Genomic DNA, 57,671 nt, shown 5'->3' with positions numbered 1-57,671 from the left:
CTGGGCCATGCCGTCGGCGACGGGGTCCTGCGGGTCGTGGCGGATCGGCTGCGGTCCGTGGTCCGCGTCGAGGATACGGTGGCGCGCCTCGGGGGCGACGAGTTCGTGATCATCCAGACCCGCGCGCTTCGCCCGGATGATCCCGATCTCCTCGCCGGGCACCTGACGCGCGCCGTCGAGGCCCCCATGATCGTCGACGGGCATCCGGTCGAGATCGGCGTCAGCATCGGGATCGCGCTTGCTCCGCCGGACTGCGAGGATCCCGACACGGTCTACCGGATGGCCGACCGAGCCCTGTACCAGGCGAAGGCCGAGGGCCGGGGTACCCATCGCTGGGCGACGTAGGCCGCCCGGCCCTTCAAGGCGCCTGCCGCCCCGCGGGGTTCGCATCCGTCGGAACGATGGCGCAGGTCGCGCCCCGTCGCGGCGGAATACATGCGCTCCCTCGCGAATGCCCCACGGGGGCTTTCAAAGCACGATCCAGAGCAGGCCCGTCAGCAGGATCGAGGCGGCGACGGCGAGGCTCAGGGCCATCAGGCTTCCGATGTCCCGGGGGCGGTCGGCGCCCACGACGATGTCCGCGCCGATCGGTCTCGGGACGAGCCGCACGGCCGCCTCCTTCGGCATCCCGATGGATCGTGCCATCGTCACGTCGTCCGTCCGTGTCACCGGTGTCATGCCCCTCTCCCGTCCGGGTTGCGCTGGTCATGATGCCCGGGCCTCGGGGGCGATCCTTGATCCATCTCAAAGTAGCGCGCTCCGTCGCGCGGTGAGATGCCCGGCGCGGCCGGTCCGGGGCCGGAGGGGGCGGGTCATGGTGGATCTCGGAACCTACGTCGCCTTCGCGGTTCTCCTCATCCTGATGGTCGGCGTCGCGCGGGCATGGGACCCTTGACCTAACGTCCCCCATGGAACGGCTCGACTCCTCAGGCGGCCATCGAACAGGTCGCCGCCCCGGCCAACTCGGCGAGGGGCTGGAAGGCGCGGACGAGATCGGGATCGACCTTCCCCGCCATTCCCTTCAGGATCGCGTAGGCTTCGTCACCGCCCAGCGCCTTCTTGTAGGGGCGCCGCTCGATCAGGGCACCGAACACGTCGCAGACCGTCACCAACCGGACGAGGTCGGGAATCCGGTCGGCCCGCAGGTTGTCCGGGTATCCGGATCCGTCAAGGGCCTCGTGGTGCGAGCGCACGACGGCGAGCATCGCGTCGGGGTAATCCCCGCCCACGAGCATGTCGTAGCCAATGGACGGATGGGTCAGCATCACGGCGGTTTCGTCGTGATCGAGGCGGCCGGGCTTGTTCAGGATCGACAGGGGGATGCGGGACTTGCCGAGGTCGTGAAGGAGTGCCGCCTGGGTCAGGATTCGGCAATCGTCCTCGCGCAGGCCGAGGTTTCGCGCGAAGCCGCCCGCCAGGCCGGCGACGAGGAGGCAATGCTGGTGCGTTGCGTCGTCGAAGCGCCAGACCACGTCGAGCCAGGTCCGGACGTCGGTTTTATCCAAGGCGCCGAGCACGAGCTCCGCGCCGAGCGAGACCTGACCGCGATCCGGGGCCGTTCCGGCGCGCCCGAGATCGAAGAGGCGGGTGAGGACGCCATCCGCCGCCGCGGCACCGAGCGTCGTGGACCCGACGGCGTCCAGCGGCTTCCTCCCGGCGAAGAGATGCCCGAGGCTCCGTGCGAGGGATCGGGCCACATCCTGTGCCCTCAAGGTGCGGTCGGCGCCGAGGGCCTGCGCCTGGGCGCGCGACCGGGGCGTGTCCGCGTGCATCACGCAGAGGAACGGCGGCCGGTTCGGCCCGAGGCGATCGAGGTGTCTGCGCAGGCCCGCGACCTGGGCCGAATGCGACAGGGAGGCGTCGCTCACCACCGCCACGACGTCCCCCGGCGCGGGCAGGGCCGTGGGCTCGGCCGGGTCGAGCAGATCGATCATCACCGGCTCGCCCCAGACCGCCAGGAGGCCGGCGAGCTTGCGCCCCCGGGACGGCAGGTCGGTGAGGAGGAGGATCGCGGCCAAGTTCGTATCCACGTCATAGCAGGCTGTCGCGCAGTGTATTCGCCCAGACCTGAGCGCAGTTTGAGAGCGATTGCCGAAAGTCCGGGATACTTGCGGATTTTTGCGCAGCAATTGACCTGAAGGAGGTCGGGAGCGCCGCATGGCGGTGCTGTCCTGCCATGAAATCACTCACGCCCGACATCGGCCTCGACGGGAATGCGCCGACGACGATCCATTCGTTAACGCGGACGTCGCCGTGGACGGACGCGCGATCGGCGTTGTTAGCCCTATGGCGTACCTCGCAGAACCTCCGCGCGCCGCCGGCTCTCGCCATGGATGCGGTTCCGCAGCGTCCGGTTGTCGAGTCACTCAATCGTCTGTGAACGCGCGTGCGGGAACGTCCCCGGGCTTCTGCGGCTTGTGGTGACGACGGCGTGGACGAACCGCCCCCGTCTCGAGCGATCTCCCACATCCCGCACCCGCGACAAGGTCCATCCGGCTTGTGTCGTGACCGCGTGGCCATCGGGGGAGATCGGGACCTTCCGGGACGAACGCCCTGCGGGAAGAACGAGCATGATCTATCTGCGCTACGCACCCGAGATCGAACGGCCTCCGGCCGATGAGCAGGAAACCATCGACGGCATCATCAAGGGTATGACGCGTCAATCCGAGACGGTGGAGGCGCGCGAGGGCCACGCCGTGCGCGCGAGCCACGCCAAGAGTTCGGCCTGCGCGACGGGTGAATTGACGGTGGCTTCCGGATTGCCGCCCGAACTGGCCCAGGGCCTGTTCGCGACGCCCGGCACCCACCCGGTCGCCGTGCGTTTCGCGCAGGGGCCGGGCGAGACCCTAGGCGACCGCGTCTCCACCCATCGGGGCCTGTCCATCAAGGTGTTCGATGTGCCGGGCGAGAAGCTGGACGGGCACGCCGTCGACACGCAGGATTTCGTTCTCGCTACCGGGACGACGTTCCCGTCCGGAACCGCTGCGGGCTTCCTGCGGGACGGGACGGTGATCGGTCAGTCGACTGGGCTGCCGGAGGGCGTCAAGAGCGCGGTGTCGGCGACGATGCGCAATCTCAACCGGGCATTGCACGCCTTCGGCACCGAGAGCGCCTTCGCCGACTTCTTCGGCCATCCCTACAGCCATCCCTTGGCGGACAGCTATTTCAGCCAGGCGCCGGTGCGATTCGGTGATTACGTGGCCAAGCTCGGTGCCATGCCGGCCACGGAGGCGCAGCGCGCCCTGGCGGAGTGGCGGCTCGACCCGCATCAGGATGCGGACGGATTCCGCCACGCCACGACGGCGTTCTTCCGGGACAACGAGGTGGTGTTCGACCTCAAGGCACAGCTTTGGGCCGACGCCGAGCGTCAGCCCATCGAGGATGCGTCCGTCGACTGGCCTGTCTCGATCAGTCCCTACCGCACGGTGGCGACGATCCGCCTGCCGCGCCAGGATGCCTATTCGACTGAACGCGTGCGGTACTTCGACGAGGTCATGACATTCCGCCCCGCGCACAGTCTCGCGGCGCATCGGCCCCTCGGCTCGGTGATGCGGGCGCGGATGCAGGTCTACCAGGCGCTGAGCGCGTTCCGCCACCACGCCAACGGGGTGACCGCCGAAGACACGGCCCGGATCGATCGCATCCCGGCCTGAAGAGTTTCGATCACGCCGACAAGAAGGGACGGCCTGTTCGACAAGCCCCCGGCGGTCACGAAACAATATTTGATAAGGGAGTCAGCTCATGAGCCTGCAAGGCCGAAAGATCGCCATCCTCATCGCGCCGCGCGGAACGGAGGAGCCGGAATTCACCGAGCCGAAGGCGGCCCTGGTCGCGGCCGGTGCCAGCGTCACCGTGATCGGCCTCGAGGCCGGTGAAGCAGAGGCGGTGAACAACGACCTTGACCCGGCCGGGCGCCACGCGGTGGACCGGGCCATCGCGGACGTCTCGGCATCGGATTTCGACGGCCTCGTCGTCCCGGGGGGCTGCGTCGGGGCCGACAAGCTCCGGGCGAGTCAAGACGTCGTGGATTTCGTCCGTGGGTTCTTCGCGGAGGGCAAGCCGGTCGGCGTCATCTGCCACGGCCCCTGGATCCTGGTTGAAGCCGATGTCGTGAAGGGGCGCACCCTCACCTCCTATCCGACGGTCCGCCGCGACATCGAGAATGCCGGTGGCCGCTGGGTCGACGCGGAGGTGGCGACCGACCAGGGCCTCGTCACCAGCCGCACCCCGAAGGATCTGCCGGCCTTCTGCGCGAAGATCGTCGAGGAATTCGCCGAGGGCCGCCATCCGGGCCAGGCGCGCAGCGTCTGATCCGGTTCCGGCACGGTCATCGATAGAGAAGGAAGAACGATGGGACGCTTTTCGAACAAGGTGATTCTGGTGACCGGCGCCGCTTCCGGAATCGGCGAGGCCGCGGCGCGCCGGTTCGGCCGGGAGGGGGCACGTCTCGTCCTCGCCGACAAGAACGCCGACGGACTGCACGCGGTCGCCGAGACCATCGAGGCCGCTGATACCCTGATGCACGTGGTCGACCTGTCGCTCGCGGACCAGTGCCGGGGGCTCATCGAGGCCGCCATCGCCCGGTTCGGGCGCCTCGACGTGCTCGTCAACAACGCCGGCAAGGATCATCTCGGCGCGGTCGATGCGGGCGACATCGCCGATTTCTCGACGGTGATCGAGACGGATCTCTACGGGGTCTTCTACATGACTCGCTTCGCCCTCCCCCACCTGCGGCAGAGCGGCGGCTGCATCGTCAACGTCTCGTCCGTGTCGGGGCTCGGGGGCGACTGGAACCACAGCTTCTACTGTGCCGCCAAGGGCGCGGTGACGAATTTTACCCGCGCGGTGGCCCTCGACGAGGCGAAGAACGGCGTGCGGGTGAATGCCGTGAACCCGTCCCTCGTCTACACACCCTTCACCGCCGGCATGCAGGATCAGCCCGAGCTCGTGGCGAAGTTCGAGGAGCGCATCCCCATGGGGCGCGGGGCGAAGCCCGACGACATCTCCGGGGTCATCGCCTTCCTGGCGAGCGAGGATGCGCACTTCGTCACCGGCGTGAACCTGCCCGTCGACGGTGGTCTCTCGGCGTCGAACGGTCAGCCGCCCCTGTCCTGACCGAGCGGGCGGCAGGGCGTACCGGGGTGGGCGTGACGGTCCTGGTACGTCTGCCCGTCGATCGGGTTTCTCGACGCGGCGTCGAAGGCGGCGGATTTCGCCACACTCTCGACGCAAAAGCGAAGCTTGTCGGTCGATCAGGAGACCGGCCGCCGCAACCACCTAGTGCACGCGGCCGGTAGAGGCCGAAGCATTCGCTGATCGGGCCGCAAGACGCGAAAGGTCCGGGATCATGATCGGGGGCGAGGGCAGGGTCGATTACGTTGGGATGACCGGGGCCGCGTCCCCCAACTTTCGGGAGGAGCGTCTCAGCCGCCGGTCGTTCCTGGTCGGCTCGGCTGCCGGTGTCGGGGCCCTCGGGCTCGCCGGCTGCGTCAATTCCGATGGCGCCCTGCGCGCCGAGGCGGCGAAGATCTACGGGCCGATGCCCAACGAGAAGTTCCCGATTCCGGCGACGGATGTGAGCAAGGTCGACCCGAAGTACTTTCGCCGCACGGTCGCCTATGAGACCAAGGCGGCGGCCGGTACCATCGTGGTCGATCCGCGCAACTTCTACGTCTACCGCGTCGAGGGCGACGGCACGGCCACCCGCTACGGCGCGAATGTCGGCCGCGACGGGTTTCTGTGGAGCGGCGACGCCTATGTCGGTCGCAAGTCCGAATGGGCGACCTGGACGCCGCCGAAGGAAATGATCCGCCGTCAGCCCGAGGCCGCAAAATACGCGCGCGGCATGCCGGGCGGCCTCGACAACCCCCTCGGCGCACGCACCCTCCATCTCTACCAGAACGGCGCCTATACGCTCTATACGATCTACGCGAGCAGCGAGCCCGACACCATCGGCAGCGGCATCACCAGTGGCTGCGTAGGCCTGCTCAGTCAGGACATGATCCACCTCTACGCCCAGACCCCGGTCAAGACGAAGGTGGTGGTCCTGCCCGCCTGAGCGTTTCCCGCAGGACGGGCCCCCCCGAGGCATTCGCAAGAGAAGTGCGACGCGGTCCCGAATGCCGGAGCCGAACGCTTCTGCAGGCGTTTATTCGTCCGTCCGGGCCCCTCTCGTCCGGTTCATTGCGAACGACGGTGCTCGAATCCGCGCGCGCCACCCGGCCTCGGGCCGAGTCCGGCGCGGTTCGGCGGAGAGGCGTCGGAATCGTCCCGGCCCTGACAGCGATTTAGAGAACGCATGCCCCAGGACATGACTTCGACCGCATATACGTGGACGCTGGAGAGCTTCACGGACACCATCCATCGGGGCGGGGTTGCCCTGTGGGCATGGTCGCCCACGCGTCGTCTGGCCCAGCTCGACGGCCTCTGCCGCACGTTCTGGGACACACCCGAGTCCGTCGTCTCCATCGACGACCTGTTCGCCAAGGTGCATCCGGAGGACCGGCCCGGAATGGAACTTGACTGGGAGGCGAGCGCCACCGACCCCCAACCGTACAGCTTCGATTTCCGCATCGGTACCGGTCCGGATGCCCGCTGGGTCTCGGCGCGCGGCGTCGGTGGCGATGCCGGTCAGGTCGGCGAGTGGGTCCAGGCGATCTTCCTCGATATCACCGACCGCAAGCGGGCGGAGGATGCAGAGCACCTCTTGACGGCGGAACTTCAACACCGCGTCTCGAACATGTTCGCCGTCGCCCGCGCCCTCACGGCCATCGTCGCGCGGGAGGCCAAATCCACGCCGACCTTCGTCGAGGATCTGTCCCGCCGCTTCGGCGTCCTGCACGAGGCGACCGCCCTCGCGACCCGGTCGCACACGCTCGAACAGGGCAACGTGAGGCTCCGCGACCTCGCCGAGCGCATCCTGGCGCCCTACCGGCACGGTGCCAACATCGTCATCGACATCGATGAGAACGCCTCCACGGCGCCCGGTCACGTCAACGACTTCGCCATGATCTTCCACGAACTCGCCACCAACTCGGCCAAGCATGGAGCCCTGTCGGGCACCGGAGCCCTTCGATTGCAGGGCTACCTGGAGGGCAGCGACTTGCGGCTCATCTGGGAGGAAGGCACTGCCCCGCCCGACGCCTCGAAGACCGAAGGCAGCGGGTTCGGCTCACGCCTCCTTCAGCAGACCATCGAGCGCAGCCTGCGGGGACGTTTCCGGCGCACCCTCGACGGGCGCGGCCTCCACTTCGAGATGGTGGTCCCATTCGCGTGAGACCAACCCCATCCCGACCGCCGCAGTCAGCATGCGGTCACATCCCATGTTCGTGCCCGTCGCGTCACGGGATCCACGTGCGCGTCAGTGCGAAGAGCCTCTCGACGGCCGCCGCGTAGCCCGGCGGAAAGCTTTCGAGCTGAACGTGGATGCCGCTGCGGCTGACGCCGACAACTTTCGCCCGCACGCGGCCCAGGGCGGACGAATGGACGTCGACGATCTGGTCCGTTACGGCGACGAGCCCCTCGACGGCCGCCAGCAGCATCCCGTCGTCGCTCACGTCCAGGATATCAGTCCGGTGCGTGGTGCCGGCGTGAACCACGCGCGCCGACACCGTCACGGGCAGGCGCCTGTGGCGGCGCCGGTTTTCCGGAGGCGGCCGTCCGGGGAACTCCGCATCAGACGTCATCGCGAAGGTTTGGCCTGGGGAAGTCGGTCGAGCGCGTAGATCGTGACGTTGCCGTGTCGTGACCAACGATTTAACGGTTTCATCATCTTCGCAGGGCTACGGTCCGTCTAAAATTCTTGGCCGATATATCGATAAATCTTGATCGTGGAACCCGAAAAAATTTAATCGATGAGGGTAGTTCGAAAAAACCGAACGTCGCGATGGCTGGAAACGAAATCGAAAGCAGGTAGTCTGTGCAGATCTCCGCGCAATCCGACCTGAATCACCCCAATTCGACCCCGACAAGCCCCCGGAACGACGCGCCGAAGCCGGGTGAACTTTACCGTCTGGTGGCGGACGCGTTGCCGGCACTCGTCTGGGTGGAGCGCGCGGATACGGGCGAGGCCATCTACACCAACGAGGCTTTCCAAGCCTATTTCGGCGACGCGCGCGCCTGTCATGGTGTCGCCCTCGCCCGCTGCCATCGCGACGACCGGCCCCTGGTCGGCCGAGCCATGGACCGCGCGCGCACGGCTGGCAGCACCTGCGAGGCGCGGCTGCGGCGTGGCGACGGCCGCGGGCTTTGGCATCAACTCACCTTCAAGCCCCTCATCGCGGACGGCGAACTGGTCGGCTGGCTGAGTTCCGCCGTTGACATCGAGGGCATGGTCAGGGACCGCCGTGCCCTCGAGGACGCCAGCGCCCTGCTGCGGCTGTCCCAGGAAGCCGCCGGGGCGGGGTTGTTCGACGTACGGTTCGCCGACCGTGCCATGGTCCTGTCGCCCGCGAGCGCGAGCCTGCACGGCCTGCCCGGCGACCGGCCCGCCATCGTCGAGATCCGCGACTGGATGCGCCGGGTCCATCCGGCGGACCGGGTGCCGACTCTGCGCGCCGTGCGCGAGGCGGTCGCCCGCGCCGCGACGTTCGACATCGCGTTCCGGGTGCGCCTCGCCGGCGGCGAGGTCCGCTGGCTCCAGGCGATCGGCCGCCCCTGCCACGACGAGGCCGGCGTGGCGCACCGCATCATCGGGCTGAACCTCGATATCTCCGCGCGCAAGGCCGCCGAAACCGCGCTCATCGAGGCCAAGGGCGAGGCCGAGGCGGCGCGCCTGTCGGCCGAACGCGCCAACGCGGCCAAGACCGAGTTCCTCTCGGCCATGAGCCACGAACTGCGCACGCCCCTGAACGCCGTGATCGGCTTTGCCGGTCTGCTCGCCGGCTCGGACCGCCTCGACGGCGACCTGCGCCGCTACGCCGAACTCGTGCGGGCGTCCGGTGCGAACCTCCTCGGCATCGTCAACGACATCCTCGACTTCTCCTCCGTCGAGGCCGGCGTGGTGACCCTCGATCCGAAGCCCTTCGCGGTGCAGCCCCTCGTCGACGGCTGTCTCGCCATCGTCAGCGCCTCGGCCTCCGGCAAGGACCTCGACATCACCGCGCGGGTCGATCCCGACATCCCCGCCCATCTCGTCTGCGACGAGGCCCGCCTGCAGCAGGTGCTGCTCAACCTCCTCAACAACGCCGTGAAGTTCACGCCGCGCGGCAGCATCACCCTTACCCTGCGCCACCAGGGCCGTACGCCCTCGGGCGAGGGCCTTCTCATCAGCGTCACCGATACCGGCATCGGCATCGCGGACGATCATCAGGAACGCTTGTTCGAGCGCTTCTATCAGGTCGACAGTTCGATCCGGCGCGGCGCGGGGGGCGCCGGCCTCGGTCTCGCCATCAGCAAGCGCCTCGTCGAACGCATGGGCGGCGAGATCGGGGTGCGCTCGGCGCCGGGTCGCGGATCGACCTTCTGGGTCAGACTCACCCTGCCGAAGGCGGGGAATGTCGACGGGGCGACCGCCCCGCCCTCGCGGCCGGCGACCGTGAAGCCGGCGCGCATCCTGCTCGTGGAGGACATCGACATCAATCGCGAGCTCGCCAGCATCATGCTGCGGTCGGCCGGGCATTCCGTCGATCTTGCCGAGAACGGGTTCGCCGCCGTGAGGGCCGTCGAAGCGAAGGCCTACGATGTCGTCCTCATGGATATCCAGATGCCGGGCCTCGACGGGCTCATGGCGACGCGCCTCATCCGCTGCCTTCCGGGCGCGGGCGCCCGCGTGCCCATCGTGGCGATGACCGCGAACGTCCTGCCCGCGCAGGTGGCGGCGTTCCGCGAGGCCGGCCTCGACGACCACCTCGGCAAGCCGTTCACGAACGCCGATCTCCACGCCGTCATCGCCCGCTGGCTGCCCGATGCCGATCCGGTGCCGGACGCCGACGGGATGGCCGAGCCGACCCTCGACCGGGCCCGCTACGGGGCCTTCCGCGACCTTATGCCGGCTCAGGCCGCCCTCGCGCTCCTGACGCGCCTGTCCGCCCTCATCGGCGACAGTTTCGGGGCGGCGCCGGAGACCCCGGAGGCGCGCGAGACCCTGCGGCGCCAGGCCCATGCCCTCGCCGCCGCCTCCGGGCTCATCGGCTTCTCGGACCTCAGCACGGCCTGCGCCGCCCTCGACGCGCATGCGGAAGCGCGCATCGGGCGCGACGGCCGGGGCGGATTCGACGCGGCCCTCGAACGGTGCCGGGCCTATGCGAGCGCTGCGTCCCTGGAGACGCGGCGCCTCATCGCGACTATGGAGGAGCCGACGAGGCCGGCCGGCCGAGCCGTCGGATAACAGGCCTCGACGCCGCGATGACATTCATGGATTCCAACGACCCCGCGCAACCCGGCGGGCTCGTCGCCGTCATCGCCGACGACGACGAGTTCTTCCGCATGGCCGTGTCGGCGCTGCTCACGCGTCATCTGGGCTTCGCGCGGGTCGTGGAGACCGGCTCCCTCGACGAGGCCCTCGCCGCCCTCGCCGAGCGGCCGGAGGCGGCCCTCGCCCTGTTCGACCTGCGCATGCCGGGCATGGCCGGCGCCGCGTCCCTCGGGGCCGTGCGGGAATGTTTTCCCGGCGTGAAGACCGCCATCGTCTCCGCCTCGACGGATCGCGGCGACATCCTCACGGCGTTGGCCGCCGGCAGCCACGGCTACGTGCCCAAGACCTTCGGGGCGGCCGAACTGGTGAAGGCCCTGGGCTCCATCCTCGCCGGCAACATCTTCGTGCCGGCCTTCCTCGCCGAGGGATCGACGCCGGCCGGCGCGGCGATGCCCCGGCCCGAGGCCGATGAAACCGCCGGAACGGCGTTGACCCGACGCCAGCGGGAGGTCCTCGCGCTCATCGTGGAGGGTCGCTCGAACAAGGAGATCGCCCGCAGCCTCGATCTCGGTGAGGGAACCGTGAAGGTGCATGTCGCGGCCCTCCTGCGCGCCCTCGGTGTCGCCAACCGGGCGGCAGCGGCCGTCGCCGGGTCGCGTGTCCTGGCGAAGGCCTAGGCCGTTCGGCCTAAGAGTGCTCACAAAACTCCCGGTCGCTGCCGGTTCTTGCTCCGCATGCGACAGCGCGGCGGGCGTTTTGTGAGAGACACTCAGGCGTCTCTGGCCGAAGTCCCGTCGCACCGGGTCGCCCAAAGTGAACCCGCTGCCGGCGGGCCGCCGATCGCGAGCCGGAGCCGGTCGTTCGGACCCGTTTCGCCGTCCCGACCGAGCCGCGACGTACCACCCGAGGCCGGATGGCCTAGGTCGCCGATCCTTTGGATGGTCTCGAACCCGGCAAGGTCTCCTTAAGGCTACCAGCCTGATCGTCCCGCCATCACAAGTCTCGTGGCGTATCGACATGTTCCGCAGTTCCACCTGCTTCGCGGCGGCCCTGGCCGCCTGCGTCGCCCCCGCCGCGCGCGCCGCCGATTGGTACACCGGTGCCGTCGCGCCGGCCGAGCGGGACGCCTGGATCGTCGCCGTCGACGCCTCGACGACGATCAGCTCGCAAGGATCGCAGTTCGCCGGCGCCACGGCGACGGCGGCGCCGGCCGACAACCTCCTCGTCAGCGGCCCGCGCGTGCGCCTCGACGGGCTGATCGGCTCGTATCGCACGGGTCGCAACGGCCTCGGCGAGCAGGCCGAGATCGCCGCCCTGGCGGGCTACGCCTGGGTGATGCCCGACGCCGTGCTCTCGGGCTTCGTCGGTTTGAACATCCGCCGCAACGAGGTCTCGCGCCTCGATGACAGCCTCTCGGCCGAGAGCACGCGGGTCGGCCTCAAGGCGGCCCTCGATCTCTACGCGCGGCCCACGGCCTTCACGATGGTGCACGCCACCGGCACCTATGCGACAACCTTCAACGCCTATTACGGCCGGGTGCGCGGCGGGGTCGCGAGTGTCGCTGGCGGCTATTTCGGTCCCGAATTCGCGATCCTGGGCGACGATTACTATCGCCAGTGGCGGACCGGCCTGCACCTCAGCGGGATGCAGTTCGGCGCGGTCCAGTTCGGCGTCTCGGCCGGCTACCTCCACGATCAGGCCCGCAAGGGTGGCGCGTATGCCACCGTCGATCTCCGGACGGGATTCTAGGCGCATGGGCCTGCCCGTTCTCGACGGTGCCCCGGTGGCCCCCGCCGCGTCGCGCCCGCTTCGCGCGGCCAAGGGGCTGGTTATGGGCCTGATCTGGATTGCCTGGGCCGTCTCGGCGGCTCTGGCCCTCGGCTTCCTCGTCCAGCCCGTCGGCACGACGGCGCAGCTCGCCCTCTCCGGCATGGCCGGAGCCGGCATGGTCGGCCTATGGCTGTGCTGCCCCAAGCACGGCCTGCCGCGCACGGCCTTCCTTGCCCTCGGCAGCCTCGTCGTCGTCCGCTACGTCTACTGGCGCCTGAGCGGCACCCTGCCGGGCCTCGACGATCCCGTTAGTTTCGGCCTCGGCCTGGTTCTGGCCTCGGCCGAACTCTACTGCGTGCTGATCCTCTCCCTCAGCCTGATCATCAACGCCGACCCCCTGGCGCGGGCGCCTGCGCCCGTGCCGCCCGAGGCCGAGCTGCCGGCCGTCGACGTGCTCGTGCCGAGCTACAACGAGGGATCCGACATCCTCGCCGTCACTCTGGCGGCGGCCCTGAACCTCGACTACCCGGCCGACAAGCTCACCGTGTGGCTCCTCGACGACGGCGGCACCGACGAGAAATGCGCCGAGGCCGACCCCGCGAAGGCCGGAGCCGCCAGGGCGCGGCGCGCCGAACTGCAGGCCCTCTGCCGGGATCTCGGTGCCCGCTACCTCACGCGGGCTCGCAACGCGAATGCCAAGGCGGGCAACCTCAACAACGGGTTGACGGCCTCGCGCGCCGAGATCGTCCTCGTCCTCGATGCCGACCACGCGCCGTTCCGCTCCTTCCTGCGCGAGACCGTCGGGCTGTTCGCCGGCGACCCGAAGCTGTTCCTCGTGCAGACGCCGCACGTCTTCCTCAATCCGGACCCCGTCGAGCGCAATCTGCGCACCTTCGCGCATATGCCGTCCGAGAACGAGATGTTCTACGCCATCACCCAGCGTGGCCTCGACAAATGGAACGGCTCGTTCTTCTGCGGCTCGGCCGCCCTTTTGCGGCGCGCGGCCCTCGAAGAGGTCGGCGGATTCTCCGGCATCACCATCACGGAGGATTGCGAGACCGCCCTGGAGCTGCACGCGCGCGGCTGGACCAGCGCCTTCGTCGACAAGCCCCTCATCGCCGGCCTGCAGCCTGAGACTTTCGCGGCCTTCATCGGTCAGCGGGCCCGCTGGTGTCAGGGCATGTTCCAGATCCTGCTCCTGAAGAACCCTCTGACCAAGGCCGGGCTCCAGCCGATCCAGCGCCTCGCCTACCTGTCGAGCATGGCCTACTGGTTCTTTCCCCTGCCGCGCCTGATCTTCATGCTGGCGCCCTTGCTGCACATCTTCTTCGACGTGAAGATCTTCGTCTCGTCCATCGACGAGGTCCTGGCCTTCACCGCGACCTACGTCGTCGCGAACCTGATGATCCAGAACTACCTCTACGGCCGGGTGCGCTGGCCCTGGATCTCGGAATTGTACGAATACGTTCAGGGCGTCTATCTCGCCCGCTCCATCGTCGCGGTGCTGATCTCGCCGCGCAAGCCGCGCTTCAACGTCACGGCCAAGGGCACCGTCCTCGAAACCGACCAGCTCTCGCCCCTGGCCTGGCCGTTCTTCGCGATCTTCGGGGCCCTCGCCGCCGGCTGTGCCACGGCCGCGTGGCGCTACCTCTACGAGCCGGGCGTCACGAGCCTGATGCTGGTGGTGGGCCTGTGGTGCCTGTTCAACCTCGTGATCGCCGGCGTCGCCCTCGGCGTCGTCGCCGAGCGCCGCCTGTCCGAGCGGTGCCCGAGCCTGCCGGTCGCGCGCTTCGGCCGGGTGTCGATGGGGAGCCTCTACTTCGCCGTCGCCGTCGAGCGCGTCTCGTCGGAGGGCTGCACCCTGCGCCGTTTCGACGGCACGCCCTGGCCGGACGACGGGGGCGACCGCGCCACGCTCACCCTGACGCCGCTCCCCGACGGCCGGGTGTTCGCGCCGTTCGCCATCCGCGCGTGTGCCGAGGCGCGCGGCGACACCGGCCGGGTCGTGTTCGCGGCGATGACGCCCGCCACCTACCGGGCGCTGGCCGACCTCATGTACGGCGACGCCGCGCCGCTGCGGGCGTTCCTCGCGGGGCGCCACCGCCATAAGTCCCTGCTCGCGGGCTCGCTCCGGTTCCTCGCCTGGGGCGTGACCGAGCCCGTCCGGGCCTTCGGACAGCTTGCCCGCGCCACAAGTGCCGCCCGGCGTGCCGAGCCGATTGCGGACGGTGTGGTCGAGTCCAAGGCGCCCGCCGTCATCCTGCCGCCGGCCGAGAGTGTCCGGCCGATTCCGGTGAGCGCGACTGCCCTCACGTTCGACGCGGTGTCGCACACCGTCGAGGCGATACCCGTGCCGCAGAAGCCCGTCACTGTTCCGGAGGCGCCCGCCGTGCCGGAACCCGTGGCCGGCGCCTCGATCCCGCCTATGACGGCTGAAGCCTCTCAGGCGGTGATGCGCGAGCTCCTGAGCGAAGCGCCCGTGGCCAACGCGACCGGGATCGTCCTCGATCCCGCCCTATGGAAGGCCAGTGTTCTCGCCCTCGCGGCGGCCGAGGGGATCGGCGCCGACACGGCGGAGGTGCCGGTCGCGCAGGACCCGGCGACCGTTCCCGAGGCGAAGATCCGCCCGGCCCATCGCGACCCGCGCATGCGCGGCGCCGCATTCCGCAGCGCCGCCTGAGGTCGCCCGATGCGCATCCTGCCTCTTCCGGCCCTCGTCGCCGGCCTGCTCTATGCCGCGGGCGCGGCAGCCCAGACCTTTTCCGGGCTTGGCCCCATCGCCCCCCTGGTTCTGCCGCAGGGTGAAGATGCCACGCGTGGCGAAGTCGAGTTACGGACCCGGCCCCTCGCTCCCGTGCCACCGACCCTGCGCCGGTTTCACTCGGTCGCCGCACCCCTGCGCCTCTGGGGCGAAAACGGCGAGATCACCTGGACGCTGTTCGTCACCGAGGCCGAGGCCCGGGCCGGCGGCCGCATCCAGATCGGTTATCTCGCGGCGATTTCGGTCCTGCCCGAGGCCTCGACCCTCGCGGTAACGCTGAACGGCCAAGCCCTCGGCGCGACGGCCATCGACGGCGCGAAGGGCCTGCGCCGTGTGGGCTTCGATGTGGCGCCGGGGGCGCTCGCGCCCGGCTACAACGCGGTGCGGGTCGCGGTGACTCAGCGCCACCGCGTCGACTGTTCCGTCGCGGCCACCTACGAACTCTGGACCCAGATCGATCCCGACAGCACCGGCTTCCTCTCCGACGCCTCGGCCCTCACGAAACCGGCCGACCTCGCCGCCGCCGCCGTGTCGGCCGACGGCGCCCTGCCGATCCGGCTGCTCCAGACCGGCGACCGCCTCTCCGAGCGCGGGGTCGAGCGCCTGCTCGGGGCCCTGCAGGACGTCGTCCTGGCCGGGCGCTTCGCGCAACCCGCCGCCGATTTCGGCCCGGTGCCGGGCTCCGGCGACGGGATCGCCCTCGCGGTCGGATCTTCGGACGCCCTCGCCGGGACCCTCGATCTCGCCGGCCTCGGCCCGGTCACGGGGCCGCGCCTCGCCGTGCTCCCCGCGACGGCCGAACGCCGACCCGTCCTCGTCGCGACCGGCGCGGACGACGCGCAGGTCGGGGAGAGCCTCGCGGCCCTGGCCGGCCTCCGCACCGCGACCCCTCTGGGCACGCCGACGGGCCTGCGGGCCCTGGCCGATGCCGGCGGTCGCCGCATCGCGGGTGGCGAGAGCGTCACGCTGGCCGAGCTCGGTTTCGCCGACGCGCATATCGCCGCCCGCTCCCACCGCATCGGCTTCGATCTCCTCCTGCCGCACGACGTTCTGGTCGCGGATTACGACCGCCTGATCCTCGACCTCGACGGCCGCTACGCCGCCGGCCTCGCCCCGGGTGCGCAGATCTTCGTGGAGATCAATGGCAGCCGCGCCGGCAGCGCCCCCCTCGCCCGCTCCGGCGGCGAGAGCTTTCGCCGCCGGAGCCTGTTCCTGCCCCTGCGCCTCCTGCGCCCCGGCCTCAACCGCATCATCCTCGCCGCCGAGCTGCCGCGCGACGCCGACCGGTCCTGCCCGGCCGACACGGCCGCCGCGCCCGAGCGCCTCGCCCTCCTCGCCAGCACTCGCCTGACCGTGCCCGCCCTCGCCCGCGTCGTCCGCCAGCCCGATCTCGCGGCCACCTTGAGCGCTGGCTTTCCCTACGCCGAGGCGTCGCGGCGCCCGACCCTCAGCGTGCCGGCGCCCGATCGCGACACCATGGCGGCGGCGGCGACCCTCGCGGCCCGTCTCGGTCACGCGGCCGGGCACGCCCTGTCCTTCCGCTTCGCAGCGGGCCGCACCGCGATCACCGGTCCGACCCTGGTGGTCTCGCCGGCCCCCCGCCTCGACGCGCGCACCGTAACGGCCGCCGGTCTCGATCCGCAGGCCGTCCGCGAAGCCTGGACGGGCCGGGAAACCCTGGCGGCGCAGACCGGGGGAGTGACCGCGCAGCGTCGCGCCCTGCGCCACGACGCCGTCGCGGCCTGCCGTGCGGCGCCGGCCTCCCCGGCGGTGGCCGTCCCCGTGCCGGCGCAGGACGGAACCGACTTAGGAGCCGACCTCGGCGGCGCCTCGGCCGTCCTGACCCAGGCCGTGACCGGGCCGGCACCCGACGATCTCCTCACCCTCGTCACCGCGCCGAGCGCCGCCGCCCTGCGCGAGGCCGTGGATTGCCTCGTTCACCCCCGTGTCTGGAACAGTCCGCAGGGCCGGCAGGCCGTGCTCTCGGCCTCGGACGGCACCGTCGCGAGCCGCCTCGACGACGCGCCGCGCTACGTCGCCACCGTCGCGACCTCGCCGTTCAACCTGCGCCGGATCGCGGCGGGATGGTTCTCGCTCCATGCGGGGACTTACGGCCTGTTCGCCCTCCTGTTGGCGGGGGGGCTCGCCGGCTCGACCCAGCTCCTCGTGCGCAATCTCGGCCGGAGGTCGACGTGATGGTCCGCCGATCCCTGCAACACATCCGCGCCGCGCTCTGCCTGATCATGGGTTTTGCCATGCTCGGCGGTCCGGCCCCGGCCCAGACCGCGACGGCACCCCTGCTCGGTGCCTTGACGGATGCCCAGGCTTGGGCCGCCTACAAGGCGCGCTTCGTCACCGAGCAGGGCCGCGTCGTCGATACGGGCAATGGCGGCATCAGCCATTCCGAGGGGCAGGGCTACGGCATGCTCCTGGCCGTCGCCGCCGGCGACCGCGCGGCGTTCGAGCGGATCTGGACCTGGACGCGCGCGAACCTGATGGTCCGCGACGACCAGCTCATCGCGTGGCGCTGGGAGCCGGACAAGCGACCGGCCGTGGCCGACATGAACGATGCCTCCGACGGGGACCTCCTCGTCGCCTGGGCGCTCGCCGAAGCCTCCGAGGCCTGGCACGACCCTTCGCACACGGTCGCGGGGCGTCGCATCGCCGTCGAGCTCGGGCGAAAGCTCATTCTGCCGCGGGCCGCCCACGGGCCGCTGCTGCTTCCGGGCGTCTCGGGCTTCTCGGCCGAGGACCGGGGCGACGGCCCCGTCGTCAACCTGTCCTACTGGATCTTCCCGGCCTTCGACCGGGTGGCCCTCCTCGCCCCCGAATTCGACTGGGCCGGCCTCGACCGCAGCGGCCGCCGCCTCATCGCCGCCGCCCGCTTCGGCACGGCGCGGCTGCCCGTCGAGTGGATCTCCCTGTCGGGCGACGCGCCGCGCCCGGCCGAGGGGTTCGCGCCGACCTTCGGCTACAACGCCCTGCGCATCCCCCTCTACCTCGCCATGGCCGGCGTGACCGATCCGGACCTCTACGCGCCCTTCCTCGCCCTGTGGGACAAGCCCGAGGTCGGCGGTCTCGCCCTCGTCGACACCCAGAGCGGTCGCGTCGTCGAGCGCCTGCCCGAGACCGGATACGGGGCGATTCCGGCACTCGGCGCTTGCGCCGCCCATGGCACCCCGTTCCCCGCCGCCCTGCGCAAGGTGCGGGCCGGACAAGAGAACTACTACCCGGTGAGCCTGCATCTCCTGGCGCTCACCGCCCTCAAGACGAGGTTTCCCGCATGCGCGCCGCGCTGATCCTCGCCCTCGTGGCCGGCGGCCTCGCCGGAGCCGCGTCGGCCGCGCCCGCAGCTGTGGAGCGACCCGACGAGGTGGCCCTGCGCTACTACGCGGCGCAGAAGCGGACCGACCGGGTCGAGGCCGAGATCGAGCGGCTGCGCCGGCGCCATCCAGGCTGGCAGCCGCCCGCCGACCTCTGGACCGCCGAGCCCGGCGGCGAGGACGAAGGTCCGCTCTGGGATCTCCTCGCCGCCGGTCGCGTCGCCGAGCTGCGCGCCGCCCTCGCCGAGCGGACCCGCGCCGAGCCCCGCTGGACGCCGTCCCCGGCCCTGACGCGGGCCGTGGCGCGGCGGGAGCTGCGCCTCGCAGCCGTCGACCTCGCCAAGGGCGCCCGCTGGATCGAACTCGCCCGCCTCGCCGACGCCCGCCGGGCCGAGCTCGATCCGGGCGAGGCCGAACTCGGCTGGGCCGTGGCCGAGGCCTGGAGCCGCACCGGACGCAGGCCGGAGGCCCTCGAATGGCTGACGCGCATGATGACCGCTCCGGCCCTCGACCCCGAAGCGTGTCGCGTCACCCTCCTGCGCGCCATGGCGTTCCTGCCCATGGGCGAGGTCGATCGCCTCGCCGCCCTCCTGAAGCCCGGCGAGGCCGATCCCGTCCGGATCGACTTGATCCGGGGCCGCATCTCCGCCGTGCTCCACGACGAGACCGGCCAGACGGTGTCGGCCGACGATCTCACGGCGTTTCAGACCTACGCCGAGGCCGCCACCGACGCGAACCAGCCGGCCCTCGTCGCCTGGCTGGCGTTCAAGCGGCGCGACTTCCCCGTCGCCCTCGCCTGGTTCAAGCGGGCGATCGCGCGCGGCGGCGACGCCACGGTGGCGCACGGGCTTGCCCATACGCTGCGCGAACTCGGGTTGCGGCGCGACGCCGAGGACGTGGCCTATGCCTGGCGCGAGCCGCTGGTGAACAACACCCTGTTGTTCATCGATCTGCTCGAGGCCGACCTCACCCGTGAGGTTCCCCCGGTGATCGAACCGGAGCGTTTAAGGCGCTACGCTCAAGTCACGGCCACCACCGCTTCCGGCGAGGGCGCGCAGGCGCTTGCCTGGTACGCCTACAACAACTGCCAGTTCGAGACGGCGCTCGGTTGGTTCAAGCGTGCCGTGGCGTGGTTTCCCAAGGAGGCGACGGTCTATGGCTACGCCCTGACCCTGCGCCGCCTCCATCAGCAGCGCGCCTTCGTCGAAACCGTCAACCGCTACGACGGCCTGTTCCCGAAGGTGGTCGACCTCCTGTTCCAACCACCCGGCGACCGCCCGATGGCCTGCGAACAGGCGCCGGCGAAACCCATCCTTCAGCCGGTCTCGACGGTGCAGACCTCGGGCTATCTCGACCTCTCGGCGCCGAACACCGCCAACACCACCGGGCGGCGCGCCCGCGTGCCACGGCCGGACGAGATCGGCGCGCCCGTCGCCGCGACGCCGCAGGTCCGGCGCAGCGAATTCCCGATCCCCGTGCTGATGGAGAACGACTTGCGGGTGGCGCCGACGGGGACTCCGGAGGTCGTCGACCTGCGCTGGCCCAATCGCGCCATCGGCCGGCCGGCGACGATCGCCCGGCGGGTGCCGGGCGTCGGCCCGATGCCCTACGAGCGTTTCGGCTTCTCGCTCAAGCCCGGCTGGAACGGCGAGGAGGCCGCCAGCACGCCGACAGCCATGGAGAAACCGGTGCCGCTCGGCACGCTGTGGTCCGACCAGCGCACCGTGCCCGCCGGCCAGGCCTCCGACATCGCCACCACCGGATCGATCCGGCGCCCGACCTCGCCTCAGCGGAACCGCACCCCGTGACCAGCCGCCTGCTCCCCCTCCTCGCCGCCGCCCTGGCGCTCGGCGGCTGCAACGCCCACGGCCCGACGGCTTCGACGAGCCCGGCGCGCTACGCCAGCCTCGACGCCGCCCTCGATCCCCTCTCCGGCACCGCGCCGCGGCTGGCCGGTTCCCGCACTCCCGAGCGCCGGGCGAGCGCGGTCGTGGCGCTGCCCGCCTGGATTGGGCGTCCGACCCGCCTGCGGGAGCGCGACGAGGCCGCCGCGTTCGCGCAGACCATCGTCCTCGGTTCGACGCCGCGCGGGGATCCCGGTGAGAACGCGATCCGGGTCGGCGTCTGGCGCTCCGGCAGTGCGCCGGAGCCGCTCGGCGATGGGTCGCTCGACGTTCCGGACAAGCCGACCGAGGCGGGCATCCGTGCCGAGATGGCGGGCGCCTTTCCCGGCATCGCCATGCAGGTCGTGACGCGCCCGGCCGCCAATGCCTACGGCCCCTACGGCCTCGCCATCGGCCGTAATGGCGCTGGGGCCCGCTGCCTCTACGCCTGGCAGTGGATCGCGGCGGCGCCCGCCCTCGACGCCGGGCAGGACGGCGCCGCGCCGATGTCCCTGCGGGTACGGCTCTGCCGGGCCGACATCACCCTTGAGGCAATGGCGGCGGCGGTGAACCAGCTTCGCATCGTTCCCCGCTTCGCGGTCCAGCCCGTTGCGGAGTCGCCGCCCATCCAGAACCGGCACGCCACTTCGCCGCGCCGCCAGACCCGGCCCACGCGGGTCGCCATCGCGCGGGCGGAGCCCGTCGCGCGCCGCGAGTTCGCCGCCGCCGGTGCGGTCGCGGCCTCGCCCTCCGCCGTTGACCCGGCCGGCCGGCGCTACCTCGGCGTCGACACGCCCACGGTCGCGGCGCCGCCTGTGGACGTGATGCGGGGCACGCTTGCGGGCCTCGGTGGTGGCGCGCCGAGCACCGGATCCGGCATACTCGCGGCGGATCTTCCGCCCGAGGCCTATCGCGGGCCGGCCGGCCCATCCACCCGGTAACCGGTCCGGCGGGAGAGCGACCATGTCCCCTGAGACGACCGAGTTCGGACCATCCGGGGCCGGCACGCGCATCCTCCTCGTCGAGGACGACCCGGACACGCAGGCGCTGATCCGCGCCCTTTGCGAGAGCCGTGGCGACCGCGTCGATATCGCGGCCGACGGATTCTTGGGCCTGCGCTTGCTCAGCGAACGCCGCCACGGGATCGTGCTCATCGACTACCACCTGCCGGAGATGGACGGCTATGCCCTCGCGCGCCTGATGCGGGAACTCGCCCGGACACAGGATCGGGTGCGCCTCGTCGGCATCACGGCCGACCACCTGGGCCTCGCCTCACGCCGGGGCGCCGACACGCTGTTCGACGCAATCCTGGTCAAGCCCCTCGATCCCGCGACCCTGTTCGCGACCCTCGACCGGCTGTTGCAGCCCGCGACCGGGCCGGGGACGGCCGAACCCGCCGATGTCCCACTCCATCCGGCCGATGTGCTCTGGCGGCGGCGCGGCCTCAAGGGCCTGCCCCGCGCGATCCTCTATCCCGCCCCCTCGGACGCCGAGGCGGAGGCCGTGGCGCAGGCCTTCGCGCCGGCGGTCACGGCGTCCGACGCCGACATCGTCCTCATCAGCGCCGAAGCCGGCCTCGACGACCTGCGTGAACTCCGGGCGGCCGGCCCGGCCGGACTTCTTCCGGCCTTCGACCTCACGGGGCGCTTCGCCGCCGCCTGCGACGGCGTTTTCCGGGTCGGCGATCCGGACTCGTGGACGGCCCTCGCCGAGACGGCCCTCGCCTTCGCCCGCCGCCGCGCCGCCCTCCCCTCGGATCTCCCGACCGATCCTGCGGCACGCCTCGCCGCCCTGCTCTTCGTCGCCGACCGCAGCCTCGGTTTGCGGGCTGGTGATGCGGCGCCGGGCGCCACCTATGAAACCGGCCTCTCGAAGGTGGACCTCATGGCGGTGGTGCTGCAGCTCATGGAGGCCGGTTCGCTCGCCTGCGAGCCCGAAGCCGGCGGCATCGTCGCCGCCCTCACGTCGGCTGGTCGGGATGCCGTCTTGTGCGTCGGCCGGAGCGAAGCCGGGACGGGCTGGCAGCCCCCACGGGTCCGCGAATGCACCGAGACCGTTCCCGAGCCGGGCACGTCCGCCCTCGGCCCAGCGCCTGCGGCATCCCCCGCACACCCCATCGATCCGAAGCGACTGGCCGCCCTCGAAGCGCTCGTCGGTGCGCGACAGGTCGACGAGCTGGTCGCTCGCCTGTGCCGGACCCTTGAGGTCGCGTTTCCCCCGGATGGAGAGTGGGAAGCCGCCGGGCGCGTCGCCCATGCCCTGATCTCGGCGGCCGGAAGCCTCGGCTTCGACCGGGTTGCGCACACCTGCCGGGCCCTTCAGGACGTCATCGCCGCCGGTGGCGATCCGGCGCAAAGCCTACAGGATGCGCGAAGCGCCTCACGGGAAGCCCACGCCCTCTGCCTGCGCCGCCTCCAGGGCTTGCCCCTCGGGGTAGCCTAGAGCATCGGACCGAAAAGTGGACCCATTTTTCGGAAAGATCTGATGCAGAATCAAAGATCTAACGCGTCGGACCGGACGTCTTCGCCGGTCCGACGCTTTAGGAATCCCTGTCGCGTCCGACCTGACTTCGCCTCGCTCGGACCACGTGCCATGGGCCTTTCGGCGCCGTGCGTCAGGCGCCGGACGCCTTGAGCTTCGCGACCTTGTCCTCCAGTTCCTTCGCCGCCTGACCGAACAGCTCGGAGCGTCGGCGCAGGGCTTCCTGCTTGCCCTTCGTCGCGGCCGCCTGCGCCTTGTCGTCGGCCTTGCGCATCCGGTCCCGGAACTTGCCTGAAAGCTTTTCGTAGGCGGTGGCGATCCGGGCGTTCGTCTCGTCGGTCTCGCGCTTCACGCGATCCTGCGTCCTGTTCTTGGCCATCGGTACTGCCTTGCTGATCCGGTGTTCCGCTCTGCTTCGTAGACCGTCCCGTCAGGCCCCGCGCTGCCCGTCGCCGGTGTTCGACGTCGCCGCGTAATGGGCTCGCAACAGGCGCGTGCGGTCCAGAAGATGCGCCTCGATCCGGTCGTTCAGGCGTCCGACCGGCCCGACGAGGGCGTCGAAGCCGCCCGTCAGGGCCCGGACGAAAAGTCGAAGGGACGCCTGGAGGAATCGGCCGATGCGGTGCAGGAGTGTCATGATGCCCCATGGGTGATCGCGTCAAGGTTGTAACGAAACCTAGCGCGCGGGATGTCCGGGCCCCCCGTGACCGAAAGCGGCATGTCGGGGGTGGGAACAAAGTTGGACCCCGAGGGGGCGAACTCGATGGCGCCCAGTCCGCTCAGGCCGATCCCCTGTCCTTCGCGGACGCGATGACCTCGGCGTAGAGGCGCTCGCAGGCGTCGAGCCAGACGTCGTGGGTGAAGTGGCGTCGCACGCGATCGTGGGCCGTCCGGCGGGGAATCGCCAGGGCCGCCCCGATGGCGTCGGCGAGGGCGTCGCTGTCCCCGGGCGGGGCGAAGGCGCCCGCTTCGCCGATGACCTCGCGGGCCGCTCCCAAGTCAAAACTGGCGACGGGCAAGCCGCAGGCCATGGCCTCGATGGCGACGAGGCCGAACGGTTCGTCCCAGCACGGCGTGAACAGGAACACCGACGCCCTGCCGACCTCCACCGCGAGGGCGGGGCCGTCGAGATGTCCGCCGTAGCGGATCGCGCCACCGAGGAGCGGTCTGACCTCGTTCTCCCAGTAGGCCGTATCCTCCGTCGAGCCGAACAGGGTGAGGGCGAGGCCGGCACGCCGGGCCGCGTGGATCGCCAGATGCGTGCCCTTGTAGGGTGTAATCCGGCCGCACCAGACGGCGCTGCCGTCGCCCCGGTCCCGGTAGGGCCACCGCGTCGGATCGATGCCGTTGTGGAGCACCGACACGCCCGGCCGGGGGCCTTCGGGAAACCACGCCTGCCTCTGGCTGCGCGATGTGACGGTGATCCGGTGCGCCGGGGAGGCGCTGGCATGCACGAACCAGCGCAGGGCATCGTAGGGCGGCACGTGCAGGGACGTGACCGTGGGGATCCTGGCGGTCCGCTCGGGGGCGAGGGGCAGGCGGCTGAGGGAGTTGTTGTGCAGCACGTCGAAGCCGCCCGCCGCGATGCGGTCGCAGGCGGCACCGTAGCCGGCATCGAGATGGGCGATGAGGGCCGGGTTGCCCGTGTGCTCCTGGCCCGGAAACGTCTTCTCCTGATGCTCGGGCAGCACGGGGTCGAGGGTGAAGCCGGGATCGCTGTCGCCGGAGGCGAACAGCACCACCTCGTGACCACGCGCCTGCAGCCCGTGGGCGAGGTGCCAGCTATGGGCCTCCATCCCGCCCCGGAACGGCGGCGCGATGGGCTGGCGGGCATGCGCGAGGAGCGCGATCCTCATGCCGGCTCCGGGACGGCGCGGGCGATGCGGGCGTCGAGGATGCGGATGACGGACGCCGTGTTGGCGTAGGGCTGGTGGCTCTCCTGACCCGTCAGCGCCAGGTCGTCGGCGTCCGGCGCGCGCAGGATGCGGATCGGCCGGCCGGGCGCATCGTCGATGAGGCCCATGAGGCGGAACGCGTAGAGCCAGTGGCCCATGGTGCGGTAGCCCCACTTCGCCTCGAAGCGCTCGGCGTTGCGCACCACGCTGGCGAGATGATGGATCGGCGGCATGTGGTGCGGGTGGTACTGGTGATAGGCGAGCGCCCCCTTCAGCCAGGCGATGGCGATGCCGCGCTGGTCGAGCATCTTGCCGAAATCCGTGTCCTCGCCGCCGTAGCCCGTGTAGCTCTCGTCGAACCCGCCCGTCGCCAGGAAGGTCTCCCGCCGCATGGCGAAGTTGAGCGACCAGAAGCAGCGGTAATCGTTGCAGATCTCGATGCCCTCGGGCGGCGGCCCGCGCCGATCGGAGTGTTTCACGGCGATGGCTGCGAACGCCTCGGTGGTCCAGTCGCCCCGCGTGGCCTCGCCCGGAAGGTAGAGCACCTCGCCCATGAGGAGGCCGCCGAACGTGGCGAGGCGCTCGGCGTAATCCGCCACGAGGCTGGGGGCCGGGATGCAATCGACGTCGAGGAAAACGATGCCCTCCCCGCTCGCGGCAGCGACGGCCCGGTTGCGCGCGGCGGCGAGCGGCAGCGGATCGGACGCCATGGGGATCTGGCGGATCGGAAACGGTGCCTCGGGCAGGCTGTAGGGCTCGTCCTGCATGCAGGCGACGATGAGTTCCACTGGCCTGTGGGTCTGGCGCATCAGGCCGAGCACCATGTTGGCGAGGTGCGCGGGCCGTCCCTTGGCGAGGGTCACGACGGAAACGGAGAGCATGCGGCGAGGTCCCGATGGGTTGCGCGGGCGGTCAGGCGGCGGGGGCGCCGGCCCAGAGTTCGTCGGTGAGACCTTCGAGCCAGCCGGCGGCCCGTGCGGCAGCCTCGGGAGCGTGGAGCGGGCGCAGGGTTTCGCCGTCGAGGCGCCGGGCGCGGTCGAGGAGCTGGCGCCAGCCTTCGAGGTCTCCAGGCCAGACAGGCGCCTGCACGGCGGCGCCGAGGCGGACTAAGGCTTCGGCCTTGCGGGTCTGCTCGCCGAAATAGCGCCATTCGGGCATCACCACGAGGCGGCCGCCGACGCGCGCGACCTCGTGGACGGTGTTGTCGCCGGCGGACGCGATGACGATGTCGGCAGCCGCGAGGTAATCCGTCACGGACGCCACCCAGCCGAGTTCGCGCAGGTTCGAAAAGTCTGTCTCGTGCCCCTCGCGGTGGGTCGGCCCGAGGGTGAGCCACAGTGCGTTGGGCACGGCGCGGGCCGCGACGGTGAGGGGCGCGTAGGGCGTGCCGCTGCCCCCGCCCCCCGTCACTGCGACGATGATCTCCTGGGCCGGGTCGAGGCCCAGCCGAGCGCGGGCCTCGGCCCTGGACGGCACCGGGTCGACGCTCGTGCACAGGCCGCCGCTGTAGAAGGTCTTGGCCCGCAGGGAGGTGGGATAATCGTCCTGTTCTAGGCGCGCGTCGAAGGGGGCGAGCATGCCGACGCACGCCTCGTAGGACCCGATATGGCCGATGTCGGAGCGGTCGCCGTGCATGCGAATCTGCACGGCCGGCACGCTGGCGGCCCGCGCGAGCAGCGCGATCTCGGCAGAGACGTCGACGACGAACAGGCCGACTTGCCTGTCGTCGAGGTGGTCGAGGATCGTGCGCATGGTCCGGCGGGTCTCGGAAACGCCGAGCGGCACGCAATGCATCACCCGGGGCGTCGGCTCGGCGAAGAGGCGGGCCGTCGGTACGGCGGCGCCGATCATGTTGGGCAGAGCCACCACCTCGATGTCGCGGGCGAATCCGTCGAATAGGCTGGGGTCGGCGGTGAGCACCGAGACCGGCCGCTGCCGCGAGAACTCGGCCACCAGGGCTCGGGTGCGGTTGGCGTGTCCCCGCCCCTGGTGGTGGACGAAGAAGGCAATGGGTTTCGTCATGACTCTCGAACGGATCAGGAGAACAGGCAGGTGCCGGGCTGCCGCGTGGCGGCGATCTCGGCGGGCGACGGCGCCCGCAGGCGCCGGATCGCCGGCCCGTCCGCGTCCCAGGCGATGAACCCGGCCTCGCGGAACTGCCCGAGCCAGTACTCCATACACCAGCGGCCGTGGCGGGCGTGGAAGCGCACGGCGTTGCGCAGGATGTGTTCGAAATGATGCAGCGGCGGCACGTGGACCGGGTGATGCTGGTGATAGGCGCGGGCGCCCGCGACCCAGCAGGTCGGCAGGCCGGAGGCGGCGAGGCGCACGGCGAAGTCGGTCTCCTCGGCGCCGTAGCCGGTGAAGCCCTCGTCCATGCCGCCGATGCCGGCATAGGCCCCGGCCGGCAGGGCGAAGGAGAGGCCCCAGAGTTCGGTCGCGTCCGGCTCCGGGCGAAGGCCGGTCTCCGGGATCGGGGGTCTCGCCGGATGAACCCGTCCGGCGTGATCGAGGGCGGCGATGTCGAGATCCGGGCCCACGGCCCCCTCGGGGAGATACATCACCTCGCCCAGCAGCAGGGCTTCGATTGGCGCCCCCGCATAGGCGGCGACGAGGCCGGGCCCCGGGATGCAGTCGACGTCGAGGAAGATCAGGCGTTCGCCGCGCGCCGCCTCGGCGGCCCGGTTGCGGGCGGCAGCGAGCGGCATCGGCTCGCCGGGCACGTGCAGATGGCGGACGGGACAGCCGGGATCCGGCAGGTCGGAGGCCGGCTCCGGCTGCATCCAGGCGATCACGAGTTCGAGGGGCGGCACGCTCTGGCGGGCGAGCCCGCGCATGAGATTGCGCAGATGCGCCTCCCGGCCCCGCACGAGGGTGAGGACGCTGGCCGACGCCGCACCGCCGCGAAGAGGCGGCCGATCCGTGAAGTCAGTCGGCATGCGCGGGCAGCTTGCGGAAATGCGCGACGCCCTCGATGACCCCGCGTGCATGGGTGGCGCGGGCGACGTAGGAATGCTTGAGCGCCGTGTGGCTCGCGAGGTCGTCGGAAAAGTTCGCCACGATGATCGCCTGGCGGCCCGCGCGCAGCATCTCCACGTCGTTGCCGGAATCACCCGCAACGAAGACGTCGTCCTCGGACAGGCCGTAGAGGACGCGGACGTGATCGACGGCCGTGCCCTTCGACGCCGCCGGCGGCAGCACGTCGAGGTATCGGCCGTGGCTGTGGATGATCGAGGCCGGGAGGCCGGCGGCCTCGAGGGCACCACGCGCCAGCCGGGCCGAGCCCGCATCGCCGAAGTAGCTGAGCTTGTGCGGGCGCTGCTCAAGGGGACCCTGGGCCGTGAGATCCGCCACCCCGGAGAGGGCGGCCTGCACCGCCGCCCGGTTCCAGTCGCGGGAGACGATGGTCCGCCAGGCCGCGTCGGCGGTATAGCTCACGCCGTTGGGGTCGAGGTGGTAGATCTCCGAGCCGACGGAGGTGATCATCACCTGGGGCCGCGGGCTCGCCTGCTGTTCGAGGATCGCCATGGCGCTGTGAAACGAGCGCCCGGTGGCGACGCCGAAGGCGAGCCCCTCCTGCTCGCTGCGCCACAGCCGGAACGCGCTGAGACCCGCGTCGCAGCCGACGAGCGTATTGTCGATGTCGCAGATGAGGAGTTGGCGCGGATCGCCCAGCGGCGGCTCGGCCGCTCCGAGCGCCCGCAGTAGGGCGTGATACCGCGCGGCGTGGCGGTCCCAGTCGTAGGCCGCCGCCGCCCGGGCACCGCCGGCGACGAACCGCTCGCGCAGGCCGGGTTCGTCGAGGATGCGCAGACACGCGCGGGCGATCTCGTCCGGCGCGCGGGGATCGACGAGGAGGCCGTTGCCGCAGGTCTCGACGATGTCGTTGGGGCCGCCGCTGTCCGTCGCGACGAGGGGTAGTCCGGCGGCCGATGCCTCCAGCAGGGTCAGGCCGAAGGGCTCGTTGAGGGCGGGATTGACGAACACGCCACCGCGCACGCGGGCATAGGCGTAGAGGGCCGGCACGTCCTCGGGGCGGTGGGTCTTCGGATAGGCCACCCGCCCGTAGAGATCGTATCGGTCGATGAGGTCGAGAAGTTCGCGCATGGTCTCGGCCATGCCGCCGTCGAGGTCATCGAGGTCCCCCCGGGTGCCGGCGATGAGAACGAGGTTGGCGCGCGCCTGAAGCTCCGGGCTTTCGCCGTAGGCCGCCACCAGGGCGGCAAGGTTCTTGCGCGCCACCGGCCTGGCGAGCGCGAGCAGAGCCGGTTTGCCGGGCTCGCGCAGGAACCGATCGAGGGTGGCGTCCACGCGTGGGCAGGGCCGTGCGGCCTGGAACCGCGCCAGATCGCTGCCCGGCGGCAGCACGCGGATGCGGCCGGGATCGTAGGATTCGTACGTGGCGTACTGCACCTCGGCCTCGTCCCGGGACGAGGCGATGACGAGGGCGGCGCGGGCGAGCGCCGTCTCCTCGGCCGCGATCCGGTGCGCCAGGGACGCGGCGTCGGGCGCGAGGTGCCCAAGCGCCCGTGCCTTGACCCGCCCGAGGGAATGGGCGGTGAACACGAACGGGATGCCGAGGCGGTCCTCCACCCGTGCGGCGACCACGGCGGCATCGGCGTAATGGGCATGGATCACGTCGGGGCGGACGGGCTGCGCCGCGATCCAGGCGATGAGCGCCTCGGATAGGCTCGCCACTTCGCCGTGCAAGGCTTCCTTCGGCAGATAGCCGGGCGAGGTGCTGGCGAACCGCACGATGCTCGCCTTGCCCGAGATCCGCTCCTCGGGCATGGCGTAATCATCGCCGTGCGCGCCCGCGAACAGCCGGGTCGCGATCACGATGCGGTCGACGGTCGTATCCTGGGCACAGGCCTGGACCAGATCGAGCAGGTAGCGGATGTGGCCGCCCGTATCGGCGGTGAGGCCATAGGCCACGTCCTGACCGCGAAGACATCCTTGAAACGCAAGATGAACAATGAACATCAGCGGATCGGCACCGTCTGATCACGCTTGAAGAAATCGACCAGTTTTATGTCCAGCGGCAAAATACAACCTGTGATCCGCATCGCCCAGGTCGCACCGAACATCTTTCCGACGCCGCCGCTGTATCACGGTGGTACGGAGCGTGTCGTCCACGATCTGAGCGTAGCCCTGCAAAATGCAGGGATGGACGTAACGCTCTTCGCACCATCCGACAGTGTGACAGAACTGCCGAGGGTCGGGGATTATCCCAGCCTCGCCGCCCTGGAGGCGCGCGAGGGGCGGGTCGCCCCGGGGGTGCCGGCAGCCCTGGAAGCCTTGCAGATGGAGGGGCTTGCCCGCCGCCTCGACGCCTTCGACATCGTGCATTGCCACGGCGAGTTCGCCCATGCGGCGATTCTGGGTGCGCGGCGGTGCCGCAGCCTCACCACGATCCATTGGCGGGTGGACGAGCGGGACCGGGCGCTGTTCTTCGCTGGTTTTCCCGATCTGCCGGTGGCGGCGATCTCGGCGGCGCAGCAAGCCGGCCTTCCGGCGGCGAACCGCGCCGGCATCGTCCATCACGGCATCGCCTGCGACCGCTATGCCCTGCGGACCGATCCATCCGGCCCCCTCGCCTTCGTCGGCCGGATGACCGACCAGAAACGGCCGGACGTCGCGATCCGGGTCGCCCGGGCGGCGGGCCTCCCCATCCGCCTCGCCGGCACGGTGGATGTCGGCAATCCGGGCTACTTCGACGGGATGGTTCGCCCGCTGCTCGATGATGATGCCGTCTATGTCGGACCCGTGGACGATGCGGCCAAGGCGCGGCTCCTTGGCGACGCCCGGGCGCTCCTGTTTCCCATCGACTGGCCCGAGCCGTTCGGCCTCGTGATGATCGAGGCCATGGCCTGCGGCACCCCGGTGATCGCCTGGAACCGTGGCTCCGTGCCGGAGATCGTCGAGGACGGGGTCACAGGGTTCGTGGTCGCCTCGGAAGCCGAGGCGGTCGCGGCCATCGGGCGGCTCGGCGAGATCGACCGGGCCGGGGTGCGCCGGCGCTTCGAGGCGCGTTTCACCGCCGACCGCATGGCGGCCGACTACATCGCGATCTACCGCACGCTCCTCGCCCGATGAGCCGCCTGCGCACGGCCCTCCTCGCCTGGGATTATCCGCCCGCGCCGAGCGGGCTCTCCACCGCCGCCCGTGAGATCGCCGAGAGCCTGAGCGCGCTCGGCGTCGCCGTCACAGTGTTCACCCTCGACCGGACGGGGTGCCAGGAGCGGGACGGCGTGACGGTCCGGGGGCTCGGCCTCCCGCCGGGCTCGGCCCTGGCGCGCCTGCGCCGGTGGGGCTCGCTCGGGCACCTCGCCGCGCCTCTGGCGTTCCGGCGGGCGGTGCTTTGGGCCCATGCGCGGACGCCGTTCGACTGCGTCGAGGCGACGAACTGGTATGCCCCGGCGGCGCTTCTCGTCGGTACGGCCCTGCCCCTCGTGACCCGGAACTCGACGCCTGCCGCCTTCACGCGGGGGCGGGCCGTCTCCCTGCGCGACCGCCTCGACGGTCTGACCGCCGATCGTCTCGAGCGCCGGCAGGCCAGGGGCAGCGCCGGCCTGATCTCGAACACGGCCGAGCACGCCGCCCGGATGATCGATCTTTACGGCCTCGGGCCCGCCCGCCCCCACGCAGTCGTCGGCCTGAGCCTGCCGCCGGATCGCCTTGAACGCGGCCGCGCGGCGCCATACCCGGACGGGACGGGCGGCCCGCTCCGCCTGCTGTTCGTCGGCCGGGCCGAGCGACGCAAGGGGTTCGACTGTCTGCTCGCCGCCGCCGCGATCCTCGGGGCCGAAGCCGAGGCGTGCACGCTGCCGCCGTTCGTTATCGACCTTGTGGGCGTCCCGGAGACCGATCTGCCGGCGGACCTGCCGGCGGCGGCCCGGCGGTGCCTGCGCCCCCTCGGCCGCATCGATGCCCCCGCCCTCGACGCGGCCTACGCGGCGTCGCACGCAGTGCTCGCGCCGTCGCGCTACGAGAGCTTCGGCCTCGTCTATCAGGAGGCCCTCGCTTACGGCCGCCCGGTGGTGGCCTGCGCCGAGGATGCCAGTGCCCGCGCCTTCGTCGGCGCACCGGAGGCCGGTCGCCTTGCGTGGGAAGCGACGGGACCGGCCCTGGCCGACGCCATCCGGCCCCTGCTGCTCGACCCCGCCTTACGCCTGGGGCTACGTAAAAACGCCCTGTCGGCGAGCGGCGCCTTCGACCGGGCGCGGCTCGGCAGCGAGACCCTGGCCTTGTACGCGCGTGCCATGACAGCGGTCACGCCGAACGCGAACTGAGGCCCTTCGCAAGGGCTGGGTCGCGCTTCGCCCGCGCCGCCATCGTCGCGGGGCGCACATCACGGCCGATAGGGGCGCAGCAGGGCCGTCTCCTCCTCGGGCCGGCCCCGCCCGGGGTCCATCGCCTCGTAACGCCGCGAGCGCGCTTCCACATGGGCGCGGGACAGCCGGTGCTCGATGGCCCCATGGAGGGCGATGAAGCCCCGGCGCCAGTCGCCACCGAGGTCCGGGCGTTCGTGCACGCGGCCGCGAAAGCGAACGGTGGCGCGGTTCAGGCGGTACTGCACATCGGGGTAGACGTCGGACAGGGTTCCGTCGACGCGATTGCGGCGGGCAAGACCGATGGACACCGCCTCTTCCGCGTCGGCGAGGGCGGCGAGAAAGGGCAACCCCTGCCCCGTCGCCGCGCCCAGCGCCTCGTCGGCGTCGAGTTGCAGCATCCAGGGGCGGCGGGCCAGATCCTGCAGGGCGTTGCGCTGGGCGGCGAAATCCTCGGCCAGGGGGCGCCCGGCGATCCGGACGGCACCCGCAGGGAAGCCGGGGACCGCGCCGATCACCGGCGCTTCCTCCGGGCCGTCGACGAGGATCGCCACGTCCGAGGTCCAGGCCGCCTGCGCCGGCAGGCCGTCGAGGACGTGGTCGAGATCGGCGCGGCGGCAGAGGAGACCGAGGGACACCGCCTGGGGATGGAGGGTCGACAGGGGGAAGACCGCGCCGTAGGCCGCCCGCTCCGCATGCGGATGGCGGAGCGCCGTGCGATCGGCTTCGCTCGCCGGGCGCACGCCGCGCCCGAGCCGGGTGGCGGCCGTGCGCAGGGTATAGAGGTCGAGGCCGTAGGCCGCCTCAGGTGCGAGCCGGAAGGTCGGCTCGGCGAGGCTTTTGGCGAGATGGCGCCAGCACGCCGCACCGTCGGCTTCTTCCGCGATGACGACGCCGCAGGAGGCGCAGGCCAGGGCAAAGTCGCGCCGTGCCCCGTCGGGGTAGCGGATGCACCGTGCCGTCGGCTCCAGGGTGTCGGCGTCGCACAGGAAGCAGCGTCGCATTGGCCTCGATCCCTCAGCCCTCTGGCGCGACGCTGCGTACCCTGTTGGGCGGTCCACCGCATCCCTTATGAGAGACGCCGTGAAGCGGCTGCGCGTCGGGGCATCCTTCCGGTCGAACGGGAGCGATGCCAGGGCGGTGGAGGACATTATCGCCAGACTGCCCCTTCCGGCCTTCGACGCGCCGAGCCTCGCCCTCGTCGGCAACGCCCCCGAACTCGGCGACCGTGGCCGGGCCATCGATGCCGCCGCCTGCGTCGTCCGCTTCAACAACGCGCAGGGCTTCGGCGGTCCGGCGGGCGAACGCGTGACCGTCCTCGCCCTCGTCAATCGCGGTGGCCAAGCCCGCGCCTGGGTCGAGGACGACGGGTTTCTGGCGCGGCCCGTCGTCCGTGAAGCCGGCCGCTACCTTCTCCCCTTTCCCGAACTCGCGCCGCACGAGGAGGGCGCGCATGAGCGCGTGTGCTGGACGGTGCCCCTGCGGACCCGGCTCGGCCACCGTCCGGTGCATGGCCTCACGGCGGAGTTGCATGCGCGGGCCCACCACCTCCTTGGACCCGATGCTGGCGGCACTCCGAACCCGAGCACCGGATTCCTCGTCGCCCTCGCCATCCTGGAGGGGCGCCCCCCTGCCCTTCCGCCCATCGAGGTCTACGGCTTCGGCTTCGCCGGGTGGCCGGGCCATCCGTGGGACGCCGAACGGCGTTGGTTCGCAGCCGCCGAGGCGGCCGGCCGGCTGCGGCTTCATCCCCTCGCTTCCTGAAAAACCGGCACGCCCGATGACCACTCTCCTCACCGTCCTCAAGAGCGGCGGCCGTTACGACGCGGTCTGGGTCGAGCGCCTCGCCGCAGGCGCGCGCCGTTACGCCCCCGCCTTCGAGCGGATCGTCTGCCTCACCGACCTCCCCCTCGACTGCGCGGGTGTCGAGACCGTTCCCCTGCGGCACGGCTGGCCCGGCTGGTGGTCGAAGATGGAAGCCTTCCGGCCGGATCTTGGCCTCGGCACCATGGTCCTATGCGACCTCGACACCATCTTCGCCGCCGACGCGACGGCCCTCGCCGAACCGGGCTTCGCCACAATGGAGGACTATTTTCATAAAGGCCGGGTTTCCAGCGCCTTCGTGCGGTGGGAGGGGAACGGCCTCGCATTCCTGTACGAGCGGTTCGCCGCCGATCCCCAGCGCTGGATGGCGCCGGGGTCATGTGGCGCGGTGCCGAACGCCGTCCACGGCGATCAGGTGGTCATCGATCACCTGCTTCGCGCCGCGGGGCATCCTCCGCGTTTTCTCCAAGATCTTCACCCCGGCCTGCTCGATTTCTACCATCCGCCGAAGACGTCCTACGGACCGCTGATCGTCTTCATCGGCGACGCCAAGCCCGATACGACGACCGGTCTGGCGCACGCGCTGTGGGTTTCGGGCAGCGCCGCTGTTTGAGGTGAGCCGGACGACAAGGGGTGGTGAAGCCGCGTTCGACCCTCAAGTCAGATTGAGCGGACCCAGAGCCTTCGTGAAGACAACGGCAAACCAGATCGAATCAATTCGAGACTTAACATCGGTATTTGAACGGTTGATTGGTGGTCAAAGATTGCGCAGAGACTAAAGGGTAATATCATTCAATCCAGGATGCGGCTTTCACTTGCCTCGGGCGGCCGATCCGCCTCGTTGTGAAAACCCTCATTTTGCGCGGTACCGTACGGCAACGGAATGTTTTTTTGCACGTTCAGATTCGAAGTTTATCCAAGAGTCGTCGTTTGATTGTGTGATGAAACATTCGGTCATCATCGTTGAGGCGGATCGCGCAGCGTATGGATTGCGAGTGTCCTGCTCATTTTGATCGCTCACGGGGTATGGCCGTGGGCGTTGAAAGGATGAAGGGAAACCGGATGGACGTGATGCTCACCATATCCGGGTCGTCTCAACGTTGCGGACGCGATTTAATCCATGTTCTGCCTGCGAAATTGGCTTCGCGATCGGCGGATAACCAGATTCGCACCGCGTTCGGTGTCGTGGGCCGACTGCGGCGAACGGCACCGTGCGGTCACGACCGGGGATCGGAGGGCCAATGTTATCGGGGACGATGAACGTATCTGCACTCCGGGCCGCGGGGATCATCGGTACTTGGAACACGGACGTCAGTGCGGGGCTCTCCCTGCTGGATGAAGGGGCCGCGACCCTGATGGCCGGCAACGGGAAGCTCGCCGAGCAACCGATTACGCTGGAAGTCGCCCTGTCACGCCTTCATCCAGAGGATCGGGACTGGGTGTTCACCTGGATCCGCCACGCGCGCCTGACCGGTGGACCCATCGCGGCGGAGTTCCGCGTCGTCACCAAGACCGGTGAGGTGCGATGGATCCTCAATCGCGGCTATCTCGGGCGCGACGCTTCGGGCACCATGCGGGGCTACGGGATCTACATCGACACGACGGACACCCGGCGGGCTGCCCTCGGCTCACGTTCCGACGCCTCGGCCGAGGATGATCCGCTGTATCAGGCGGCCGATCACGGCCTCCGTGCGCATGCGGCGATCCAGCGGAGCGGCGACGCTTACCTGACCGTCCTGGCGAATACGCTTCTCATTGGGATCGGGCACGTGCTCGCGCGCCGATCCAGATTGTGAGCCGATGAGGCACGACGGCCGGGCCCCTCCCCGAACCCGTAAGCATGGGTCTCAGGGAGTGGACCGACGGGAATGCTCCGGCCGCCTGCGTCGATCGAAGCCGACAGGTCAGCCCGATCCCGCCCGTCGCGGACTGCATCCAGGCTCAGCCTGGAAGGCGCCCCTCCTTCAGGCCGTATTCGAGGAAATGCTGAAGGGGATCGATATTGGCGGCCGCCACGTCGGGATTGTGTTCGAGATAGGCGTTGGTGTCGAAACCCGGGCCTGGATCGCGGCCCTCGCGCCAGCCGTACTCCTCGTAGTGGAGCAACGGGTTCCTGCCCTCCGCCGCCACATCTGGATTCTGCGCAAGGTAGAAGGCGGGATCGAACAGGGCGTTCGGCGCGCGGCCCTCGGCGGCTCCATAGTCGAGGTAGTGCCGGAAGGCGTAGTCCGAGGCGAGAACCGGCACCTCCGGCGCCTGAGCCGCCGCGGCGACATCCGGATTGTGCGACAGATAGAAGCCCGGATCGAAGGCGCCGACATGTCCGGCTCCCCCCTCGTCGCTCTGAACATTGCGGCCTTCGCCGCGACCGGTGGTGAGGTAATCGTCCAGGGCATTACCGCCCGCCGCGAGATCGGGGTTCTGCGAGCGAAAGGCATCCGCCGAGAAGTCGGCGCCGATGATGCGTCCCTCCAGTTCGCCGTACTGCATGTAGTGGTCGAGGGGATTTAGCCCCGCCGCCGCAACGTCCGGATTTCCATTGAGATAGGTGCCCGTCGAGAAGTAGGCATTCGGATCGCGTCCCTCGTGCCAGCCGTAGGTGGCGTAATGCGTGTCGGCATCCATGCCGGCCCGCCAGACGTCGAGGTTGTGGGACAGGTACCAGGCGTCGTCGACCACCCCGTGCCCGTCGTTCTGCCGGATCGACCCATCGGTAAAGCGAAGCGTGCCGATCCCGTTGAGATCGTGATGCCGCCCGTCCGGACCCGTGAGGACGAGGGTTTCGCCCATAAGATCCACGCGGGCATCCTTGAAGGCGAAGTCGAACGTCTTCTCTGCGGCCGGCGCTGCGCCGGCAAGGTCCACGGTCAACTTCGCCGACGCGGTGAGGCCCTTCTGGTCGGACACCGTGTAGGTGAAGACCTCGTCGTAGTGTCCGCTCGAGCCGAAGTTGCTCGATCCGATGGCCTGATAGCTGTAGCTGCCGTCCGCGGACAGGTGCAGGGTCCCGTGCAGCCCCAGGATCGTGGTGCTGCCCGTCGTCGGAACGGCCACGGTCATTCCATTCGCGAAGCGCACGGCCGTCACGTGGAGGGTGTCGCCCGCGTTAGGGTCGGTGTCGTTGGCGAGCACGTTGCCCGTCACGGCCGGCGCATGGTTCACCGCCGCGATGGTGTCATGGGTGGGGGTCGGCGCGACGTTGCCTGCGCCTGTCTGATTTCCGCCCCCGGTCCCCGGCTCCTCGTTCTCCGGCCCGTGGATGGTCAGATCGAAAGTCACCGAGGTCGGGCTGCGATTGCCCGCCGCATCCGTCGCGCTGGCGAGGATCGAATAGGACCCTTCGGCGAGTGTCGGCAGCTCGAGGGTCCAATGCCCATCCGCCCCGGTCAGGACCGTGGCGGTCCGTGGTCCTTGGGGTGTGTCGTACGCGAGGAGGAGGGTGCTCCCCGCCTCGGCCGTGCCATGCAGCGTCGGCGTGGCATCGGCCGTGGCGGTGAGGCCGACCGGTCCGGTCGCTCCAACGAGACCCGTCACCACCGGGGCGGCGGGTGCGAGCGTGTCGAGGACCAGGGTGAAGGGCTGGGTGGCCTGCATGACGTTGCCCGCCGCATCGCGGCCCGACGCGATCACGCCGTAGCTGCCATCGGCCAGGGCGGGTAGGTCCGCCATCCAGGTGCCGCCGGCACCGACCGACACCGCGACGCTGTGAGACCCGGTCGCATCGACGTAAGTCAGGGTCACGGTGGCGCCGGGTGTCCCCGTACCCGTCACCGTCGGCGATGGCTGGCTCGTGATTCCGTGACCCGGTAGGCCGGTGTCGTTGTGCAGACCGGTGATGACTGGCGCAACCACGGACGCAGGCACGGCTGGGTTCGGCGGAAGTCCGGGATCGGTCGACGTCGCCGGCGGCGTCGTCGGGACGGCGGGCGTGGGGAGCTGGGGCGTCGAATCGTTCGGTCCGGAGTTCGGGAGCGTCGGGACCACCGGCGTGGGGAGCGGTGGCGTCGGGTCGACGGGCACGGGGTTCGGCGGCGTCGATCCGGTTTGCCCGATGACGAGGCTGCCGCCGCTTCCAAGAGCGGTGTTGCCGGCTGCGTCGGAGATCGCGAATTGCGCGGTGACGGATCCAGTCAGGCCCGAAAGATCGACTTGGTGGGCCCCGTTGCCCACGGCGGGGACCTGAACCGTGTGGACCCCGTCCGTGAAGGTCACTAGGGCGGCTGAACCGAGGTCGAGACCTGCCACCGTAAAGGTCACGGCGGCCGCCTGCGCCGGGCTGAGCACCCCACCCACCGGGGCCGCGACCGCCAGGGAGACGAGGGGCGCGGCGTCCGCCACGGTGTCCACGACGAGGGTCAGGGCGGCCGATGCTCCAGATGGGGCACCCAGCGCCGTGACCGCCGAAGCCGTGAAGCTGTAAGTGCCATCCGACAGGGCTGGAATTCCGGCGCTCCACTGACCGTTGGCGTCCACCGTGGCGGTGACGGATTTCGGGACGCCCGCCTCGACATAGGCGACCGTGACGGTTCCGGTCGCTTCGGCCGTGCCCGAGAGGGTCGGGGTCCGGTCGGCCGTGATCCCATCGCCGAGGATGCCGGTGTCGTCACCGTATCCTGTGATAAGCGTGGGCACCGGTGCCGGCAGCGGAGGCACGGCGATGGAGACCGGCCGCGGCGTCGCCAGCAGAGTCGCGGCATTGCCGACGGTGTCGACGATGTCGGACCCGGATGCGAGGCCGAGGGTGAGGGAGCCCATGCCGGTGACATCGACAACGGTGACGAGGTAGCTGTTGCCGCTGCCCGTCACCGCCGCGATCCGTCCCGCCGCGGTGCCAGTATGGGCGAGGGTGAAGTCCTCCGCCGTGACGTTGAGGACCGCCTCGGAGAAGTTCACCGCGTAGGCGAAGCCCGTGGCGGCGGCATCGGTCGGCGACGCCGGAAGAGCGGAGCCGACGGGGGCGGCGGTGTCGACGACGAGGCCGGTACCGCTGCGGACGAGGGAATTGCCGGCCGAATCCTGGATCGTCAGGGTGGCGCTGACCGGTCCGGTGAAGTCCGAGAGATCGACGGTCCCGATGCCGTTGTGGACATCCACGACCGTCAGCCCACGGGTCACGTCCCTGAACGTGACCGTGCCCCGGGCATCGGCATCGAGCCCGGCCACGACGTAGGACACGGCCCCGGCCTCGACGGCGTTGATCCTCGCGTCGCCGGAGGGATCGACGGTGAGGCTCGCGGGAACACCGCCGTCCGCGATGGTGTCGACCACGAGGGCGAGGGGCGCGGAGGTGCCGACGGGGGTGCCGCTCGCGTCGACGAGCTGTGCCACGAACGCGTGGGGGCCATCCGCGAGGTTCGGGACGGTGACGCTCCAGGTGCCGTTGGCCTGGACGACGGCCGTCACGGGCGGCGCGCCGGAAACCAGCGTGTCGGTGACGGTGACGGTCCCGTCCGGCATGCCGATGCCCGAGAGGGTCGGTGCGGTGTCGGAGGTGACCCCGTCGCCCGGCACACCGGTATCGTGGGTGTAGCCGACGATGACCGGCTGGACGGGAGCGACGCCGGTGACCGTGCGGGCGCCGGGCGTCAGGGTCGCGAGATTGCCGGCGAGATCGGCGATGTCCGAGCCGGGGGCGAGGCCGAGGCTGAGGGTCCCGCTGCCCTGGAGGCCCGCCACCGTCACGAAGTAGGCGCCGCCCGAGCCGGTCACGGCGGTGATCTGGCCGGAGGCACCGGACGTGCCCGTGAGGGCGAAGTCGTCGGCCGAAACATGGCTCACGGCCTCGGAGAAGGTGACGGCATAGGTGAAGCTTGCGACCGAAGGCCCGCCCGAGGCATCGGCCACCACCGTTCCGGCCGGGGCCACGGTGTCGACCGTGAAGCCCGCCGGCAGGGCGAGGGTCGCCGTGACGGTGTTGGCGGCGAGATCCGAGAGGATCGCCTGCGCCGTGATGGCGCCGCTCAGGGACGACAGGTCGACGGTATGGGTGCCGTTGGCGGCGACGGTCACCGGGACGGTGTGGGTGCCGTCGCTGAACACGATGGTGCCCGAGGAGCCGGTGTCGAGGCCCGTGAGCTCGAAGCTCACCTGCCCGGCCGCGCCCGCGCCGAGATGGCTGTTGCCGGCGGCGAACTGCATCGCCACCCGGGGCGGCGCGTCACCTGTGGTGTCGATGGTCAGGGCGAACGGGGTGGAAGCCGCGCTCGGCAGGCCGCTGAGCCCCGTGGCGGAGGCCGTCACCGTATAGGCGCCGTCGGCGAGGGTTGGAACGGCCAGGGTCCAAGTGCCGGTGCCGGAGGCCACGGTGTTGAAGGTCTGGGCGCCGGCCGGACCGGTCAGCAGGACGGAGATCGCCGCGTTGGCCTCCGCCGTTCCGGTGAGGACGGGCGTGTTGTCCCTGGTGACGCCGTCGCCGGGAAGGCCGGTGTCGTCGGTGATCGCGACGATGCCGGGCGGGGTCGTGGCGGCGCTGGCGATCCGGATGCCGTTGCCCGCGACGGTGGCGGTGTTGCCGGCGAGATCCGTGACGACGAGACTCGTGGTGACGGTGCCGTCGAAGCCCGACAGGTCGACCGTGAAGGTTCCGTCGGCGGAAATCGGCACGTCCCTGACGTGACCCCCGACGGCGAAGTGGACGATTGCGGTGCTGCCAGCGTCGAGGCCGGCCACAGTGTAGGAGACCCGGGTGGCTTCGGCGGCGTCGATCACGCCGTCGGCCGTCGCCGCCACGGCGAGGCTGACGGGCAGGCCCGAATCCGCGACCGTGTCGATCACGAGGGGGCGGCTCGGGCTGACGGCGAGCACGTTGTTGAACGCGTCCGTCAGGGTGGCGGACAGGCCGTAGGCGTCGTCGGCGAGGGTCGGGAGCTGCGCCGACCAAGTGCCATTGCCGGCGACCTGGGTGGTGACGCTGACGGGCACGCCGCCCGCGGTGATCGCCGTGAGCGTGATCGTGCCGCCGGGCAGGGCCGTGCCGCTGACGAGGGGCATGGCCTCGCCGGTCACGAAGTCGCCCGGAACGTTCGTGTCCTGCGCGATCGCAACGATGACGGGCAGGTCGGCCGGTTGGAGCACCGCCGGAACGTTGACGAGGTGCAGGCCCGCCTGGGCCAGGACGGCGTGGTTGCCCACCGCGTCGACGATGTCGGACCCGGCCGCGAGGCCGAGGCTGAGGGAGCCCGTGCCGGAGATGCCCGTGACCGTTACGGCGTAGCCGCCGGTGACCGGCCGCGCCTCCAGGATGGTGCCGGTGGCCGTGCCGCCGCCCGTGAGGGCGAAGTCGGTGGCGTCGAGATGCGTCACCGTCTCGGGGAAGCTGACCGTGAAGGTGACGCTCGTGGCACCCGGCCGCGCCGCCGGGTCGACCGCGATGGTGGCGGCGGGCGCGAGGGCGTCGACGGTGAAGGTCCCGACGGGAAGGGTCGCACGGTTACCCACGGCATCGACCACGGAGACGCTCGCCGTCACGGATTCGCCCAGGGCCGACAGGTCTGTCGCCGTGAGGCCGCCGAGGTTGCTCAGGGGCGCCGTCACGGTGCCGCCCGGGCCCGTGAAGGTGATGGTCGCGGTGGCATCGGCGTCGATGCCCGTGACGGTGCCGGTGACGGCGGCCACCTCTGCGGCGTTGAGGGGGCGTCCCGTCGGCAGGTCGAGGGCGACGTGGATGGGCGCGCCGGCATCGGCCAGGAGATCGATGGTGACGGCCACGGCCTGCGACGGGGCGCTGAGGTTTCCGGCCGCGTCCCGGGCGACGGCCGTGAGCGTGACGGTGCCGTCGCCGAGGGGCGTCGCCACCGGAATATGCCAGTGGCCGGTGGCGTCGACTTCGGCCGACAGGGACTGACCGGCCACGATCACCGTCACGGTGGAGCCGATCTCGCCGGTGCCTACGAGAACGGGGGTCGTGTCGTTCGTCGCCGTCGTCGGAAGCGTGCCGGCGCCGTCAAAACCGAGGATCGCCGGCATGGCGGGCGGCGCGGTGTCGAAGGTTGCGCTCGGTCCGCCGAGGGTCACCGGCGCTCCGCTCGTCGGAACGTAGGTGAGGGTCGAGGTCACGACGCCGTCGAGGGCCGAGAGGTCGAGGTTGCCGCCTGAGCCGCCGAGGAGGGCGGAGGCCGTGGTTCCGTCGGCGTCCGTGAACACCACCGAGAGAGTGGCGCCAGCGGGCAGGCCTGTGAGCGCATACGCGATGTGCCCCGCCTCGGCCTGATTCACGAGGCCGTCGGCGAAGTCGACCGTGAGGGTGAACGGAAGTCCGGTGACCGTCTCGACGGTCACGACCTTGGCGACGGCGGCGAGGCTGACATTGCCGGCGGCGTCCACGGCGGTCGCCGTGAAGGTGTAGGCTCCGTTCGCCAGGGCGCTCGGAACCGTCGCGGTCCAGGCGCCCGAGGGATCGACGACGGCCGTGAGGGTGCCGGCCGGCACGCCGGGTCCCTGGTAGGTCACCGTGACGAGGCTGCCCGCCTCCGTCGTGCCCGTGAGGGTCGGCGTCGCATCGGCCGTGAGGAAGCCGCCCGGCACGCCGCCGTCGCTGACGAGGCCGGTGATGACCGGCCGCGGCGGCGGCACGAGGTCGAAGGCGATGGGCGTGACGGGCCCGAGGGTCGCGGGGTTCCCGGCGGTGTCGGCAACGTTGGACGTTGCCGTAAGGGCGAGGCCGATGGTTCCGGCGCCCGAGAGATTGCCGACCACCACGGTGTAGCCGCCGGCCCCGTTGGCATCGGCTGCGATCACGTTGCCAAGGGCCGAGCCCGTGCCGACGACCCGGAAATCGCCGAGATCGAGGCCCGTCACGGTCTCCGGGAACGTGACGTCGAACGCGACTGTTCCGGGCGCCGGGGCTGCGTGGGACGTGACCGAGCCGATGGGGGCGACGAGATCGATGGACAGGGCGGGGCCGGAACGGGTCGCGGTGTTGCCGACGGGATCGGCCAGCTGGATCGTGGAGGTCACCGGGCCGTTGAGAGCGCCGAGATCGACGGTGGTGGTGCCGTTGGCGCCGATGGTGGCGGTGGCCACGTGGCCGGCGCCATCCGTGAAGGTGACGAGGGCCGTGGTGCCGGCGTCGAGTCCGGCGGCCACCAGGGGAACGGCCGCGACGCCGGCGCGGCCGATGGGCTGCCCGCCGCCCGCGATCAGGGTGAACGGTGCGTCGGCGTCGGCGGTGAGATCGACGGTCACCTGCGCCACCGCCGGAGTCGCGACGTTGCCCGCCGCGTCCGTGGCCGTCACGCTCACCGCGTAGGTTCCATCCACAAGGGCGGCGTTGCCGGTCAACGGCAGGCTGAACGTGCCGTTGGTGACGGGCACCGCCTGCGTGAGAATCGGCGTGCCGGCGGCGTTGGTGAGGGTCACCGTCACGCTGGCATTGGCGTCGAGGCCGGCGGCGGTGCCGGTGACGACCACGCCGCCCGTGAGTTCGGCCCGCGAGACGATGCCGTCGCCCGCAACGGTCTGGAGAGTGAGGACCGGAGCGGTGTGGTCGAGGGTCAGGGTCGGGCCGACGGGCACCGCGCCCGCCGGCAGGGGATTGCCGGCGGCGTCAACGATGCCGGCGGGATTGACGGTGAGGCCGAGGGTTCCCTCGGCCGTGGCGGCTGGCACCGTCACCTGATAGGTGCGCCCGCCATCGGTCGTGGACAGCGTGGGCACGAGACCGGCCTTCGCCGTGCCGGTGAGGCCGAGATTGGCCGCCGTCAGGCCGGTGACCGGCTCCGAGAAGGTCAGGGTGAAGTCGATCACCGTGTCCCTCGTCAACGCCGCGTCCGGGGAGGTGATGCTCACGAGGGCCGGCGCCACGAGATCGACGGAGATCGCCTGGGTCACGGCCGCCGAACTGGCGCCGTCGATGCGCTGGACGAGGACCGCGACGTCGCCCGAAGCCTGGAGGGCCGGAATGGTGCCCGAGAAGGTGGTGACGCCGTTGGCGCTGACGACGGCCGCTCCCGTGAGGGGCGTGACCGTGTTGCCGATCCTGACCGCGAGGGATTCGCCCACGCCGAGGGGCCCCGCGAGGGTGCCGGTGACGGGAACGTTGCCGCCGGCCGCCTCGGCGATGTTGACGACGTTGTCGCCAGCCACCCGCACGGCCGTCACCGTCTGCACGGGACCCGGCGCGACGAGGCTGTAGGCGGTGCCGAGCACGCCCGCCACGGGAATGCCGGTGCCGACCTGGAGAGTGCCGGTGGTGCCGCTCGCCAGCGCCAGGTCCTGACGTCCATCGCCGTTAACGTCGAGGAGGGCGAGGGCTGCGAGGCCGGCCTGGGTCTCGAGGACGACGGGGGTCGAGAAGCCCCCGGCGCCGTCGCCGTAGACGACCCGCACCTTGCCGTCCGCGGCGGCGTAAAGGATGTCGGCGTAGCCGTCGCCGTTGGTGTCGCCGATGCGGATGTCCGTGGCGGCGGCACCCGCCTGCAGGGTCGATTGGGTGGCGGTGCCGGCCGCGTTGGTGCCGCGGATCTCGAGGGTGCCGGCCGTCCCGGAGGAGACGATCTCGGCGCGGCCGTCGCCGTTGAGATCACCGGCCGCGAGGCCGCCGGCGCTGGCGCCGACGGCGAGGGTTGTGCGCGCGAACGTGCCATTGGCGGCCTGGGTCAGGACGGCGAGCGTCGTGCCGCCGTTGGCGAGGGCGGCGAGATCGGTGCGTCCGTCGCCGTTGAAGTCGCCGGAGACGAAGGCGTCGGGACGCACCGTCAGGGTTTGCGCCGTCCCGGTGCTGAAGGTGCCGCTGCCGTTGTTGGTGAGCACCGTGACCGTGCCGGCCGCGAGATTCTTCACCACGATGTCCTGGTAGCCGTCGCCGTTCACGTCGGCGACGAGGGCGCCGTCCGCGCCCGTCGTGGTGCGGCTGACGACGCTGAAGCTGCCGTCGCTCGCCTGCTTCAGGATCTGAACCTTGCCGGCTCCGGCCGTCACGATGTCGATGAGGCCGTCGCCCGTGACGTCCCCCGTGGCGATGGTGGTCTGCCCCGTCGCGACGGCGAGGGTCTGGGTCGCCCCGAGGGCGCCGGTGCCGGTGCCGCGCGTGACTACGACGGTGTCGTTGACGAGGAAGGCCGCGTCCCCGAACCCATCGCCGTTGAAGTCGGCCGTCGCGGTCGCGCGTGCCGGGCCGATGGAGACGGGGGCGAGGAGCGCGAAATCGGCGCCGCGCAGGCCGTTTCCGGCGACGTCGGTGACGCCAGCCAAGTTCGTGGGGTTGAGGGCGAGGCCGAGGGTGCCGGCGCGCTGGTCGGGGCTGACGCCGTCGAGTCCGAGACCGAGGCTGACGATGTAGGTGTTGGGCTTCGTCAGGGACGGAAGCAGGGTAACGAGGTGAATGCCGGGCAGCGTGCCCGCCGCCTGGAACAAGTTCGCGGTCAGACCGAGCACCGGCTCGGAGAAGGTGACCTCGTACCGCAGCGCGCCGGTAAGGTTGAGGAGACCCAGCAGATCAGGCGTATCGAGCTGGTTCACCGACACGATGGTGGGGCCGGTGTTGTCGATGCGCACGGGCAGCGGCAGGGATGTGCTTGTGGTGGTCAGGCCGAGGACGGTGAGGCTCTGGGTCGCCCGGATGTTGTGCTGCCCCTCCGGAAGCGTCACGCGCACGGACCCGGCGAGCGCATTGGGAATCGTCGCGAGGATCTCGCCGGGGCCCGGGATGCCATTGTTGTCCCGGTCGTCGAAGAACGTGATCGGCCCCGCGGCGAGGCTCAGGCCGACGAAGCCGATCTCGACGGTGTTGCGCCGGGTCAGGCCGTCGAGAAGAGCGCCGGTGTCGCTTGCCGGAGAGAGCGTGAGCACGAGGGGAGCGAGCGTACCGGCCATCTGCGTTTTCCGTCTTTTAGGGCAAGGGTCCTCACGCCGGCGGAAGGCATCTTCACGCGCCGACTGTCTTGCCCGGATGAACTCGAAAGGCTTGGCGACAGGCCCGAGATCGGCCTGCGCTGGTTGCAAAATTCAACCTACAGAAGATGATTTGCGCCTCAAGGGGCGGCGGACCGGGCGGGTGTTATTTTTCCGGTCCGTAGGGCGTTTTATCCAAAACGTGTCATTCGTCGTGATGATTGGGTAAATTCCAAAGATTAAGAGCGGAATAACGTCAGGTAATTTCGCGTGAAGGCGGCATTCCTGAGAATGTTTTAACGCCCCACCTATCCTCCTGTTCACCTGGAGGACACACGGGTGAATTATCGCGCTCCGTCCGCGAGCCGACCGGGAATTTTAGGCGAAATTTACCAATCCGACGTTTTGGTCGCCCTATCAAGAGGCGAGTCGGTATGCGAACAGATCAACAGTCGGAGTTGAAGGCCGCCCTGGTGCGGTGCCGTCATGCCTTTTTCGGCGTCGCCATCATGAGCGGCGGCGTGAACGTCCTGTACCTCACGGGATCCTTCTTCATGCTGGAGGTCTACGACCGGGTGATCCCGGCCCGGTCCATCCCGACCCTCATCGGCCTCGGGGGCCTCGCCCTGGCGCTGTTCCTCTTCCAGGGGCTCATCGAAATCATCCGCGCGCGGGTTCTTGTGCGAATCGGGTGCTCCCTCGACGAGAGGCTCGCGCCGCGTGTGTTCGACGTCATGGTGCGCTATCCCCTCAAGGCGCCGCCAGGGGGCGACGGCCTCCTTCCCCTGCGGGATCTTGACCAGATCCGGAGCTTCTTCTCCGGCCTCGGACCGACGGCATTCTTCGATCTGCCTTGGCTTCCCGTCTACCTTGCCATCTGTTTCCTGTTCCACCCACTCATCGGGGTCGCGGCCCTGGCCGGTGCGATGATGCTCGTGGTCCTGACGCTCCTGACGGACCGACTGACCCGGCAGCCCCAGCGCGAGGCGACCCGGCACGGGGCGCGCCGCAACGAGCTGTCGGATGCCGGGCGCCACAACGCCGAGGTGCTGCACGCCATGGGGATGCAGGCGAACCTCGCCCGGGTCTGGGGCGAAGAAAGCCGGTCCTACCTCACCCGGCAGCGTCGGGTCGCTGACATCGCCGGCGGTCTCGGCGCCGTCTCGAAGGTGTTTCGCATGATCCTGCAATCCGGCGTCCTGGCGCTCGGCGCCTCCCTGGTGATCCAGGGGCAGGCCACCGGGGGCATCATCATCGCCTCGTCGATCCTCGTCTCGCGAGCCCTGGCCCCGGCCGAGATCGCCATCGCCCACTGGAAGGGGTTCGTCGCCGCCCATCAGGGATGGGCGCGGCTCAACGCGATCCTGGAGCGCTTCCCGGCCGAGACGGAGACCCTCACCCTGCCCCCGCCCCGGGAGGCACTGATCGTCGAGCAGGCCTGCATCGTGCCGCCTGGAACGCAGCGTGTGGTCGTGTCCGAGATGACGTTCGGTCTCCGGGCCGGGCAAGGCGTCGGCATTATCGGGCCGAGCGCCTCCGGCAAGTCGTCCCTCGCCCGCGCCCTGGTGGGTGTGTGGTCCCCGGCGCGGGGCGCCATCCGCCTCGACGGCGCCACCCTCGACCAATGGCCGGCCGACAGCCTCGGCCGGCATATCGGCTACCTGCCGCAGGAGGCGGATCTCTTCGCCGGCACCATCGCGTCGAACATCGCCCGCCTGTCCCCCTCCCCCGACGCCGAGGCGGTGATCGCCGCCGCCCGCGCGGCCGACGTGCATGACCTGATCCTGCGGATGCCCGATGGCTACGAGACGATGATTGGACCGGGGGGGGCGAGCCTATCGGCCGGCCAGCGCCAGCGCATCGGCCTCGCGCGGGCCCTCTACGGCAATCCGTTCCTCGTCGTCCTCGATGAGCCCAACGCCAACCTCGACGAGCCGGGGGAACTCGCCCTCACCCGGGCCATGCTCAGCGTCCGCCTGCGAGGGGGCATCGTTGTCGTCGTGGCCCACCGCCCCAGCGCCCTGGCGGCCGTCGATCTCCTCCTCGTCATGGATGAGGGCCGAGCGCGTGCCTTTGGTCCGAAGGACGAGGTGATGAAGCAGATCATGCGCCCGACCGTCGTCCCGGGTGACCGGGGAGCGCCGCGAAGCCCGGCGGCCAGGGACGAACCGACGCGGGACGCGGTTCCGGAACCGGCCCCGCAATCGCTGAACTGGCAAGCGCCGAACCTGAAAGCACGCGCATGACCCTCGCTTCCCCGGTCCTCACCCCGTCGCGGCCGTTCGATGCGGACCGCTCCATCGGCGCCCATCTCCTCGGCGTCTCCGCCGTCCTCTCCGTGCTCGTCTTCGGGATCGGGGGCTGGGCCACCTTCACGCCGATCCACGGGGCCGTCATGGCCTCGGGCCAGCTCGTCGTCGAGAGCGACGTCAAGAAGGTTCAGCACCCGACTGGCGGCGTGGTCGGCGCCATCCGGGTGCAGGACGGCTCGCGCGTCTCCGCGGGCGACATTCTCATCACCCTGGACGAGACCCAGATCCGGGCCAATCTCGACATCGTCCTCAAGGCCATGGACGAGCTGAGTGCCCGGCGGGCCCGCAACGAGGCCGAGCGCGACGGCGCCTCCGCCATCGCGTTTCCCCCCGACCTCGTCGGCCGTCAGCCCTCGGACCCCGTCGTGGCCCAGCTCCTCGACGGGGAGACGCGCCTGTTCGAAACCCGCCTGTCGGGACGGGACGGCCAGAAAGCACAGCTGGCGCAACGCGTCCTGCAGATCCGCGACGAGATCACCGGACTGACCGAGCAAGTCGCCGCCAAGGCACGCGAGATCGCCCTCATCGGCGACGAGCTCGTGGGCATCCGTGAATTGTGGGCCAGGAACCTCGTGCCGCTGTCCCGGGTCACCGCCCTGGAGCGCGACGCTGCCCGGATCCAGGGCGAACGCGGACAGCTCGTCGCCGCCCAGGCCCAGGCGCGTGGCAAGATCACCGAGATCGAGCTTCAGATCCTGCAGGTCGACCAGGACATGCGCGGCGAGACCGGCAAGGAACTCGCGGATATCCGCGGCCGCTGGTCCGAACTCGCCGAGAAGCGCGTCGCCGCCCTCGACCAGCTCAAGCGCACGGACCTGCGGGCGCCCCAGTCCGGCGTCGTCCACCAGATGACCGTGCACACGGTGGGCGGCCTCGTGGTTCCGAGCGAGCCCGCCATGCTCATCGTCCCCGATGCCGACACCCTCGCCGTCGAGGTACGGATCCAGCCGCAGGAGATCGACAACGTCCACCTCGACCAGGACGTCGTCCTGCGGTTTCCCGCGTTCAACCAGCGGGTCACCCCCGAGATCGACGGGCTCGTCACGCGGGTCTCCGCCGACGTGACCCAGGACGTGAAGACGGGCCAGAGCTACTACACCGCGCGCATTCGGGTGCCGGAGGGACAGCGCGAGCGCCTGGGAGGCGTGCGCCTCGTGCCGGGCATGCCGGTGGAGGCCTATATCCAGACTGGCGAGCGATCGGTGCTCTCGTATCTCGTCAAGCCCCTCGCCGATCAGATTGCCAAGGCCTGGCGCGAGCGCTGAGGCGTCCCGCGCCGAACGTCACGCGATCCTACTTGCCGGCTTCGATCTCACAGATGACGCGCGCGAGTTCGGACAGGAGGTAGCGTGCACGTGGATCCCGAATCTTCTCGAAGGATTCGCGAAAGATCGTCTCCGTCGTATCGGCGCCCGGCGATGGAGCCGGCGCGGGCCGATCGGACGGACCGCCCTCGGGCTTCGTCTCGTAGAAGTAGCTGATATCCACGCCCATGGTCTGGGCGATCTGGTGAAGCTTGTCCGCTGCGATCTTGCTTCGGCCGCTCTCGTATTTCTGTACCTGTTGGAACGTGACGCCGAGCGCGCTGCCCAGATTGGCTTGGCTGAGCCCGGCCGAACGCCGCAGCGACTTGATCCGATGGCCGATCTCGCCCGCAGAACCTTCCTTGTGTGCGTCGACCATCATGCCTTTCTCGATCTTTCTCTTGTTGTCTGACGTCACGGTTGCCATCCGGGCCAATGAATCTTGTTCACTGCGTCTTCCGTGTGCCCGTCTCGTGCTTCGCAGGAGAACCCAATTTCATCCTCTAGGGGAAACGAGACCGATCGCCAATCAGATTCGCGCGTCACAATAATTTGTTCGCCTCCTTCAGTCGAGCGTCGAGCCTCCTTGCCAGCTTGAAGATTGGATCAAGGGCGAGTTTTACTAGGAGGGCATTTCAGTCTTATGAAGGACCGGAGTTTTAATTCCTTCGATGATTGGACGGTCTCCGCCGCCTCCTCGGTGCGCACCGATCCCCGCCCTCTCGAGGCGGTCGAAGGATGCGCACGGTCCCTCGTCCTCACAGGGTGCGAACGAGCCAAGGCGGCATCCGCCGCAACACGATGGGATCGCTGTCCCACTAATCGCCTGAGAGGCGAGTGGGGTTCCAAATCGGCGCCCTGCCATCCCATGCTGGTCAAACGGGCTTGTTCAACCACCGAAGATACAGAGGGCGGTTTGCGAGCTTCTGAAACCGCTTGCACGGCGACGGGTGGCTGCGGCTTAATGGTTCGGACACCAACTTCGATAAACAACTGATAGGCGAATTTTTCTTATATGGCTCCGCGTTACGATCCCTCTGCCTGGGTCCGTAACGGCAGTTCGCATTCCGGCCGTGGTTCGGCCGTCGCCCCGAAAAGGCAGGAGTTCGGAACCCATGGTTCATCCTCCACGCGAGCAGGACAGGTTGGATGCCCTGCGGCGCCTGCGTATCCTCGGCTCGTCGCCCGAGCCGCATCTCGATGCCGTCTGCCGGATCGCCGCCGACCTGTTCGATGTTCCCATGGCTCTCGTGCTCCTGGTCGACGAGACGCAGGTCTGGTTCAAGGCCCGGTTCGGCGTCGAGGGACACGGGGTCGAACGCGAGGGGGCGCTGTGCGACCTGACGATTCAGGGTGAGACCGACACGGTTCTGGTCATTCCCGACCTGACGGACGATCCGCGCTCGGTGCAGAGCGCCCTCGTTCTCGGGCCACCGCACGCGCGCTTCTATGCCGGCGTGCCCCTTGCCCTCGAGTCCGGTCTGAACCTTGGAACCTTCTGCATCATGGACCGGGCGCCGAGGTCCGACTTCACGGCGGTTCAGGCTCGCCAGCTTCAGGACCTCGCCGTCATCGCCCAGGCCCATCTGCGTCTTCACGAGGCGCACATCGCGGCGGATGCGGACGCGGCCCGGCGCCGCGCCACCGAAGGGGCGCTGCGCGACAGCGAGCAGCGCTTCCGCCTCCTCGCGGAGACCACCACGGACGTGATCATCTGGTCGGACCTCGACACCACCCGCCTCTACGTGTCTCCCGCCATCCGGACCGTTCTGGGCTATGAACCCGAGGACCTCGTCGGCACGAAGCCCCTCGATTTCGTGCATCCCGACGACGTCGAGAATTTCGCCCGCGTGCTGGGCGACCTCACCGGGGGCCGGATCGATCACGCCTCCACCTGCCAACGCTACCGCCGGAAGGACGGCTCCTGGCTGTTCATGGATGTGTGTCAGAGCCTCGCGCGCGATCCGGCGACGGGCGAGCCGGACGGATACGTGACGTCGCTGCGGGACATCACGGCGCGCAAGGCCGACGAGCGGCGTATCGCCCATCTCGCCCTGCACGATTGCTTGACCGACCTCCCCAACAGGACGCTGTTCTGGGAACGCCTCGCGGAGCAAGCCGAGGCGGCGGGCCGCAACGGCACCCGCGTGGCGGTGCTCACCTGCGACCTCGACCGCTTCAAGCAGGTCAACGACACCTTCGGTCATCCGGCCGGCGATCATCTTCTTCAGGTTGTCGCCGGGCGCCTGCGCGCCGCCGTGCGTGGGACCGACACGGTGGCGCGTCTCGGCGGAGACGAGTTCGCCATCCTACTCGGGCGGATCGAGCGCGCCGATGCCGCGACCGCCCTCGCCCGGCGCATCATCGCGTCGATCAATCGGCCCATCGTGTTCAACGGCCATCGCATGAGTGTCGGAGCGAGCATCGGCATCGCTGTCGAGGCCGGCAACGCCCTCGACGCCATGGCACTCTACAAGCGGTCCGATGCCGCCCTCTACCAAGCCAAAGCCGCCGGGCGGAACACCTATCGGGTCCATGATCCGGATTCCGACGCGGCCTCGGCGGCGGCCGGACTCCTGAAGGCGGAGATGGAGCGCGCGATGAAGCGGGGCGGCTTCCTCCTCAACTACCAGCCCATTATCGACCTCGCGACGGGCGGGATCGCGGGCTTCGAGGCCCTATTGCGGTGGCGGCACCCGCGCCGAGGCAACATCGCGCCGAGCGAATTCATTCCGCTAGCGGAGCAGAGCGGACTGATCGTGCCCCTCGGCGCCTGGGTGCTGAAGGAGGCCTGCCGGGCGGCCGCCTCCTGGCCCGACCCCCTCAGGGTCGCCGTCAACGTCTCGGCGATCCAGTTTCAGCAGACCGGCATGGAGGAGACCGTCCTGCACGCCCTCACGGCGTCGGGCTTGGCCCCGCACCGCCTGGAACTCGAGATCACCGAAACGATGCTGATGCAAAAGACCGAAACGGTCTGCCGCGCCATGGAGAGCCTGCGCCGGCTCGGCGTCCGCATCGCCCTCGACGATTTCGGGACGGGATATTCGAGCCTGAGCTACCTTCACCAGTTCAGCTTCGACACGATCAAGATCGACCGCTCTTTCGTCGCCGGCATGGCGGATCAGAAAACGGCGGCCATCACCCGGGCCATCGTGGCCCTGGGAACGGGGTTCGGTGCCCGGGTGATCGCCGAGGGGGTCGAGACCGAGGAACACCTCGCGTTCGTGCGCGCGGCGGGGTGCACCGATGTTCAGGGCTTCCTGTTCGATCCCCCCCTTCCGGCTCCGGAGATCACCCGTCTCATCGAGAGCGGCCGCCTGAGGCTGGCCGCCTGATGTCGGCCGGCGGGACGGGCCCGCCGGCGAAGGCCCCTCAGCCTTCCTTGAAGCCGTATTCCGGCACGCCGTCCTCGTTGTCGTAATACTTGTACGGGAGGAACTTGCCGGAGAGGTTCATCTTGACTCTGTCGCCCTTGTTGTTGGGCTCTCGCTCCATGGTCATGTTGAAGTCGATGGCCGACATGATGCCATCTCCGAAATCTTCCTGGATCAGCTCCTTCCAGGTGGTGCCGTAGACCATCACCAGTTCGTAGAAGCGGTAGATCAGGGGGTCGGTGGGCGGCATCTGCGGGATCGAGCCGCGATAGGGCGCCTCGTTCAGCATCCGCTCCTCGGCCTGCGAGAGGCCGAACAGGGCGGCGGCCTTGGCGGCCTGCGCTTTGGGCAGTTTCATCTGGCCCATGCAGGCGGCGGTGATGAGAATCGGGGAGAGGCCACCGATCTCGGCCTGGATGTGCTTCCAGGTCCAGCCCTTCTCGCGCTTGATGTCGAGGAGCTTCTCGGTGAGGTCTTCACGCTTCATGCGCGTCTCCGGGGTGTTGTTGGCGGCGGCGCCTCGCCTGATGCGAAGGGCCGTAACGGACCCCTCTCCATCAAGGGTCGTGCCACCTGCCCGAAGCCCGGCCCGGCGATCCGGCCAGGGCCGCGAGAAACCCCGGGTGCCCGGCGTCAGTTCGCCTCGCTCACCCGCTTCACCTTCTGCTCGCGCTTGAACGCCGTGATCGCTGACGCGCAAGCCGAAGACAGGTTCTTCATGTTCGTGCGGAAGCACGCCTCGACCTCGGGGCCACCCGGCGCGTGATCGCCGCAGAATTCGAAGTAGTCGCCGGTGCAGGAGCGCTTCAGGACGTCGCGCATGGCGGCGGGATCGGCCTGGGCGGCGAGGGGAGCGAGGCCGAGGCCGAAGGCGAGCAGGGTCTTGATGACGCGTGACATGGGATTGGCGGTCTCCTTTTGCGGTGTGATTGGCACGGGACCGCGCCAGAACCATGGCGGCCAGGCGCCGCCGCGTCAGGCCCGCACCACGGGGGCGCGGTAGAAGATGCCGCCGGCCTCTCCGGTGAGCTCGACGACCCACGTTCGTGTCGCATCGCGGTGGAGTGGAGCGGGAACCCGGCAGGCCCGGGCCAACCGGTCGGCGAGCTGCATCGCCTCGACGAGGAGCGAGGTTTCGAGGGCTTGCGCCGCACGCCATACCATCGCGTCGCGGATCGGATCTGGAGACGATACACGGAACGCGCAATCCTCGGCCAGTCGACGGGATCTGCTTCGCCCATCGGGTGTTGGCCGATCTGTAGACGATCGATTTCGAGGGCGGCAACGCGTGGGCGAAGTTTCGGCCCTCCAACCTGTTGTCCCTCCGTCCCAAACGGGCGCGGGGCGGGTCGCCTGTCGCAATCGGCGGATCTCGGCCAAGCCGGCGACTGGATTCCACCGCCGAGGCTCGGTGCGGCGTTTGGACGAAACCTTACCCGGTGCAGCCGAAGGGGGAGGATCGTTCGTCGAAGATGCAGCGAGTCAGGCCCGTGCGGACAACGAAGGAATCGGCGGTAATTCCTTGAACTGAGAAGCCACGGCGCCGAGGTCGCTGAGGTAATCGACCCTATGTGCCGTGTGAGGCGGCATCATGCCTTCGATTTGGGCAATGCCTTTGCGGGTTCAGCCGGGGAGAGAGGCGCGGTGCTCGTTTCCGTGACGTGCCTGCCGGTGATGACGCCATAGTGCCAAAACAACGGGACGAACCTTCGCCCAAAGCTCTCGAGGCCGGGGCCTGAAGACCAGGCGGACCGGTTCGGTGCCGCCTGGGTCCTCCTACTCGAGCAACGCGCGGCCTGCGCGGCCATGCGGTGTCCACAGCCGAGGTTCAGCGGCTGGCCGGTCCACGTTGGACGTTCATTGTCCTTGCGTCACGGCGGCAGCGTCCGTCCCGCCTCTCTTGTCTCCCCGCAAATCCGAGAACCCGCTCAGCCTTGAACGAAACGGAATAACCGAGGTGAGGTCTTCCGGAGATTTGGAGCTGGAATAAGTCCAAAACATAACGCTTGCAGCGAGATTGCCGCGTTGCCACTGGTAGAGAGCATCGAGCCGGTTAAGTAGAAAATCTCTAAACTGGTTCAGTAAGCTATCACATATCAGTTTAGGTCTCACAGATCGTGTTCATCGCGTCTCAGAGTTCTCGGGCACTTGTCGCCGATCGGCGCGGACAGCGTTATGTTGTTGGCCTGTTGCTGTCCGGCGTCGCCGCGTGCGGTTTGTCCGTCACGCAAGCCTCGGCCCAGGACGCGGCCCAGACGGTGACCCTCGATACCCTGTCCGTCGAAGGCGTGGGCCGCGGCCCCGGCGTCGCCGGGAGCGAGCCGGGCGGTGCCCGTGGGGCGGTTCCGGGCTACGTCGCCGCGCGCAGCGTGGTGGCGACGAAGACCGACACCCCGATTCTCGAGACGGCCCAATCGGTGTCCGTGATCGGACGCAAGCAGATCGAGGACGCCAACGCGCTCTCCATCAACCAAGCCCTGCGGTACACGCCCGGCGTCACCACCGAGCAACGCGGTGGCGCCGGCTCCACCCGCCTCGAACAGTTCCTCATCCGCGGGTTCAACGCCCCGGTCTTCCTCGACGGCATGGCGCTCATCGCCGGGCGCGACGCCAACGCCACCATCGATCCCTACCGTCTGGAGCGCATCGACGTCATCAAGGGGCCGGCCTCGGTGCTCTACGGTCAGTCGGGGCCGGGCGGCATCGTCAACCTCGTCTCCAAGGTGCCGCGCTTCGTGCAGCACGGCGAGGTCTTCGTGCAGGGCGGCGGCTTCAACGAGGTGCGCGGCGGCGTCGACATCGGTGGGCCGATCGCTTCCGACGTGCCGGGCCTCGCCGACCAGTTCGCCTATCGCATCGTCGGGTTCGGCTGGAAGGGCGACGGCCCCGTCGACACCACGAAGGTCGAGCGCGTCCTCATCAATCCGAGCGTGACGTGGCGGCCCTCCTCCGACACCTCGCTCACCGTCATCGCCAACTACCAGCGCGATCCGTTCTCAGGGTTCTACGGCGGCTTCCCGGCGGTCGGGACGGTGTTTCCGCGCAACTTCGGCAACGGTATCGTCGGCCGCCTGCCCGTCAACTTCTACGATGGCGACCGGGGCATCGAGCGTTCGGACCGGACCCAGGCCTCGATCCAGTACATCCTCGATCATCGCGTCAACGAACACCTGTCGTTCCATTCCGCCGGCCGGTATCTCCGCACGCAGGGCGACTACCGCAGCGTCTACAGCGCCTTCAGCCCCCTGAACGGGCCGAATGCCTCCGGCCCTCTGCTCCCCCGCGCGGTGACCGGCACACAGGTCGATGCCGAAGCCTATACGATGGACACCAATGCGGTGATGACCTTCGATACGGGCTTCGTCGCGCACACGGCCTTGCTGGGCGTGGACCACCGAAGCTTCAGTACCCGGACCCTCGGGGCTCCTTTCCCGGCCACGCTGAGCCTGAACGCCCTGGCGCCGGACTACGCCATGCCCATCGCGTTCCCGGCCTTCACCACGGCCTCCCGTGTCGATGCCGAGCAGACCGGCGTGTACTTTCAGGATCAGGCGAAGCTCGACCGTCTCGTCCTGACGCTCGGCGGACGCTACGACGTCGCCCGCCAAACGGGCCCGACCCGAAGCTTCAATAACGGAAACAGCACTCTCGTCCGCCAGGACGCCCCGGCCGACGCCTTCACGGGCCGGGCGAGCCTTCTCTACCTGTTCGAGTCCGGCGTGGCGCCGTACGTATCCTACAGCCAGTCCTTCGAGCCCATCGTCGCCGGCCGGGTGTTCGACAGCGCCTTCGGCACCGTCGGGCGCGTGCCCGACCCGCAATTGAGTGACCAGTACGAGGCCGGCATCAAATACCAACCTCCCGGCACCGACATCCTCATCACCGCCGCCGCCTTCGACATCCGGCAATCGAACCGCACCACCGCCGATCCGGCGCGTCAGGGCTTCGTGGTGCAGACCGGGCAGGTCGGCGTGCAGGGTGTCGAATTCGAGGCGCGGGCGAACCTCGCGGAGGGACTGACCCTCACCGGCGGCTTCTCGCTCCTCGACGCCCGTAACGTCCGCGACGACGGCCGGACCCTGAACGACCTGACCCAGCAGAACGTCGCCCTGCAGGGCCGCCGCCCGGTGCTGGTGCCGGATAAGACGGCTTCCTTGCTCGCCACCTACCGTTTCCTTGACGGGCCGATGCTCGGCCTCGAAATCGGCGGCGGTGTGCGTTACCTCGGTCCGTCATGGGGGGATGCCGCCAACACCTTCAAGGTGTCCGAGAGCGTTCTCGTCGACGCCATCGCCTCCTACGACCTGAAGCACTTCGATCCGACGCTGCAGGGCTTCTCGGTACAGGTGAACGCCACCAACCTCCTCGACGAGACCTACGTCAGCGGCTGCAACGGCTACACGAGTTGCTATTACGGCCTGCCGCGCACGGTCTACGCCACCCTGCGCTACCGCTGGTAAGGGAGGCGCCGGACATGAAGAACGGCTTTCGCCAGTCCATGGCCTGGCTGCACACCTGGGCCGGCCTCGTGGTGGGCTGGGTGCTGCTCGCGGTCTTCGTCAGCGGCACGGCGAGCTATTACCGCGCCGACATCTCCCGCTGGATGCGGCCGGAGTTGCAGAGCGTGCGGGCCGCCACCGATCCGGCGGCCCTGGCGAAGGCCGCCGAGATCGCCGTCGCCCACATGGCGGAGCATGCGCCGGGCGCGCGGACGTGGTTCATCGGCCTGCCGCGCCCCGAGATGCCGGTCCTCGACCTGTTCTGGCGCACGAAGCCCGGAACGCCGCCGGGCCACGCCGTCCTCGACCCCGTCACGGGCGCCCCCGCCGCGATCCGCGACACGAAGGGCGGCGACTTCCTCTACCGCTTCCATTTCGAGCTGCACATGCAGCCCGTCTGGGGTCGCTGGATCGTCGGTGTCTGCGCGATGATCATGCTGGTGGCCCTCGTGTCCGGCATCGTCACCCACCGGCGGATCTTCTCGGACTTCTTCACCTTCCGGCGGGACAAGTCGGCCCAGCGCGGCTGGCTCGACGCCCACAACGTCACGGGCGTCCTCGCCCTGCCGTTCCACCTCATGATCACCTATACGGGCCTCGCCACCCTGGCGCTGATGTACATCCCGTGGGGCGTCACCACGGCGTATCGCGGCGACAACCAGGCGTTCTATGCCGAGAGTGGGCAGATCACCGTGCCGCGCCCCGCCGCCGGACGGCCCGGAACCCTCGCG

At 69.9% G+C, this 57,671-nt stretch carries 41 protein-coding genes (1 of these 41 running past the window's edge); 25 read left to right on the top strand and 16 right to left on the bottom strand.

Going from position 1 to position 57,671, the window contains the following annotated elements:
• Nucleotides 1-345, top strand: the final stretch of a protein-coding gene (locus tag MFF01_RS18315) for a diguanylate cyclase domain-containing protein (protein WP_238227597.1). 1,062 nt of this gene lie to the left of the window's left edge; 345 of the gene's 1,407 nt are visible here — the last part of the coding sequence; the start codon falls outside the window, past its left edge; its stop codon occupies nucleotides 343-345.
• Between the two features lie 123 nt (nucleotides 346-468).
• Here the strand turns inward: MFF01_RS18315 and MFF01_RS18310 are convergent, their stop codons facing one another.
• The gene (locus tag MFF01_RS18310; RefSeq protein WP_238227595.1) at nucleotides 469-678 is read right to left on the bottom strand and encodes a hypothetical protein; all 210 of its coding nucleotides are present in this window, start codon (nucleotides 676-678) and stop codon (nucleotides 469-471) included.
• A gap of 248 nt (nucleotides 679-926) precedes the next feature.
• A complete protein-coding gene (locus MFF01_RS18305; protein ID WP_238227594.1) occupies nucleotides 927-2,018 on the bottom strand; it encodes an HD-GYP domain-containing protein in 1,092 nt (363 codons plus the stop codon).
• A gap of 552 nt (nucleotides 2,019-2,570) precedes the next feature.
• On the opposite strand from MFF01_RS18305, the gene MFF01_RS18300 reads away from it, so the two are divergent.
• The 5 genes from MFF01_RS18300 to MFF01_RS18280 all read left to right on the top strand — a co-directional run bounded on the left by MFF01_RS18300 (nucleotide 2,571) and on the right by MFF01_RS18280 (nucleotide 7,276).
• The gene (locus tag MFF01_RS18300) at nucleotides 2,571-3,653 is read left to right on the top strand and encodes a catalase family protein (protein WP_238227593.1); all 1,083 of its coding nucleotides are present in this window, start codon (nucleotides 2,571-2,573) and stop codon (nucleotides 3,651-3,653) included.
• Between the two features lie 88 nt (nucleotides 3,654-3,741).
• On the top strand, nucleotides 3,742-4,311 hold the full coding sequence (locus MFF01_RS18295; RefSeq protein ID WP_238227592.1) for a type 1 glutamine amidotransferase domain-containing protein: 570 nt from the start codon (nucleotides 3,742-3,744) through the stop codon (nucleotides 4,309-4,311).
• A 39-nt stretch (nucleotides 4,312-4,350) separates the two neighbouring features.
• Entirely contained in the window at nucleotides 4,351-5,115 is a 765-nt protein-coding gene (budC, locus tag MFF01_RS18290) for a meso-2,3-butanediol dehydrogenase (protein ID WP_238227591.1), read from the top strand.
• A gap of 268 nt (nucleotides 5,116-5,383) precedes the next feature.
• Nucleotides 5,384-6,058, top strand: a complete 675-nt coding sequence (locus MFF01_RS18285; protein ID WP_238227590.1) for a L,D-transpeptidase — start codon at nucleotides 5,384-5,386, stop codon at nucleotides 6,056-6,058.
• Nucleotides 6,059-6,310: 252 nt separating this feature from the next.
• Entirely contained in the window at nucleotides 6,311-7,276 is a 966-nt protein-coding gene (locus MFF01_RS18280) for a sensor histidine kinase (RefSeq protein WP_238227589.1), read from the top strand.
• 64 nt (nucleotides 7,277-7,340) lie between these two features.
• Here MFF01_RS18280 and MFF01_RS18275 read toward each other — a convergent pair whose 3' ends face one another.
• Nucleotides 7,341-7,685 carry a PilZ domain-containing protein gene (locus tag MFF01_RS18275; protein ID WP_283207208.1) on the bottom strand — a complete coding sequence of 115 codons (345 nt, stop codon included), beginning with the start codon at nucleotides 7,683-7,685 and terminating at the stop codon, nucleotides 7,341-7,343.
• Nucleotides 7,686-8,014: 329 nt separating this feature from the next.
• Here MFF01_RS18275 and MFF01_RS18270 point away from each other — a divergent pair, with 329 nt between their 5' ends.
• The 9 genes from MFF01_RS18270 (at nucleotide 8,015) to MFF01_RS18230 (ending at nucleotide 22,533) form a co-directional block, all read left to right on the top strand.
• Nucleotides 8,015-10,327: a PAS domain-containing hybrid sensor histidine kinase/response regulator gene (locus MFF01_RS18270; RefSeq protein ID WP_238227587.1), complete on the top strand. Its 2,313-nt coding sequence runs from the start codon at nucleotides 8,015-8,017 to the stop codon at nucleotides 10,325-10,327.
• 26 nt (nucleotides 10,328-10,353) lie between these two features.
• Nucleotides 10,354-11,031 (top strand): LuxR C-terminal-related transcriptional regulator, encoded by a 678-nt coding sequence (locus tag MFF01_RS18265; protein WP_238227586.1) that lies wholly within the window; start codon nucleotides 10,354-10,356, stop codon nucleotides 11,029-11,031.
• Between the two features lie 340 nt (nucleotides 11,032-11,371).
• Nucleotides 11,372-12,103, top strand: coding sequence for a cellulose biosynthesis protein BcsS (gene bcsS, locus MFF01_RS18260; RefSeq protein WP_238227585.1), 732 nt, complete (start codon nucleotides 11,372-11,374; stop codon nucleotides 12,101-12,103).
• An 82-nt stretch (nucleotides 12,104-12,185) separates the two neighbouring features.
• The gene (gene bcsA / locus MFF01_RS18255; protein ID WP_238227621.1) at nucleotides 12,186-14,804 is read left to right on the top strand and encodes a UDP-forming cellulose synthase catalytic subunit; all 2,619 of its coding nucleotides are present in this window, start codon (nucleotides 12,186-12,188) and stop codon (nucleotides 14,802-14,804) included.
• Between the two features lie 9 nt (nucleotides 14,805-14,813).
• Nucleotides 14,814-17,081, top strand: a complete 2,268-nt coding sequence (locus tag MFF01_RS18250) for a cellulose biosynthesis cyclic di-GMP-binding regulatory protein BcsB (RefSeq protein ID WP_238227582.1) — start codon at nucleotides 14,814-14,816, stop codon at nucleotides 17,079-17,081.
• 47 nt (nucleotides 17,082-17,128) lie between these two features.
• Nucleotides 17,129-18,184: a family 8 glycosyl hydrolase gene (locus MFF01_RS18245; protein WP_238227620.1), complete on the top strand. Its 1,056-nt coding sequence runs from the start codon at nucleotides 17,129-17,131 to the stop codon at nucleotides 18,182-18,184.
• Nucleotides 18,169-20,016 carry a hypothetical protein gene (locus tag MFF01_RS18240; RefSeq protein ID WP_238227580.1) on the top strand — a complete coding sequence of 616 codons (1,848 nt, stop codon included), beginning with the start codon at nucleotides 18,169-18,171 and terminating at the stop codon, nucleotides 20,014-20,016. Before MFF01_RS18245 ends, MFF01_RS18240 begins: the two co-directional genes overlap by 16 nt.
• Nucleotides 20,013-21,032, top strand: a complete 1,020-nt coding sequence (gene bcsN, locus MFF01_RS18235) for a cellulose biosynthesis protein BcsN (RefSeq protein WP_238227579.1) — start codon at nucleotides 20,013-20,015, stop codon at nucleotides 21,030-21,032. The genes MFF01_RS18240 and bcsN overlap by 4 nt, the downstream gene beginning before the upstream one ends.
• Before the next feature lie 22 nt (nucleotides 21,033-21,054).
• Nucleotides 21,055-22,533 (top strand): response regulator, encoded by a 1,479-nt coding sequence (locus MFF01_RS18230; protein ID WP_238227578.1) that lies wholly within the window; start codon nucleotides 21,055-21,057, stop codon nucleotides 22,531-22,533.
• 172 nt (nucleotides 22,534-22,705) lie between these two features.
• Here the strand turns inward: MFF01_RS18230 and MFF01_RS18225 are convergent, their stop codons facing one another.
• From MFF01_RS18225 to MFF01_RS18195, 7 genes are all read right to left on the bottom strand, one after another.
• Nucleotides 22,706-22,951 (bottom strand): hypothetical protein, encoded by a 246-nt coding sequence (locus MFF01_RS18225; RefSeq protein WP_238227577.1) that lies wholly within the window; start codon nucleotides 22,949-22,951, stop codon nucleotides 22,706-22,708.
• A gap of 51 nt (nucleotides 22,952-23,002) precedes the next feature.
• Nucleotides 23,003-23,209: a hypothetical protein gene (locus MFF01_RS18220; RefSeq protein WP_238227576.1), complete on the bottom strand. Its 207-nt coding sequence runs from the start codon at nucleotides 23,207-23,209 to the stop codon at nucleotides 23,003-23,005.
• Between the two features lie 142 nt (nucleotides 23,210-23,351).
• Complete coding sequence (locus MFF01_RS18215) at nucleotides 23,352-24,428, bottom strand: glycosyltransferase (protein WP_238227575.1); 1,077 nt, start codon at nucleotides 24,426-24,428, stop codon at nucleotides 23,352-23,354.
• On the bottom strand, nucleotides 24,425-25,348 hold the full coding sequence (locus tag MFF01_RS18210) for a galactosyltransferase-related protein (RefSeq protein WP_238227574.1): 924 nt from the start codon (nucleotides 25,346-25,348) through the stop codon (nucleotides 24,425-24,427). The genes MFF01_RS18215 and MFF01_RS18210 overlap by 4 nt, the downstream gene beginning before the upstream one ends.
• A gap of 31 nt (nucleotides 25,349-25,379) precedes the next feature.
• The gene (locus MFF01_RS18205) at nucleotides 25,380-26,489 is read right to left on the bottom strand and encodes a glycosyltransferase (RefSeq protein ID WP_238227573.1); all 1,110 of its coding nucleotides are present in this window, start codon (nucleotides 26,487-26,489) and stop codon (nucleotides 25,380-25,382) included.
• Nucleotides 26,490-26,503: 14 nt separating this feature from the next.
• Nucleotides 26,504-27,406 (bottom strand): glycosyltransferase family 2 protein, encoded by a 903-nt coding sequence (locus MFF01_RS18200; RefSeq protein ID WP_238227572.1) that lies wholly within the window; start codon nucleotides 27,404-27,406, stop codon nucleotides 26,504-26,506.
• Nucleotides 27,396-29,450 (bottom strand): HAD-IIB family hydrolase, encoded by a 2,055-nt coding sequence (locus MFF01_RS18195; RefSeq protein WP_238227570.1) that lies wholly within the window; start codon nucleotides 29,448-29,450, stop codon nucleotides 27,396-27,398. Before MFF01_RS18195 ends, MFF01_RS18200 begins: the two co-directional genes overlap by 11 nt.
• A gap of 72 nt (nucleotides 29,451-29,522) precedes the next feature.
• Between MFF01_RS18195 and MFF01_RS18190 the strand changes: the two genes are divergently transcribed.
• Nucleotides 29,523-30,563, top strand: coding sequence for a glycosyltransferase family 4 protein (locus tag MFF01_RS18190; RefSeq protein WP_238227568.1), 1,041 nt, complete (start codon nucleotides 29,523-29,525; stop codon nucleotides 30,561-30,563).
• 5 nt (nucleotides 30,564-30,568) lie between these two features.
• Nucleotides 30,569-31,759, top strand: coding sequence for a glycosyltransferase family 4 protein (locus tag MFF01_RS18185; RefSeq protein ID WP_238227619.1), 1,191 nt, complete (start codon nucleotides 30,569-30,571; stop codon nucleotides 31,757-31,759).
• A 59-nt stretch (nucleotides 31,760-31,818) separates the two neighbouring features.
• Here the strand turns inward: MFF01_RS18185 and MFF01_RS18180 are convergent, their stop codons facing one another.
• The gene (locus MFF01_RS18180; RefSeq protein ID WP_238227566.1) at nucleotides 31,819-32,802 is read right to left on the bottom strand and encodes a glycosyltransferase family protein; all 984 of its coding nucleotides are present in this window, start codon (nucleotides 32,800-32,802) and stop codon (nucleotides 31,819-31,821) included.
• Between the two features lie 136 nt (nucleotides 32,803-32,938).
• Here MFF01_RS18180 and MFF01_RS18175 point away from each other — a divergent pair, with 136 nt between their 5' ends.
• From MFF01_RS18175 to MFF01_RS18165, 3 genes are all read left to right on the top strand, one after another.
• Nucleotides 32,939-33,562: a glycosyltransferase family 29 protein gene (locus tag MFF01_RS18175; RefSeq protein ID WP_238227618.1), complete on the top strand. Its 624-nt coding sequence runs from the start codon at nucleotides 32,939-32,941 to the stop codon at nucleotides 33,560-33,562.
• 16 nt (nucleotides 33,563-33,578) lie between these two features.
• A complete protein-coding gene (locus MFF01_RS18170; RefSeq protein WP_238227564.1) occupies nucleotides 33,579-34,235 on the top strand; it encodes a hypothetical protein in 657 nt (218 codons plus the stop codon).
• A 643-nt stretch (nucleotides 34,236-34,878) separates the two neighbouring features.
• Nucleotides 34,879-35,418 (top strand): PAS domain-containing protein, encoded by a 540-nt coding sequence (locus MFF01_RS18165; protein WP_238227562.1) that lies wholly within the window; start codon nucleotides 34,879-34,881, stop codon nucleotides 35,416-35,418.
• A 145-nt stretch (nucleotides 35,419-35,563) separates the two neighbouring features.
• Here MFF01_RS18165 and MFF01_RS18160 read toward each other — a convergent pair whose 3' ends face one another.
• Nucleotides 35,564-45,433 (bottom strand): Ig-like domain-containing protein, encoded by a 9,870-nt coding sequence (locus MFF01_RS18160; protein WP_238227559.1) that lies wholly within the window; start codon nucleotides 45,431-45,433, stop codon nucleotides 35,564-35,566.
• Between the two features lie 452 nt (nucleotides 45,434-45,885).
• Here MFF01_RS18160 and MFF01_RS18155 point away from each other — a divergent pair, with 452 nt between their 5' ends.
• Both MFF01_RS18155 and MFF01_RS18150 read left to right on the top strand, forming a co-directional pair.
• Nucleotides 45,886-47,697, top strand: a complete 1,812-nt coding sequence (locus tag MFF01_RS18155) for a type I secretion system permease/ATPase (RefSeq protein ID WP_238227558.1) — start codon at nucleotides 45,886-45,888, stop codon at nucleotides 47,695-47,697.
• On the top strand, nucleotides 47,694-49,028 hold the full coding sequence (locus MFF01_RS18150; RefSeq protein ID WP_238227557.1) for an HlyD family type I secretion periplasmic adaptor subunit: 1,335 nt from the start codon (nucleotides 47,694-47,696) through the stop codon (nucleotides 49,026-49,028). Before MFF01_RS18155 ends, MFF01_RS18150 begins: the two co-directional genes overlap by 4 nt.
• A 28-nt stretch (nucleotides 49,029-49,056) precedes the next feature.
• Here MFF01_RS18150 and MFF01_RS18145 read toward each other — a convergent pair whose 3' ends face one another.
• Nucleotides 49,057-49,485, bottom strand: coding sequence for a helix-turn-helix domain-containing protein (locus tag MFF01_RS18145; protein WP_238227556.1), 429 nt, complete (start codon nucleotides 49,483-49,485; stop codon nucleotides 49,057-49,059).
• Between the two features lie 697 nt (nucleotides 49,486-50,182).
• On the opposite strand from MFF01_RS18145, the gene MFF01_RS18140 reads away from it, so the two are divergent.
• Nucleotides 50,183-52,402 (top strand): putative bifunctional diguanylate cyclase/phosphodiesterase, encoded by a 2,220-nt coding sequence (locus tag MFF01_RS18140; RefSeq protein ID WP_238227555.1) that lies wholly within the window; start codon nucleotides 50,183-50,185, stop codon nucleotides 52,400-52,402.
• Between the two features lie 37 nt (nucleotides 52,403-52,439).
• Here the strand turns inward: MFF01_RS18140 and cynS are convergent, their stop codons facing one another.
• The 3 genes from cynS to MFF01_RS18125 all read right to left on the bottom strand — a co-directional run bounded on the left by cynS (nucleotide 52,440) and on the right by MFF01_RS18125 (nucleotide 53,605).
• Nucleotides 52,440-52,928 (bottom strand): cyanase, encoded by a 489-nt coding sequence (cynS, locus tag MFF01_RS18135; RefSeq protein ID WP_238227554.1) that lies wholly within the window; start codon nucleotides 52,926-52,928, stop codon nucleotides 52,440-52,442.
• 146 nt (nucleotides 52,929-53,074) lie between these two features.
• The gene (locus MFF01_RS18130; protein WP_238227553.1) at nucleotides 53,075-53,341 is read right to left on the bottom strand and encodes a cysteine rich repeat-containing protein; all 267 of its coding nucleotides are present in this window, start codon (nucleotides 53,339-53,341) and stop codon (nucleotides 53,075-53,077) included.
• Nucleotides 53,342-53,416: 75 nt separating this feature from the next.
• The gene (locus tag MFF01_RS18125; RefSeq protein WP_238227552.1) at nucleotides 53,417-53,605 is read right to left on the bottom strand and encodes a hypothetical protein; all 189 of its coding nucleotides are present in this window, start codon (nucleotides 53,603-53,605) and stop codon (nucleotides 53,417-53,419) included.
• A 1,022-nt stretch (nucleotides 53,606-54,627) separates the two neighbouring features.
• Here MFF01_RS18125 and MFF01_RS18120 point away from each other — a divergent pair.
• Both MFF01_RS18120 and MFF01_RS18115 read left to right on the top strand, forming a co-directional pair.
• The gene (locus tag MFF01_RS18120) at nucleotides 54,628-56,901 is read left to right on the top strand and encodes a TonB-dependent siderophore receptor (RefSeq protein ID WP_373319806.1); all 2,274 of its coding nucleotides are present in this window, start codon (nucleotides 54,628-54,630) and stop codon (nucleotides 56,899-56,901) included.
• A gap of 14 nt (nucleotides 56,902-56,915) precedes the next feature.
• Nucleotides 56,916-57,671 (top strand): PepSY-associated TM helix domain-containing protein (locus tag MFF01_RS18115; protein WP_238227549.1); only part of this gene is annotated, 756 nt, incomplete at its 3' end.

The sequence above is a fragment of the Methylobacterium adhaesivum genome (genome assembly GCF_022179065.1).
Classification (GTDB): domain Bacteria; phylum Pseudomonadota; class Alphaproteobacteria; order Rhizobiales; family Beijerinckiaceae; genus Methylobacterium; species Methylobacterium adhaesivum.
This window is presented reverse-complemented; position numbering and strand designations above follow the sequence as displayed.

Coding starts and splice junctions, on each gene's coding strand:
- MFF01_RS18285 (WP_238227590.1), top strand. CDS start 5,384: ATGACCGGGGCCGCGTCCCCCAACTTTCGGGAGGAGCGTCTCAGCCGC.
- MFF01_RS18265 (WP_238227586.1), top strand. CDS start 10,354: ATGGATTCCAACGACCCCGCGCAACCCGGCGGGCTCGTCGCCGTCATC.
- bcsA (WP_238227621.1), top strand. CDS start 12,186: ATGGGCCTGATCTGGATTGCCTGGGCCGTCTCGGCGGCTCTGGCCCTC.
- MFF01_RS18180 (WP_238227566.1), bottom strand. CDS start 32,802: ATGCGACGCTGCTTCCTGTGCGACGCCGACACCCTGGAGCCGACGGCA.
- MFF01_RS18240 (WP_238227580.1), top strand. CDS start 18,169: ATGCGCGCCGCGCTGATCCTCGCCCTCGTGGCCGGCGGCCTCGCCGGA.
- MFF01_RS18295 (WP_238227592.1), top strand. CDS start 3,742: ATGAGCCTGCAAGGCCGAAAGATCGCCATCCTCATCGCGCCGCGCGGA.
- MFF01_RS18170 (WP_238227564.1), top strand. CDS start 33,579: ATGACCACTCTCCTCACCGTCCTCAAGAGCGGCGGCCGTTACGACGCG.
- MFF01_RS18140 (WP_238227555.1), top strand. CDS start 50,183: ATGGTTCATCCTCCACGCGAGCAGGACAGGTTGGATGCCCTGCGGCGC.
- MFF01_RS18165 (WP_238227562.1), top strand. CDS start 34,879: ATGAACGTATCTGCACTCCGGGCCGCGGGGATCATCGGTACTTGGAAC.
- MFF01_RS18215 (WP_238227575.1), bottom strand. CDS start 24,428: ATGAGGATCGCGCTCCTCGCGCATGCCCGCCAGCCCATCGCGCCGCCG.
- MFF01_RS18220 (WP_238227576.1), bottom strand. CDS start 23,209: ATGACACTCCTGCACCGCATCGGCCGATTCCTCCAGGCGTCCCTTCGA.
- MFF01_RS18155 (WP_238227558.1), top strand. CDS start 45,886: ATGCGAACAGATCAACAGTCGGAGTTGAAGGCCGCCCTGGTGCGGTGC.
- MFF01_RS18280 (WP_238227589.1), top strand. CDS start 6,311: ATGACTTCGACCGCATATACGTGGACGCTGGAGAGCTTCACGGACACC.
- MFF01_RS18200 (WP_238227572.1), bottom strand. CDS start 27,406: ATGCCGACTGACTTCACGGATCGGCCGCCTCTTCGCGGCGGTGCGGCG.
- MFF01_RS18195 (WP_238227570.1), bottom strand. CDS start 29,450: ATGTTCATTGTTCATCTTGCGTTTCAAGGATGTCTTCGCGGTCAGGAC.
- MFF01_RS18210 (WP_238227574.1), bottom strand. CDS start 25,348: ATGCTCTCCGTTTCCGTCGTGACCCTCGCCAAGGGACGGCCCGCGCAC.
- MFF01_RS18160 (WP_238227559.1), bottom strand. CDS start 45,433: ATGGCCGGTACGCTCGCTCCCCTCGTGCTCACGCTCTCTCCGGCAAGC.
- MFF01_RS18130 (WP_238227553.1), bottom strand. CDS start 53,341: ATGTCACGCGTCATCAAGACCCTGCTCGCCTTCGGCCTCGGCCTCGCT.
- MFF01_RS18300 (WP_238227593.1), top strand. CDS start 2,571: ATGATCTATCTGCGCTACGCACCCGAGATCGAACGGCCTCCGGCCGAT.
- MFF01_RS18150 (WP_238227557.1), top strand. CDS start 47,694: ATGACCCTCGCTTCCCCGGTCCTCACCCCGTCGCGGCCGTTCGATGCG.
- cynS (WP_238227554.1), bottom strand. CDS start 52,928: ATGAAGCGTGAAGACCTCACCGAGAAGCTCCTCGACATCAAGCGCGAG.
- MFF01_RS18310 (WP_238227595.1), bottom strand. CDS start 678: ATGACACCGGTGACACGGACGGACGACGTGACGATGGCACGATCCATC.
- MFF01_RS18230 (WP_238227578.1), top strand. CDS start 21,055: ATGTCCCCTGAGACGACCGAGTTCGGACCATCCGGGGCCGGCACGCGC.
- bcsS (WP_238227585.1), top strand. CDS start 11,372: ATGTTCCGCAGTTCCACCTGCTTCGCGGCGGCCCTGGCCGCCTGCGTC.
- MFF01_RS18250 (WP_238227582.1), top strand. CDS start 14,814: ATGCGCATCCTGCCTCTTCCGGCCCTCGTCGCCGGCCTGCTCTATGCC.
- MFF01_RS18125 (WP_238227552.1), bottom strand. CDS start 53,605: ATGGTATGGCGTGCGGCGCAAGCCCTCGAAACCTCGCTCCTCGTCGAG.
- MFF01_RS18205 (WP_238227573.1), bottom strand. CDS start 26,489: ATGACGAAACCCATTGCCTTCTTCGTCCACCACCAGGGGCGGGGACAC.
- MFF01_RS18225 (WP_238227577.1), bottom strand. CDS start 22,951: ATGGCCAAGAACAGGACGCAGGATCGCGTGAAGCGCGAGACCGACGAG.
- MFF01_RS18275 (WP_283207208.1), bottom strand. CDS start 7,685: ATGACGTCTGATGCGGAGTTCCCCGGACGGCCGCCTCCGGAAAACCGG.
- MFF01_RS18245 (WP_238227620.1), top strand. CDS start 17,129: ATGGGTTTTGCCATGCTCGGCGGTCCGGCCCCGGCCCAGACCGCGACG.
- budC (WP_238227591.1), top strand. CDS start 4,351: ATGGGACGCTTTTCGAACAAGGTGATTCTGGTGACCGGCGCCGCTTCC.